43 protein-coding genes and 1 riboswitch are annotated in these 47,301 nt (G+C 67.3%); of the genes, 23 read left to right on the top strand and 20 right to left on the bottom strand.

The features are described 5' to 3' along the window. Positions 1 to 224: 224 nt before the first annotated feature. Positions 225 to 1,721, top strand: a complete 1,497-nt coding sequence (locus RMO95_RS17700; protein WP_310451979.1) for a methyl-accepting chemotaxis protein — start codon at positions 225 to 227, stop codon at positions 1,719 to 1,721. A gap of 57 nt (positions 1,722 to 1,778) precedes the next feature. Here RMO95_RS17700 and RMO95_RS17695 read toward each other — a convergent pair whose 3' ends face one another. The 5 genes from RMO95_RS17695 to RMO95_RS17675 all read right to left on the bottom strand — a co-directional run bounded on the left by RMO95_RS17695 (position 1,779) and on the right by RMO95_RS17675 (position 7,325). Then, positions 1,779 to 2,063: a polyhydroxyalkanoic acid system family protein gene (locus RMO95_RS17695; protein WP_310451978.1), complete on the bottom strand. Its 285-nt coding sequence runs from the start codon at positions 2,061 to 2,063 to the stop codon at positions 1,779 to 1,781. Between the two features lie 16 nt (positions 2,064 to 2,079). Further along, positions 2,080 to 3,744 (bottom strand): long-chain-fatty-acid--CoA ligase, encoded by a 1,665-nt coding sequence (locus RMO95_RS17690; RefSeq protein WP_310451977.1) that lies wholly within the window; start codon positions 3,742 to 3,744, stop codon positions 2,080 to 2,082. Positions 3,745 to 3,822: 78 nt separating this feature from the next. Continuing rightward, on the bottom strand, positions 3,823 to 5,064 hold the full coding sequence (locus RMO95_RS17685; protein WP_310451976.1) for a hypothetical protein: 1,242 nt from the start codon (positions 5,062 to 5,064) through the stop codon (positions 3,823 to 3,825). Between the two features lie 156 nt (positions 5,065 to 5,220). Then, a complete protein-coding gene (locus tag RMO95_RS17680) occupies positions 5,221 to 6,252 on the bottom strand; it encodes a phenylacetaldoxime dehydratase family protein (protein WP_310451975.1) in 1,032 nt (343 codons plus the stop codon). A gap of 11 nt (positions 6,253 to 6,263) precedes the next feature. Further along, complete coding sequence (locus RMO95_RS17675; RefSeq protein WP_310451974.1) at positions 6,264 to 7,325, bottom strand: carbon-nitrogen hydrolase family protein; 1,062 nt, start codon at positions 7,323 to 7,325, stop codon at positions 6,264 to 6,266. Between the two features lie 176 nt (positions 7,326 to 7,501). Here RMO95_RS17675 and RMO95_RS17670 point away from each other — a divergent pair, with 176 nt between their 5' ends. After that, the gene (locus RMO95_RS17670; RefSeq protein ID WP_310451973.1) at positions 7,502 to 8,470 is read left to right on the top strand and encodes a helix-turn-helix domain-containing protein; all 969 of its coding nucleotides are present in this window, start codon (positions 7,502 to 7,504) and stop codon (positions 8,468 to 8,470) included. A 19-nt stretch (positions 8,471 to 8,489) separates the two neighbouring features. On the opposite strand, the gene RMO95_RS17665 is transcribed toward RMO95_RS17670, so the two are convergent. Next, a complete protein-coding gene (locus RMO95_RS17665) occupies positions 8,490 to 9,992 on the bottom strand; it encodes a cobyric acid synthase (RefSeq protein ID WP_310451972.1) in 1,503 nt (500 codons plus the stop codon). Between the two features lie 37 nt (positions 9,993 to 10,029). On the opposite strand from RMO95_RS17665, the gene cbiB reads away from it, so the two are divergent. The 4 genes from cbiB to RMO95_RS17645 all read left to right on the top strand — a co-directional run bounded on the left by cbiB (position 10,030) and on the right by RMO95_RS17645 (position 13,346). Then, positions 10,030 to 10,965: an adenosylcobinamide-phosphate synthase CbiB gene (cbiB, locus tag RMO95_RS17660; RefSeq protein WP_310451971.1), complete on the top strand. Its 936-nt coding sequence runs from the start codon at positions 10,030 to 10,032 to the stop codon at positions 10,963 to 10,965. After that, positions 10,958 to 11,956 carry a threonine-phosphate decarboxylase CobD gene (gene cobD, locus RMO95_RS17655; protein ID WP_310451970.1) on the top strand — a complete coding sequence of 333 codons (999 nt, stop codon included), beginning with the start codon at positions 10,958 to 10,960 and terminating at the stop codon, positions 11,954 to 11,956. Before cbiB ends, cobD begins: the two co-directional genes overlap by 8 nt. After that, a complete protein-coding gene (locus tag RMO95_RS17650) occupies positions 11,953 to 12,843 on the top strand; it encodes a cobalamin-binding protein (RefSeq protein ID WP_310451969.1) in 891 nt (296 codons plus the stop codon). The genes cobD and RMO95_RS17650 overlap by 4 nt, the downstream gene beginning before the upstream one ends. Before the next feature lie 89 nt (positions 12,844 to 12,932). Further along, on the top strand, positions 12,933 to 13,346 hold the full coding sequence (locus RMO95_RS17645; protein ID WP_310451968.1) for a VOC family protein: 414 nt from the start codon (positions 12,933 to 12,935) through the stop codon (positions 13,344 to 13,346). Positions 13,347 to 13,385: 39 nt separating this feature from the next. On the opposite strand, the gene RMO95_RS17640 is transcribed toward RMO95_RS17645, so the two are convergent. Then, positions 13,386 to 14,822, bottom strand: a complete 1,437-nt coding sequence (locus RMO95_RS17640) for a hypothetical protein (RefSeq protein WP_310451967.1) — start codon at positions 14,820 to 14,822, stop codon at positions 13,386 to 13,388. Positions 14,823 to 14,824: 2 nt separating this feature from the next. Continuing rightward, positions 14,825 to 16,030 (bottom strand): SPFH domain-containing protein, encoded by a 1,206-nt coding sequence (locus tag RMO95_RS17635; protein WP_310451966.1) that lies wholly within the window; start codon positions 16,028 to 16,030, stop codon positions 14,825 to 14,827. A 241-nt stretch (positions 16,031 to 16,271) separates the two neighbouring features. Here RMO95_RS17635 and RMO95_RS17630 point away from each other — a divergent pair, with 241 nt between their 5' ends. Together RMO95_RS17630 and RMO95_RS17625 are read left to right on the top strand one after the other, a co-directional pair. Further along, the gene (locus tag RMO95_RS17630) at positions 16,272 to 16,994 is read left to right on the top strand and encodes a response regulator transcription factor (protein ID WP_310451965.1); all 723 of its coding nucleotides are present in this window, start codon (positions 16,272 to 16,274) and stop codon (positions 16,992 to 16,994) included. Further along, positions 16,991 to 19,057, top strand: coding sequence for a HAMP domain-containing sensor histidine kinase (locus tag RMO95_RS17625; RefSeq protein ID WP_310451964.1), 2,067 nt, complete (start codon positions 16,991 to 16,993; stop codon positions 19,055 to 19,057). The genes RMO95_RS17630 and RMO95_RS17625 overlap by 4 nt, the downstream gene beginning before the upstream one ends. A gap of 287 nt (positions 19,058 to 19,344) precedes the next feature. Here RMO95_RS17625 and RMO95_RS17620 read toward each other — a convergent pair whose 3' ends face one another. Both RMO95_RS17620 and dksA read right to left on the bottom strand, forming a co-directional pair. Then, positions 19,345 to 20,058, bottom strand: a complete 714-nt coding sequence (locus RMO95_RS17620) for a helix-turn-helix transcriptional regulator (protein ID WP_310451963.1) — start codon at positions 20,056 to 20,058, stop codon at positions 19,345 to 19,347. Positions 20,059 to 20,093: 35 nt separating this feature from the next. Next, positions 20,094 to 20,516, bottom strand: coding sequence for an RNA polymerase-binding protein DksA (gene dksA, locus RMO95_RS17615; protein WP_310451962.1), 423 nt, complete (start codon positions 20,514 to 20,516; stop codon positions 20,094 to 20,096). Positions 20,517 to 20,804: 288 nt separating this feature from the next. Here dksA and RMO95_RS17610 point away from each other — a divergent pair, with 288 nt between their 5' ends. The 4 genes from RMO95_RS17610 (at position 20,805) to RMO95_RS17595 (ending at position 26,647) form a co-directional block, all read left to right on the top strand. Then, on the top strand, positions 20,805 to 21,170 hold the full coding sequence (locus RMO95_RS17610) for a hypothetical protein (protein ID WP_310451961.1): 366 nt from the start codon (positions 20,805 to 20,807) through the stop codon (positions 21,168 to 21,170). A gap of 337 nt (positions 21,171 to 21,507) precedes the next feature. Next, positions 21,508 to 22,281 (top strand): sulfate reduction electron transfer complex DsrMKJOP subunit DsrO, encoded by a 774-nt coding sequence (dsrO, locus tag RMO95_RS17605; RefSeq protein ID WP_310451960.1) that lies wholly within the window; start codon positions 21,508 to 21,510, stop codon positions 22,279 to 22,281. Next, positions 22,278 to 23,393, top strand: a complete 1,116-nt coding sequence (gene nrfD, locus RMO95_RS17600; RefSeq protein ID WP_310451959.1) for an NrfD/PsrC family molybdoenzyme membrane anchor subunit — start codon at positions 22,278 to 22,280, stop codon at positions 23,391 to 23,393. Before dsrO ends, nrfD begins: the two co-directional genes overlap by 4 nt. Positions 23,394 to 23,560: 167 nt before the next feature. Next, positions 23,561 to 26,647: a molybdopterin dinucleotide binding domain-containing protein gene (locus RMO95_RS17595; RefSeq protein WP_310451958.1), complete on the top strand. Its 3,087-nt coding sequence runs from the start codon at positions 23,561 to 23,563 to the stop codon at positions 26,645 to 26,647. A gap of 356 nt (positions 26,648 to 27,003) precedes the next feature. Here the strand turns inward: RMO95_RS17595 and RMO95_RS17590 are convergent, their stop codons facing one another. The 8 genes from RMO95_RS17590 to RMO95_RS17555 form a co-directional block, all read right to left on the bottom strand. Continuing rightward, entirely contained in the window at positions 27,004 to 27,654 is a 651-nt protein-coding gene (locus RMO95_RS17590; protein WP_310451957.1) for a response regulator transcription factor, read from the bottom strand. Continuing rightward, entirely contained in the window at positions 27,644 to 29,422 is a 1,779-nt protein-coding gene (locus tag RMO95_RS17585; RefSeq protein WP_310451956.1) for a PhnD/SsuA/transferrin family substrate-binding protein, read from the bottom strand. The genes RMO95_RS17590 and RMO95_RS17585 overlap by 11 nt, the downstream gene beginning before the upstream one ends. A 183-nt stretch (positions 29,423 to 29,605) precedes the next feature. Beyond that, positions 29,606 to 30,889: a cobyrinate a,c-diamide synthase gene (locus RMO95_RS17580; protein ID WP_310451982.1), complete on the bottom strand. Its 1,284-nt coding sequence runs from the start codon at positions 30,887 to 30,889 to the stop codon at positions 29,606 to 29,608. 170 nt (positions 30,890 to 31,059) lie between these two features. After that, entirely contained in the window at positions 31,060 to 31,668 is a 609-nt protein-coding gene (gene cobO / locus RMO95_RS17575) for a cob(I)yrinic acid a,c-diamide adenosyltransferase (protein ID WP_310451955.1), read from the bottom strand. After that, positions 31,665 to 32,456, bottom strand: coding sequence for a hypothetical protein (locus RMO95_RS17570; RefSeq protein WP_310451954.1), 792 nt, complete (start codon positions 32,454 to 32,456; stop codon positions 31,665 to 31,667). Before RMO95_RS17570 ends, cobO begins: the two co-directional genes overlap by 4 nt. Positions 32,457 to 32,466: 10 nt before the next feature. Further along, on the bottom strand, positions 32,467 to 33,237 hold the full coding sequence (locus RMO95_RS17565; protein WP_310451953.1) for an ABC transporter ATP-binding protein: 771 nt from the start codon (positions 33,235 to 33,237) through the stop codon (positions 32,467 to 32,469). Continuing rightward, positions 33,234 to 34,226, bottom strand: a complete 993-nt coding sequence (locus RMO95_RS17560; protein WP_310451952.1) for an iron ABC transporter permease — start codon at positions 34,224 to 34,226, stop codon at positions 33,234 to 33,236. The genes RMO95_RS17565 and RMO95_RS17560 overlap by 4 nt, the downstream gene beginning before the upstream one ends. Next, a complete protein-coding gene (locus tag RMO95_RS17555) occupies positions 34,227 to 36,110 on the bottom strand; it encodes a TonB-dependent receptor domain-containing protein (protein ID WP_310451951.1) in 1,884 nt (627 codons plus the stop codon). A 121-nt stretch (positions 36,111 to 36,231) separates the two neighbouring features. After that, positions 36,232 to 36,442, bottom strand: a riboswitch (cobalamin riboswitch). Between the two features lie 169 nt (positions 36,443 to 36,611). On the opposite strand from RMO95_RS17555, the gene RMO95_RS17550 reads away from it, so the two are divergent. From RMO95_RS17550 to RMO95_RS17510, 9 genes are all read left to right on the top strand, one after another. Further along, entirely contained in the window at positions 36,612 to 38,288 is a 1,677-nt protein-coding gene (locus RMO95_RS17550) for a cytochrome D1 domain-containing protein (RefSeq protein WP_310451950.1), read from the top strand. 160 nt (positions 38,289 to 38,448) lie between these two features. After that, positions 38,449 to 39,039 carry a NapC/NirT family cytochrome c gene (locus tag RMO95_RS17545; protein WP_310451949.1) on the top strand — a complete coding sequence of 197 codons (591 nt, stop codon included), beginning with the start codon at positions 38,449 to 38,451 and terminating at the stop codon, positions 39,037 to 39,039. Between the two features lie 118 nt (positions 39,040 to 39,157). Beyond that, positions 39,158 to 39,982 carry an ethylbenzene dehydrogenase-related protein gene (locus RMO95_RS17540; RefSeq protein ID WP_310451948.1) on the top strand — a complete coding sequence of 275 codons (825 nt, stop codon included), beginning with the start codon at positions 39,158 to 39,160 and terminating at the stop codon, positions 39,980 to 39,982. Between the two features lie 52 nt (positions 39,983 to 40,034). Next, positions 40,035 to 40,325 carry a plastocyanin/azurin family copper-binding protein gene (locus tag RMO95_RS17535; protein WP_310451981.1) on the top strand — a complete coding sequence of 97 codons (291 nt, stop codon included), beginning with the start codon at positions 40,035 to 40,037 and terminating at the stop codon, positions 40,323 to 40,325. Continuing rightward, positions 40,315 to 40,644, top strand: a complete 330-nt coding sequence (locus RMO95_RS17530; RefSeq protein ID WP_310451947.1) for a cytochrome c — start codon at positions 40,315 to 40,317, stop codon at positions 40,642 to 40,644. The genes RMO95_RS17535 and RMO95_RS17530 overlap by 11 nt, the downstream gene beginning before the upstream one ends. A gap of 8 nt (positions 40,645 to 40,652) precedes the next feature. Then, complete coding sequence (locus RMO95_RS17525) at positions 40,653 to 41,816, top strand: cytochrome D1 domain-containing protein (RefSeq protein WP_310451946.1); 1,164 nt, start codon at positions 40,653 to 40,655, stop codon at positions 41,814 to 41,816. A 2-nt stretch (positions 41,817 to 41,818) separates the two neighbouring features. Continuing rightward, entirely contained in the window at positions 41,819 to 42,841 is a 1,023-nt protein-coding gene (locus RMO95_RS17520; protein WP_310451945.1) for an Lrp/AsnC family transcriptional regulator, read from the top strand. Next, a complete protein-coding gene (locus tag RMO95_RS17515) occupies positions 42,834 to 43,307 on the top strand; it encodes an Lrp/AsnC family transcriptional regulator (RefSeq protein WP_310451944.1) in 474 nt (157 codons plus the stop codon). Before RMO95_RS17520 ends, RMO95_RS17515 begins: the two co-directional genes overlap by 8 nt. Before the next feature lies 1 nt (position 43,308). Further along, complete coding sequence (locus tag RMO95_RS17510) at positions 43,309 to 43,800, top strand: AsnC family transcriptional regulator (protein ID WP_310451943.1); 492 nt, start codon at positions 43,309 to 43,311, stop codon at positions 43,798 to 43,800. A 116-nt stretch (positions 43,801 to 43,916) separates the two neighbouring features. Here RMO95_RS17510 and RMO95_RS17505 read toward each other — a convergent pair whose 3' ends face one another. Beyond that, positions 43,917 to 44,570 carry a c-type cytochrome gene (locus RMO95_RS17505; RefSeq protein WP_310451942.1) on the bottom strand — a complete coding sequence of 218 codons (654 nt, stop codon included), beginning with the start codon at positions 44,568 to 44,570 and terminating at the stop codon, positions 43,917 to 43,919. A gap of 100 nt (positions 44,571 to 44,670) precedes the next feature. On the opposite strand from RMO95_RS17505, the gene RMO95_RS17500 reads away from it, so the two are divergent. Both RMO95_RS17500 and RMO95_RS17495 read left to right on the top strand, forming a co-directional pair. Continuing rightward, on the top strand, positions 44,671 to 45,936 hold the full coding sequence (locus RMO95_RS17500; RefSeq protein ID WP_310451941.1) for an ATP-binding protein: 1,266 nt from the start codon (positions 44,671 to 44,673) through the stop codon (positions 45,934 to 45,936). Positions 45,937 to 45,953: 17 nt separating this feature from the next. Continuing rightward, on the top strand, positions 45,954 to 46,508 hold the full coding sequence (locus tag RMO95_RS17495; RefSeq protein ID WP_310451940.1) for a response regulator transcription factor: 555 nt from the start codon (positions 45,954 to 45,956) through the stop codon (positions 46,506 to 46,508). A 32-nt stretch (positions 46,509 to 46,540) separates the two neighbouring features. On the opposite strand, the gene RMO95_RS17490 is transcribed toward RMO95_RS17495, so the two are convergent. After that, positions 46,541 to 47,011: a hypothetical protein gene (locus tag RMO95_RS17490; protein ID WP_310451939.1), complete on the bottom strand. Its 471-nt coding sequence runs from the start codon at positions 47,009 to 47,011 to the stop codon at positions 46,541 to 46,543. Positions 47,012 to 47,301 lie beyond the last annotated feature (290 nt).

The raw sequence follows: 47,301 nt of genomic DNA, 5'->3' as shown, positions 1-47,301 counted from the left end.
TACAGGGAATGCGCCTTTTCCTTGCGCCTTTTCCTTGTTGACTGACTACTAGCCCCGTGCGTCGCCGCGCCGGCCGCTTGTGGCGCTACTGTGCAAGATCGCATCGCGCCGATGCCAAAGGGATTGTGCGATGCAGCAATGTGTGGGTAAAATCGCCGCTTGCCTCTTCGCCGTTCCACTTGTCGCGACGGCAGCGACGCCACCCATCCGGACTGTTCCCGCTCATGAAAAACTGGAAACTCAGATCGAAACTCGCCGCATTGGTCGCCTTGTCGGTTCTGGGTTTCATCATCAGCATCGCCTTCAGCCTGGCCGAGCAGCGCGCCACCATGATCGAAGACCGCAAGCTGAAGACCCGGCACGTGGTCGAGGTGGCGCGCGGTTTCGTCGCGCGCTTCCAGGCGCTGGAGGCGCAGGCCGTGATGCCGCGCGAGGAGGCGCAGAAGGCGGCGATCGAGGCGGTGCGTGCGCTGCGCTATGGCGGCGACGAGTATTTTTTCATCAGCGACATGAACAACCGGTCGCTGATGCACCCGATCAAGCCGGACCTCGAAGGCCGGGATCTGTCGGATCTCAAGGACCCGGACGGCACGCGCATCTTTGCCGAATTCACGGCGCTGGTCCGCGCCCGCGGCGAGGGCTATCTGGACTACCGGTGGCCCAAGCCGGGCAGCACCGAGGCGGTAAAGAAAGTCTCCTATGTCCAGGGTTTCGAGCCCTGGGGATGGATCATCGGTTCCGGCATCTACGTCGATGATGTCGACGCGGCCTTTCAGGCGATATTGCTGAAGCAGGGCCTCATCGCAATTTTCGGCACGCTGCTGCTGCTCGGCTTCGCCGCCTATGTCGGGCGCCAGGTCACCGTGCCGCTGCGCACCGCCATGGCGGCCGTGGAGGCGCTGGCCAGGGGCGACCTGACCATCGAGTTCAAGCGTGGCGCGAAAGACGAAATCGGCGTGCTGCTGAACGACGTGGCCGACATGACGGCGCAACTGGCGGCAACCGTCAGGCGCGTCCTGGTCGGCGCCGAGGGCGTCGTCAGCGCGTCGCGGCAGGTCTCGGCCACCGCCCAGTCCTTGTCGCAATCAACCAGCGAGCAGGCGGCGAGCGTCGAGCAGACCTCCGCGGCGGTCGGCGAGATGGAACTGTCCATCGCGCGCAACCAGGACAATGCCAAGCTCACCAAGGGCATCGCGATGCAGGTGGCGGCGCAGGCCGGCGAGGGCGGCCAGGCGGTAGCCGATACGGTCGCGGCGATGAAGCGGATTGCCGCGACCATCGGCATCGTGGACGAGATCGCCTATCAGACCAATCTGCTGGCGCTCAATGCCGCGATCGAGGCGGCGCGTGCCGGCGAACACGGGCGCGGCTTCGCCGTGGTGGCCGCGGAAGTCCGCAAACTGGCCGAGCGCAGCCAGGTCGCCGCAGGCGAAATCGGGACGCTGGCCGCGGGCAGCGTCGCTCTCGCCGAACGCGCCGGCAAGCTGCTGGACGAGATCGTGCCGAGCATCGAGAAGACCGCAAGGCTGGTGGTGGAGATTTCGGCGGCCTCCGAGCAGCAGTCCAGGGGTTCGCTGCAGATCGGCCAGGCGGTCGGCCAGGTCAGCCAGGCGGCGCAGCACAATGCGGGCGCCTCGGAGCAGCTTTCGGCGACCTCGGAAGAGATGCATGCGCAGGCGACCGACCTGCAGGCCGCCATCGCCTTCTTCAAGGTAGCCTGACACCGGCTGTCGCGCCGTAGCGCCAGCGCCAACTCTTGCCTGCCGCGGTCGCGGCGGCTATTCCGCGGGACCGAAGTTCTCGTCGCAGAAACGCTCGATTTCGCGTTCGATGCGCGGCCCCAGGGCCATCAGCAGGAAACCGAGCTTGACGTGGATCTCGACTTCCTTCTTGCCCACCTCGATGTGGCCGGTGACGCCCAAGCGCTGAAAGCGCAGGGTGTTGCCGTCCCACTCGTGATCGAGGCCGAATTCCTCGCCGAGTTCCTCGGCGATGTGCTCGGCGCCCTTGCGGGCTTTTTTCAGCGTGGTGCCGTGTGCGCGCGTAACCGTGATTTCGCTCATCGCCGCCGCTTCCCCGTCAGAGCTTTTCGTCGCGCAGTTCGCGCCGCAGGATCTTGCCGACGTTGGTCTTCGGCAGTTCGTTGCGGAAGGCGATCTGGCGCGGCACCTTGTAGGCGGTCAGGTTGGCGCGACAGTGTTCGAGCAGCGCGGCCTCGGTCAGTGCGGGGTCCTTCTTCACCACGTAGATCTTGACCGCTTCGCCGGTCTTCGGATCGGACACGCCGACCGCCGCCGACTCCAGCACGCCGGGATGCATGGCGAGCACGTCCTCGATCTCGTTGGGATAGACGTTGAAGCCGGAGACCAGGATCATGTCCTTCTTGCGGTCGACGATCTTGACGTAGCCGCTGCTGTCCATCACCGCGATGTCGCCGGTGCGCAGGAAGCCGTCGGCCATGATGACCTTGGCGGTTTCCTCGGGACGGTTCCAGTAGCCCGTCATCACCTGCGGGCCGCGCACGCAAAGTTCGCCGGATTCGCCCAGCGGCACGTCGTTGCCTGCGTCGTCGCGAATCGCGACTTCGGTCGAGGAGATCGGCAGGCCGATGGTGCCGTTGTATTCGATGATGTCGACCGGATTCATGGTCGCCGCCGGCGAAGTTTCGGTCAGGCCGTAGGCCTCGATCAGGGCCGTGCCGGTGATTTGTTTCCAGCGCTCGGCCACCGCGCGCTGCACCGCCATGCCGCCGCCCAGGGTCAGGTGCAGCCGGGAGAGGTCGATCTTGGCGAAGTCCGGGTTGTTGATCATGGCATTGAACAGCGTGTTCACCCCGGTGATGGTGGTGAACGGGTACTTGCCGATTTCCTTGATGAAGCCCGGAATGTCGCGCGGATTGGTGATCAGCACGTTGGTCGCGCCGACCTTGAAGAAGGTCAGGCAGTTCGCCGTCAGGGCGAAGATGTGGTACAGCGGCAGCGCGGTGATGATGATTTCTTCCGTGCGCAGGAAGGGCTTGATCCAGGCGTGGGCCTGCTGCAGGTTGGCGATGATGTTGCCGTGGGTCAGCATCGCGCCCTTCGACACGCCGGTGGTGCCGCCGGTGTATTGCAGGAAGGCGATGTCGTCGTGGCCGACCTCGACCGGCTGCAGCGGGAAGCGACCACCCCGGCTCAGCGCATTGCGCAGGTCGATCGCAGCGGCGATGTTCCAGGCCGGCACCATTTTCTTGACGTGCTTGACCACCAGGTTGACGATCAGGCGCTTGGGAAAGCCCAGCATGTCGCCCAGCTGCGTCACCAGCACATGCTTGACGGGGGTGCGGGCGACGATCTTCGCCAGCACGTGGGCGAAGTTCTCGACGATGACGATGGCCTCGGCGCCGGAATCCGTGAGCTGGTGTTCCAGCTCGCGCTCGGTGTACAGCGGGTTGCAGTTCACCACCGTGTAGCCGGCGCGCAGGGCGCCGTAGAGGCAGACCGGGTACTGCAGCAGGTTGGGCATCATCAGCGCGATGCGGGCGCCCCTGGGCAGCTTCAGGACAGACTGGCAATAGGCGCCGAAGGCGGCCGAGAGGCGATCGAGTTCGGCGTAGGTGATGGCCTTGTCCATGTTGATGTAGGCCTTGCGCGGACCGTATTGCTTGACGCTCCTGTCGAACAGGTCGCCGATGGAACGGAATTCATCGACGTCGATCTCGGCGGGTACGCCTGCCGGATAGTGCTTGAGCCAGATCTTTTCCATTTTTGGTTCCTCCCGAGTTTCGATCATTCTAATCACATTGGGATTCGATACTTGTGCCGCGCGGCAGCGGCCCGCGCTTCAGCCAAGCCAGCGCAGCAGTTGGGCGCAGACCGCGGGACTGTCGAGCAGGTCGAGATGATGCAGATCATGGACCACCATGCGCTGCGCCGCGGGAATGCCCAGGTCCTGGCCACGCTGTGCATGCTGGCCGAGCGCGCTCTGCAGCGGTACCAGCCCGTCGCCCGGCAGCGTCCTGCCGGCCTTCCCGCCCGATGCCGCCGTCGTCGCGGCGATGGCATAACACTGCACGGCCTCCGGCAGCGGCACGCAATGCCGCTGGCGCTTGCGCGCAAAACGGTCGCCGTGCTGCCAGTCATCGTCGACAATGCTGCCGTGGCCCAGGTCGGTGATGCCGGCGCTGCGCAGCTTGGCCAGGCGCGCCAGCGCGGCGGTGTAGGGACTGAGTTCGAGAACCACATTGACCCAGTTGCCGCCGCGTTCCAGCGGCGCACCGTGGTGCGGCGTGCCGATGAATACCATTTGCCGCAGATGGCGCAGCCACGTATGCCCGCCGCGTTGGCCACCGCGTTGGCCATAGTGGCAGGCGCTGCGCGCCACCAGCCCGCCCATGCTGTGGCCGACGATCACCAGGCTTTCGATGGGAACGGGCCAGGCCTGTACCAGGGTTTCCAGCAGCTCGGCCAGGGCATGGCCATTGGTCGAAACGTGTTCGCCGCTGTTGTAGTGCAGGTAGAGCGGCGTGTAGCCGGCTGCCGCGGCCAGCGCCGCGCCGTGGTCGTGGCCATGACGTCGCCATTGCAGGTCGTTCATGCACAGTCCATGCACCAGCAGCAGGATCTTGCCGCCGGCCTGCGGCATGCGCGCCGCCAGATCCTGCGCAGTGAGGACCAGCGGCTGCCCGCCGCAGCGCAACTGCATGGGAATCGCCAGGGGATTGGCGCTGGCGGCGAGATGGTCGCCGAGCACGCCATTGAGCGCGGCCAGCAGAGCTTCGCGCGTGGCCGAAGTGGCCAAAGTGGCCAAAGTGGCCGTCGGCTCCCGGTCGAGCAGCGCAGTCAGTTGTCCCAGCAGCGCGTCGATGCCGCCGCCGACCAGCCGTGTCGTGCCCTGGATCGTGCGATAGACCAGGCCGGTGATGCCGCGCGTCGGTTCCTGCGTGTATTGGCCCAGCAGTCCCGGCGTGCGCGCGATGTTGTGGTGCATGGTTTCGACCAGGCGCGTCAGGCCCAGCGTGGCGTCGACCGCGAGCCGGCTCAAGCCGCGGATGTCGGCGGGCCGGATGTGGGCTTTGCGGGTCATGACAGCTTTGCCGATCGATGTCTTTGGAGTTTATGGGGCCGCGCCGGGCAGGCGCCGCAGCCAGCCTGGGAACGCTCGCCGCAGCTACGGCCCCGCATTGTCGCTCAGAGCGACAATGCGGCCAAATCTCTATCTCCCCGCGTTGCAGGGAAATACTTACCCGGCGCTCAGCATGCCGGTACGGTCATGGCAGTCGAGGTATTCGAAGAACTGCTCGTCGGCGGCGGCTACCGTCACCTCGTGGTAGAGCTTGAGCCGGGCTGCCGGGCCGAGTTTCGACAAGTACTGCATTGCCGCGCCGAAAATGGCGACATGAGTCGGATGGGATTCGGCCCAGCGTTCCAGCGCGGCCAGGCTCTTCCACCAGCTCATGCCGAAACTCTTCTCGATCTGTTTTCCGTGGCGATCCAGCACGGTCATGTAGCGGTTGCTGTAGCAGCCGATGGCGAGCCCCTCGTCGCGCAGAAAATCCATGCCCCGGCACAGCACCGGCTCCACGTCTTCCAGGTACATGCGCCGCTCTTCGGCATCGGTGTCGCTCCAGTCCTGGCCCGATCGGATCAGGCACAGGTTGTGCTGCGGCTTGATCCGCAGGCGCGAGCCGACGCGCTCGATCGACGCCGCGCCCTGGGGGGCGAGATCGTCGGTCTGCGAGAGGGGAATCCTGTCGCGGGCGCCGCCCCAGTAGGCATGCTCCTGCACCACGTCGCTCATGCCTTCCGCCAGCACGGCGACGCCCTCGGCGCGATCCGGCGCCGAGAACAGCGTTTCGTAGCGTTCGACCGCGGGTCGCAGCACTTCGCTGAAACGTCCGACTCCGCTGCCGGCATGCAGGTCGGCCGTCCAGGCCGCGCCCGATGCCGCAAACCAGTTGTCGAACCGCTCCGCAGAGTCCCAGTATGCAATTGAAATCACATTGGCGAACCCGGCTTGGTCGATATAGCGTGCCCGGTCCCAATGGCCCGGCACGCTGCCTTGCTCGAACGCAGCGTCCAGCTGTGCCAGTGCCGACGCCACGGCGCCGGTCGGTTCGCCGCGGAACTGCAAGCCGAAATAGGCCATAACGGTACGTTTTGTCGATGGCTTGTGGCGTGCCACGAAGGAGGGATAGGGCGGCGCATAGTCGTCCGGCACGCGGCGGTGCCGAGTGCGCGCCGTGCGCAGGTGGGCAGGGATCGCGGATTCCATGGCGAATCCCCTCAGGCGGCGCGCGCCAGCGACGGCGCGGCGGGATCGCCCATCTCGGCGCGCGACAGCGACAGCGGTTCGTGCTCGCTCCTGCCGGCGATCTCCGCGCCGGGAAGACTGAAGGCGACGACGCGATCGCCGGGCGTCTTGTTCAGCATCAGCCGCGTGACATCGGGTCGCGAGTAGTGGCCGGCCGGATCGGCCGCCGCCTTGGCCAGCGAAATCATGCCCAGGTCGAGATCGGCGTAGACGAGTCCCTCTTCATTCTCGGCCAATGGCGCGTGCATGAGCTGGCCGTCCGGCGCGTAGATCCGCGCGAAGCCGCCGCCTTCCAGCAGCAGCTGTTTTTTCATGTCGTCGGTGCACAGCATTTGCACCATCTCCTTCGAGACCGTGGCGCAGGGCGCGATGACGAAGCACTGGCCCTCGACCGCATAGATCTGGCTGGCCGCGTTATTGACTTCGGCGCCGAGCGCGTAGGCGCCGCCGCGATAGAGCGAGAAGCTCGGCCAGCTGGCGACGTGGATCTGCTCGTTCTGCGCGTACATGGCGTACTTCGACAGCGGCTGCAGGTGTTCCCAGCAGCACAGCGCGCCGATGCGGCCGAGTTCGGTGGCGTAAACCGACAGATCGCAACCATCGCCTTCGCCGAACACCGTACGTTCGACATGGGTGGGCTTGAGCTTGCGGCGTTGCGCGACGGTGCGTCCCTCGGCATCGATGATCCACTGGCCCATGTACAGGCTGCCGCCCTGCTTCTCGCTGTGACCCATCACCACCATGATCGAGTGGTCCTTGGCTGCCTGCGCGATGCGTTCGGCCTGTGCCGAGCCATAGACCAGGGAATTGTCGTGGTAGCGCTGGATGAACTGCATGCCCCAGGCCGGCGAGTCGAGCCAGATGAACCACGGGTAGCCCGGCAGCCAGGTCTCGGGAAAGGCAATCAGCCCGGCGCCGTTCTGCGCGGCCTCGGCGATCAGGCGCAGGGACTTGTCGATCGACGCCTCCAGGTCGAGAAACGCCGGAGCCGCCTGAACTGCGGCGGCGCGGAACTTGGGGTGTTGGATGGTCATGGCATGGTGCTCCTCTGGGATTGGAAGCTGCATCCTAGGAGCCCGGCCGACCGGCCGCTTGTCTGTCCGTCGCAGCGGAATTGACTGCGCGTAGACAGCCTCGGTCGACGCGTCCCGCTTGCTTGACGGGTGCGGGGCGTACTCATAGTATTTGCGGGAGAAGGAGGCAGGCGACGATGGCTCGAGTCTTGAGCACCGAGGGTGTGGCACCCCAGGAAAGGCTGGCGCTGTGGGCCGACCTGATTTGCGATGCCTATGTGCAACTCGATTGCGAGACGCCGGACAGCGACGCGCCCTTCAACGGCAACATCCTCAGCGAAAGGCTGGCGACGCTGGATCTGTCCCAGGTCACCGCCAGCCCGCAGCGCGTGCTGCGTACCTCGCGGCAGATTTCCAAGGCGACCGAAGACTACTTTCTGGTCAGCATCCAGACCAAGGGTCTTGGCGTGATCCGGCAGGACGGCAGGCAGGCGCTGCTGCGCCCCGGCGACTTCGCGCTATACGACAGTACGCGGCCCTATGAACTGCTGTTCGAGAACGATTTCCAGCAGTTCGTGCTGATGCTGCCGGGCGAGATGCTGCGCTCGCAAGTCAAGGCCACCGAGGACCTCACCGCCATCCCCGTGTCCGGCCGGCGCGGCGCCGGGCATCTGATGATCGGCATGATCGAGGCGCTGTGGCGCGACATCGCGGCGCTGGAGCCGGCGTCGGCCGGCGCCGTATCGGACAGCGTGCTGAATATCCTGGTGGCCGGCCTGCGCACCCTGCCGGCCGCGACGCGGCTGCCGCCATCCAAGCTGAAGCGGCTCTACCTGGCCCAGGCGCGCGCCTTCGTCCGCGAACACCTGCGCGATCCGCAGCTGTCGGTGGAAATGATCGCCGCCGAACTGCGCCTGTCGGTCAGCACCTTGCATCGCGCCTTCCAGGGCGAGCCTTGTTCGCTGGTGCATTGGATCTGGACCGAAAGACTGGACGCGGTAAAGCGCGACCTGGCCGATCCGGCATTGCGCAACTTTGGCGTGAGTTCGCTGGCCTTCGCCTGGGGCTTCAACGACGCTGCGCATTTCAGCCGCGCCTTCAAGGAGCGCTTCGGCGTCACGGCAACGGAATTCCGCCACGGCTTGTTCGGCGAATCCGCGCGCTAGATCCGCTGCCACGCCATTCTCAGGAGAGCGCCGGGCCGGCAGGCTCATGCAGCAGCAGGGGCTCCAGTTTTTTCCAGTCCAGCGCCGCTTCCGTGGCGTCGGCCAGGCGCTCGATGTCGGCTTCGCGGCGCAGTGCGAAGTCCGCCGTCAGGGGCGCGCTCATGCCCGCCCAGGCCAGTACGCCGGAGAGCGCCTGCGGATGATCGAGGAGGCCGTGGCAATAGCTGGCGAGGATGCGCCCGTCGGCCGACTGCGCGCCGTCCGTGCGGCCGTCGGCGAAGGTAAGCGCGGCGCGTTGCAGGGATTCGCCGCGCGTCGTGCCCATGTGGATTTCATATCCGGCGAAGGCCGGCGTGCCGGGCAGCCGCAGATTGCCGCTGACATTGCGCAACTGTTTTTCCGGCTCCAGCGAGGTTTCGCAATCGAGCAGGCCGAGCCCGGCCTGGCTGCCCGGCGCACCTTCGAGCCCGAGCGGGTCGTGCAGCTGGCGGCCCAGCATCTGGAAGCCGCCGCAGATGCCGAGCAGCTTGCCGCCGTAGCGCAGGTGGCGCTGGATTGCCGCCTCATGGCCCTGCTCGCGCAGCCAGTGCAGATCGGCCTGCACCGCCTTGGAACCGGGCAGCACGATCAGGTCGCAGGGCGGAATCGCCTGCCCCGGCCCGACCCAGTCGAAATCGACTTCGGGATGCAGGCGCAGCGGATCGAGATCGTTGTGGTTGGAGCAGCGCGGATAGACCACGGCGACGACCTTGAGCCGGGTCGCGGTCTTGGCGATGACTTCGGTGGCGACGGCGTCCTCGGCGTCGAGCATCAGGCCGTGCAAATAGGGCAGCACGCCGAGCACCGGTTTGCCGGTGCGGCTCTCCAGCCAGTCGAGGCCGGATTCGAGCAGGCCGATGTCGCCGCGAAAACGGTTGATGACGAAGCCCTTGATGCGCGCCTGTTCGCTTTCCGAGAGCAGGTCGAGGGTGCCCACCAGATGGGCGAAGACGCCTCCGCGGTCGATGTCGGCGACCAGGATCACGGGGATGTCGGCGGCCTCGGCGAAACCCATGTTGGCGATGTCGCGGTCGCGCAGATTGATTTCGGCCGGGCTGCCGGCGCCTTCCACCAGCACGCAGTCGAACTCCGCGCGCAGGCGTTGCCAGCTTTGCATCACCGCGCCCATCGCGACGCGCTTGTAGTCGTGATAGTCGCGCGCATTCAGGGTGTCCACCGCCTTGCCGTGGATGATCACCTGGGCGCGCTGGTCGGTGCTGGGCTTCAGCAGCACGGGATTGAAGTCGATGCGCGGCGCCAGGCCCGCCGCCAGCGCCTGCAGCGCCTGGGCGCGACCGATCTCGCCGCCGTCAAGGGTGACGGCCGAATTCAGCGCCATGTTCTGCGGCTTGAAGGGCGCGACGTTGACGCCGCGGCGTTTGAGGATGCGGCACAAGGCGGCGACCAGGGTGGTCTTGCCGGCGTCGGAGGTGCAGCCCTGCACCATGAGGGCGCACGCCGGTCGGGATTTGGCTTCGCTCATCGCTAAAATGCAGGGTCTGTCATCGGCCGATTATCCCATGCCCTCGTTGTTGTCCCTGGTTGCTGCCGCGCTGGCGGGCAGCATTCTCGATCGCCTGCTGGGCGAGCCGCGGCGCTGGCATCCGCTGGTCGGCTTCGGCCGCTGCGCCGATGGCGTCGAGGCTGCATTGCGCAAGGGAGCGCCGGGGCATCCCGTATGGAATCGCCTGCGCGGGCTGCTCGGCTGGCTGCTGCTGGTGGTTCCGGCCGTGCTGGCGGCGGCCTGGCTGGGGCGCCAGGCCTGGGGCTGGTTCGCCGACGTCGCGCTGCTTTACCTGGCGCTCGGCGCGCGCAGCCTGGGCCAGCATGGCGAACAGGTGGCGCAGGATCTGGCGGCCGGCGATCTCGCGGCCGCGCGCAGCCATGTCGGCTGGCTGGTGTCGCGCGACACTTCGGCGCTGGACGAGGAGGGCGTTGCGCGCGCCGCCGTCGAATCGATACTCGAAAACGGCAATGACGCCGTGTTCGGCACCCTGTTCTGGTTCCTGCTGGCCGGCGGCGCCGGCGCGGTGCTGTATCGGCTGGCCAATACGCTCGATGCGATGTGGGGCTACCGCGACGAGCGGCGCCTGTATTTCGGCTGGGCCGCGGCGCGCAGCGACGACCTGCTGAACCTGATTCCGGCGCGCCTGACCGCGCTGACCTACGCCCTGCTCGGCAACACGCGAAATGCATGGTCCTGCTGGCGCCGGCAGGCGGCAAGCTGGAGCAGCCCGAACGCCGGCCCGGTGCTTGCGGCCGGCGCCGGCGCGCTGGCGGTGCGCCTGGGCGGCGCGGCGATTTATCACGGCAAGCTGGAACAGCGGCCGGGAGTTGGCGCTGGCGACCCGGCGACGATCGGCCATATCCGCGCCGCGCTGGCGCTGGTGCAGCGCGGCCTGTGGTTCTGGCTTGCCTGCGCCGGCCTGCTGGCGGCGGCGGTGTCCCATGCTTGAACACGGCGGCCGCCTGCTCGCCGCCGCGGCGCGTTATGGCATCGCGGCCGAGGACTGGCTCGACCTGTCGACCGGCATCGCGCCCTATGCGTATCCGGTGCCGCCGATTCCGTCTGCGGTGTGGCAACGCCTGCCCGAGGACGAAGACGGCCTGGCGGCGGTCGCCTGCCGCTATTACGGCGTGCGGCGCGTGCTGCCGCTACCCGGTTCGCAGGCGGCGATACAGGCGCTGCCCCGCTTGCGCGCGCCCGGCGTCGCGCTGGTGCCGGAGCCGAGCTATGCGGAATACGCGGCGGCCTGGTCTGCCGCCGGGCATCGCGTGCGCCGCTGCGCCGCCGATGATCTGCTGCAAGTGTCGACGACCGCCGATGCGGTGGTGATCGGCAACCCGAACAACCCCACCGGGCGGCGTTTTTCGCGCAGCACTTTGCTCGACCTGGCGCGGCAACTCGACGCGCGCGGCGGCTGGCTGATCGTCGATGAAGCCTTCGCCGATGCCGAGGAAGAATCCGAGTCGCTGGCCGATTTGGCGGGCAGCGAGGCGGCGGGCAATCTGGTGGTGCTGCGCTCCCTGGGCAAGTTCTTCGGCCTGGCCGGCGCCCGCGTCGGCTTTGCCATCGCCGCCGATTCCATACTGGATCAACTCGCGGAGGCGATCGGTCCCTGGGCGCTCGCGCATCCCTCGCGCCATGCGGCGCGTGCGGCGCTGGCCGACGGCGCATGGCAGGCTGCGCAGCGCGCCCGCCTGCAGCGCGACAGTGCGCGCCTGCAAGGGCTGCTCGCCGCCGCGGATCTGGGCGACGCCGGCGGCACCGCGCTGTTCCGCTACCTGCCGCGCGGCGACGCGCGGGAACTGCATGAATTCTTCGCGCGGCAGGGCATCCTGCTGCGCCATTTCGCCCAACCCGCGGCCGTGCGCGTCGGCCTGCCGGCCACCGAGGCCGACTGGCAGCGGCTGGCGGCCACCCTTGAACTTTGGAAGAGACGATGAAGCGATTCAAACTGCGCTGCCTGTCCCTGCTCTGCGCGCTGGCTGTCCTGCCGGCGCGCGCCGAGATCGTCGTCACCGATGTCGGCGGCACCCGCGTCAGGCTCGCCGCGCCGGCGCGGCGCATCGTCAGCCTGGCGCCGCACATCACCGAGCTGGTCTATGCCGCCGGCGCCGGCGAGCGCATGGTGGGCAATGTCGAGTACGGCGACTTTCCGCCGGCCGCCGCAAAGCTGGCCAAGGTCGGCGGCTATTCCCGGCTCGATCTCGAAGCCATCGTCGCGCTCAAGCCCGATCTGGTGCTGGGCTGGGAAAGCGGCAACCTGCCGGCGGCGGTCGCGCGCCTGCGGGCGCTGGGCTTCACGGTACATCTGTCGCAGTCGAACCGCATCGAGGACATCGCCGGCGAACTGGAGCAGATCGGCAAGCTGGCCGGCACCGAGGCGGTGGCCGGCGCGGCGGCCACCGCGTTCCGCCAGCGCTACGCCGGACTGGCCACGCGCTACAGCCAGCGGCCGCCGGTCGACGTCTTCTACCAGATCTGGAAACAGCCGCTGATGACGGTCAATGGCCAGCAGATCATCAGCGATGCGATACGCCTCTGCGGCGGGCGCAACGTCTTCGCCGCGCTGCCCATCCTGGCGCCGACCGTGACCGTCGAAGCCGTGATCGCCGCCAACCCGGAAGTCATCGTCGCCAGCGGCATGGGCGATTCACGCCCCGAGTGGCTGGACGACTGGCGGCGCTGGACCACCATGGCGGCGGTCACCCGCGACAACCTGTATTTCGTGCCGCCGGAATTGATCCAGCGCCACACGCCGCGCATCCTCGACGGCGCCGAAAAGCTCTGCGCGCATCTCGAAACCGCGCGCGGCAAGCGTCGCAAATAGTCTGGAACATAGTTTGGAAAATAGTCTGGAAAGCCCGGCCGGCGGATAATGCCGCCTGATCGAGCACGCAGTAATCACCGGAGCCTGCCATGTCGAGTTTTCATTATGCCTTTGCAATAGCCGAGATTTCGCGCACGCGGGATTTCTATGTCGGGCAGCTCGGCTGCAGCGAGGGGCGCAGCACCGAGCACTGGATCGATTTCGAGCTGTTCGGCCACCAGCTCTCGGCCCACCTGGGCCGGCCCGGCGGCGCCTCCTGCGAGGGCCTGGTCGATGGCCATGCGGTGCCGATTCCGCACTTCGGCGTGATCCTCGACCTCGAGGAGTTCTGGACCTTCGCCGCACGCCTGCGCGCGGCCGGCATCCGCTTTCTGATGGAACCGGGATTGCGCTTCGTCGGCAAGCCCGGCGAACAGGCGACGATGTTCTTCCTCGATCCCGACGGCAACGCGCTGGAGTTCAAGGCCTTCGTGCGCGAGGGCGAAGTGTTCGCGCGGCAGTGAAGAGTTGGCGCTGATGACACGGCGCGATTTTGCCACCGCTCAGCGGATGCTGACGGTGATCGCTTTCCATGCCGGGCTCTGCCAGCGATAGAAGCTGCTCAGGTTGTTCGGCTTGTCGGCCTGCTTTTCCACTTCCAGCGTCGACATGCGGCGCACCTCGAAGCTCCGTTTGTGGCGGCCTTCCGTGCGGGCTTCGCGCGCGGCGAGCAACTGTTTGCCGCCCGGCACCCAGCCGGCGAATTCGACGTAGCCGAGGCCGGGATGGTCCGCCGCCGGCGGCAGGACGTCCACGCTCCAGCCCTGCGGTCCACGGCGGAACACCCACAGCTCGCGCCAGGTATCCAGCGGCTGCACCGCCAGTGCGAGCGCCGTGCCCTGGGGATTGAGCGCGGCCGAGGCGGTCCACACGATGCCGTAAGTGCAGCGCGTCAGCAGCGGGTTCTGCGCGTCATGCTTGGCGTCGACCAGATGCACGCAGGTTTCGCCAGGCTGGCCGGGGCTGAGCACCACCGAAACTTTTTGCAGCTTCGCTGCCGGCGCGCCGGCTTCGGTCGCCCAGCGCGAGGCGCCGACGCGCATTGCGGCATCAGAGTAGGCGTAGGCGTCGGCTTCCATGAGTTCGCTCTGGTCGATGCCGGCGAGCTCGTCCAGCGCACGCTGCCCGGCCTGCTGCACGGCGGGCGCGCCGAGTTCCGGGCGCCGCGCACGCTGGTAGGCGAGGCTGGCCCAGACGCCGGCCTTGCGCAGGCGCAGTCGGTTCTTCAGCACCCCGGGCAGCTTGTCCGTTTCGACGCGGTCGAGTATTTCGGCGCGCCAGTTGTTGCGCTCGAAGCGCGCAGCCGGCGTGAGGTCCGGCGCCACGCAATCGTGGCGGGTCAGCGCCAATGCGGCGGCGGCCTTTTGCGCCGCGGTGGCCGGCAGCGCCAGCACGCGCCGATATGCGTCGCCGTCATAGCACAGGCGTATCTGGCCGTCGCGCTCGAAGCTCAGCATGTTCACGCCGTAGGCGGCGGCGACTTCGAGCTGGGCCGCGACGCTGGCTCCAGCTTTGCCCTGCTGGGCGCCGGAAGCGCGCCGGGCCAGGCGCTCGGCCAAGGCGCCCAGTGCATCGAAGGCCTCGCCGTCGATGGCCGCGGCCGGCGCGGCCTTCAGGTAGGCCGCGGCGTAGGCGATGCCCAGCGCCTCCGAGCCCGGCGTGTCGCGCAGGAAGCGCAGCACCGCGAGCAGTTCCGGCGCGGCGGCGGCTTTGAGCGACTGGATGCGCACGCTGGGCGCCCTGATGTAGCCGGCGCGTTCGCGGCGATGGTCATAGACCTGCAGGTAGTCGCCTTTCTCGCCGCGGATTTCGAGGCTGTCGCCGGCCCACAGCACGGCCTGCTGGGGCGCCGAATCGCGCGGTGCGGCGCGCAGCGCCGTTTGGTCCTGGGTGACGATGGCCAGCGCGGACAGCGCGGCAATTGCGGTCGCGGTCAGCATGATCACTCTCCCCCTTGCGCCTGCTTGCCGGCGCCGAGCAGGTTGGCGCCGATGAAGCCGCCGCTGGTCGAGGGCGGGGCGATGATCACCGAGATCTTGTCGGAAAGCTTGTCGGCCATGGTCTTCTGGATCAGCAGCGGATGCTTGGTGATCAGCTCTCCGTCGCGCGCCAGTTGCTCGCTGGCGACCTTGCCCAGCCGCTCCTGGCGATAGCCCTCGGCGTCGGCCAGCTTGCGCCGCGACTCGGCCTCGCCGGTGGCCTCGATCAGGCGCGATTGCGAGCTGGCTTCGGCGGCCTTGACACGGGTGATCTTGGCCGCTTCGGCTTCCAGTTCGCGCTGTTCGATCTGCTTCTGCTTGAAGGGCAGCACATGCTTCATGGCTTCGGCCTGCGCCTTGGCGGCGATGATCTGCTCCTGGCCGGCGGCTTCGGCGGCCTTCTCGCGGCGCACCTTGTCGGCCTGGCCTTCGAGCTCGGTCTGTTTGACCTGCTTGTCCTTGAGCTCCAGCGTGTAGCGCATTTTCTCCGAGGCCAGCTCCTCGGCCAGCAGCCTTTCCATGCCGGCCTTGTAGTCGGCGGGCAGGTCGATCTTGCCGATCATCACGCCCTGCAGCTTGATGCCGTCCCTGGCCAGCAGCGGCTTGAGTTCGCCTTCGATGGCCTGCTGGATCGCCACGCGCTTGGTCGAGAAAATCTCGCGCACCGTGTAGCCGGCCAGGGTCTTGTAGAGCACGCTCTGCGCCGCCGGCTCGACCACTTCGCGGCCGATGTCGGCGGGCAGCGCGCGGGCCATGGCGGCGATGCGGCTGCGGTCGAGCACGTAGCGCACCGAGACGTCCACCCCGATCGAGAGGCCCTCGATGGTCTGGAAGGGCGCCGCGCCGCTGGCGCTCTGGCCGTCGGCCGGGCGGTAGATCTGGTCGCGCAGGGAAATGCGGCGCAGCTCGTGCAGGCCGGGGATGATCAGCACGGCGCCGTCCTCCACTTCGTCGACTACGCCGCTGAAGCGGTTGACGCGCAGGCCGAGTTCGCCGCGTCCGACGCTCTGCAGCGGCGGGTTGCTGACGATGGCATAGGTGCCGATGCCGGCGATGGCCAGCGCGATGATGCCGCGGTGCGAGTCGCGCAGGCCGCGGCCGAGGCGATGCGCGATGGTTTCGACCGAGTCGCGCAGGGTGTTGGCGATGTTGCGGATTTGTTCCGACATGATGGCTTTCTCCAGGTCTTGATCTTCCGGGGATGGCGGCGGAGGCGGGAAGATCGATCGCCTTCCGTCATGGTTGCCATCGTCGCGGGAAGGCCGTGGAGCGATCCATGCCGTTGCGGGGCGACTTCGGTAAGCCGCCGCCCGCAGCCGTTCCGCGGCGTGAACAAACACTCACGCGCGGGCGCTGCCAAGGTCGCCAAAAACGGCGATACTTGGCGCAGACAATCGCGCGGAGCATGAAATGAGCATCAAGGTCGCCGTCATCGAGGACGACATCCCCACCAGCAAGCAGCTTCGGGCCTGGATACTTTCCGCGCGGCCGGGCATCACGGTGGACGCCTGGTTCAACCGCGACGACGCCGAGGCGGCGATCGCCCGCGAGAACTACGACGTGGTGGTGCTCGACATCGAGCTGGGGCGCGAACGCCATGCCGGCGTCGCCATCATCAATGCCATCAACAAGGCCGCGCGCGGTACGCCGGTGCTGGTGGTGTCGGCCATGCCGGCCGCCATCTACCGCAGCATCATGAAGGCGCTCGACGCCTGGGACTATTTGCAGAAGACCACTTTCGAGGAGTCCGATTTCATCGACACCTTCCTCGAAATCCTGCGCGCCTCGCGCGATCGCGAGGACGCCAAGCCCGCCCAGCCGGCCGGCGACGAACTTTCGCTCGATCCGCTGCGGCAGAACACGCCGCTATGGCGCGGCAAGCGCGTGAACCTGCCGCTGACCGCGCAGCGCATCCTAGCCGCGCTCTACCAGCGGCGCGGCCAGGTGGTGTCCTACGACGAGCTGTTCCAGGTGGTGAAGAGCGGGCGCAACCGCGACAACATCCGCAAGCACATCAGCACCATCCGCGAAGCCTTCCGCGAACTCGACGAGGACTTCGACCGCATCGAGAACGTGCCGATGCGCGGCTTCCGCTGGTCCGACCCGGCGTCCGACCCGGCGGCCGTCAAATGACGAAGGCGGCGCTGGCCTGGTTGGCCTCGTTCCGCCTGCGCATCCTGTTCCGCACCTCCTTCCTGCTGCTGGCGCTGGCCGTGCTGGCGATGGCGGTGGCCGTGCTGCAGGAGGAAAAGCAGCGCAGCTACGACAACTACCAGACCAATGTGGCGAAGACCAAGGAACAGATCGTCGCCCGCCTGCGCCATCCGGCCGGGCAGCTGGCCCTGCTCAATCCGCCGCGCGGCAATGGCGCTGCGGTTGCGGGTCGTCCCGTGGTGCTGCCGTATTCGGCGATCGATTTCGACGACCAGAGCAAGGTCAGGAATGCCGTCGAAATGGCCGGTTGCCTGGTGCAGTACAAGCGCCATGGCAGCCTCTGCGTCGCCATCGGCAACAACCCCTGGGCCGGCGGCTACATCTACGCCGCCGGCACTTTCGCCAGCGGCGCCCTGGTGCCGCACGTCATCGGCGACGAGCAACTCGACGGTGCCCATCGCCTGCGCGTCACGGTGAGTCTGCGCGGCGAGACCTACCGCTGGCTGGCGCCCTTCGAGCCGCTGCCCGGCAAGGTCTTGCGCGCCGAGGGCGTGCGCGGCCGCTTCACCGGCTACGTCGAGCGCGAGGGCTCCAACTACAAGGGCGCGCGGCCGGTCAGGGAATTCCGCGGCTGGGTCTGGCAGGGCGGTCGGTGCCTCGATGCCGCGAAGGATGATGACATCGGCGACTGCGCGCGCAAGTCCTTCTTCTCGCTGCGCCTGCCGGTCGATGCGCTGCGCGAGGCGCTGTTCCGCGAGCGCAAGCCGCAATGGCCGCCGCCGGACCTCGACCAGTTTCGCGTGCGCATCGAGGTGCTGGCGCCGGGTGACGGCGCGGTCATTTTCGACAGCGACGAGCCGGGCGCCGTGCCGCCGTTCTCGCTCAATGATCTCACCGGCCTGCTGCTGCCCGGCGAGACGCTGGCGATCCACAAGGCCGGCGCCACGCACGACATCGTCCAGTTGAGCGGCAAGGAGGACGGCGCCGAGCCATCCTCGCCGCTGATCACGCGGCTGATCAGTCGGCTGCCGGTGGCCAGCTACGATGCGCCGGTCGAGTTCGCCGACGAGATCGCGACGCCGCTGGGCAGCTACCGGTTGCTGCTGAAGGGCGACGCGCGCAGCGTGAACAAGACCCTGGCGGCGGTCGCCACCCGCGTTTCGTGGTTCGTCGGCGCCATGCTGCTGGCCATCGCGCTGGCCTGGCTGGTGATGGAAATCGGCATCGTGCGCCGCATCGCGCTGCTCACCCGGCGCACCCGCGGGCTGTCGCAGACCGTGCACACCGACGGCGGGCTGGAGCGCTTCGATCTGGCCGACCTGCGCGGTGGCGATGAGCTGGGCATCCTCGCCACCGGCCTCGACGACCTGCTGCGGCGCGTGAAGGAAGACGCCGAACGCGAGCGCATCCGCGCCGGCCAGGAAAAGGACATGTGGCACGCCGTCGGCCACGAGATCATGTCGCCGCTGCAATCGCTGCTGGCCCTGCACGGCGCCAGCGACGACCCCAGCCACCGCTACATCCAGCGCATGCAGCAGGCGGTGCGCATCCTCTACGGCAGCGCCAGCCCGAGCGAGGCCTTCGCGTCGTCGAGCATCAGCGTGCAGGCGCTCGACCTCGCGCGCTTCCTGCAGAACGTGGCCGACAACGCCGGCATTGCCGACATCGTCTGCACCGGCGTCGCAGCGCCGCTGCCGGTGCGCGCCGACGAATATCCGCTGGAAGACGTGTTCGCCCACATCCTGAAGAACGCCGACCGCTACCGCCGGCCTGGCACGCCGATCACCCTGCGCCTGGACAGCTCGGAGAGCACCGCCACGGTGAGCATCCACAATGTCGGCCCACAGATTGCCGAAGACTTCATCGAACGCATCTTCGAATACGGCGTGTCGGACCAGGCCGAGGCCGGCGCCCACGGCAACCGCGGCCAGGGCCTGTTCGTGGCGCGCACCTACATGGCCAAGATGGGCGGCACGGTCACCGCACGCAACGAGGGCGACGGTGTGAGTTTCGTCCTGACGCTGCAGCGGGCTCGCGGCTGAAGCGGACAGTGAAGAGTTGGCGCTGATGAAGCCCCTGCGCAGCAAGGCGGTCGAGCAAAATACGCTCTCCTCGCCGCTGCGGATGGCGATACGGCGCGTCGAGCGGCCATGCGCTGTGGGTGGGCCGTGGGGCGGACCGTCGGGCGGGCTTGTAGGGCGGGCTTGTAGGGCGGGCTTCAGCCCGCCAACCATTCCTGGCCGACTGAAGTCGGCCCTACAGCGCCATCCGCCGCTGGCCGGCTGAAGCCGGCCCTACAGGGGGCTATCTTGCGAAGCGGAGCGCCAGCTTATGCGTCGCGCTTGCCGCTGCGTCCATGAAATGCCATGGCCATTTCGAAGGCGGCGCGGGTGAAGGCCAGCACCGCGGCGAATTCCTGGTCGCTCAACTTGCGCGCCTCGTCGTCGGCGCGGTAGATGTTGGCGAACTCGCGTTCGCGCGCCGACTGGATCAGCAGTTTGCCGACGCCGAGGTTTTCCAGGCTGCGCCACAGGTCGGGATTGGAACTGCGGGTGAACTTCATGACGAAGCCGACCGGGTCGTTGCGGCCGAGCACCGCCGCCAGGCGCAGCACGATTTCGAAGGGCACGGCGATGCGGCCGTTTTCCCAGGCTTCGATCAGCGAGGGGTCCTTGAGGTTGATCGCCGCGCCGACTTCGGCAACGGTCAGGCCGGTGGCCTTGCGCAGGCGGCGCAGGGTCGCTCCGGTCCGCGTCCATACACCGGGTTCGGACAAGCCCGGCAACAAGGCCTTGAGCAGGTCGCCGGCGGCTTCCAGGGTCTTGCCCTTGGCCAGCGCCCTGGCCACTTCGCTCGCCGTGTGCAGGCTGGCCGCGGCGCCCACCGTGGCGGCGCCGATGTCGAGCACGCGGCCGGCCATCGCGCGCATCTGCTCCACCAGGCCGGATTCCGTTTCTGTGGCCGCCGGCGGTTTCGCCGCACGGCTGGCCGGCGCTCGTTTCCTGGCCGGGGTCTTGCGCTGGGGAGTGGCGGCGCCGGTCATCGCATCTGCCTTGCCGGGGCCCGCGCCGCGCCGGATTACTTGCCCTGGATACGCTGGCGCGACTCGTGCCGCTCCTGCGCCTCGATCGAATACACGGTGGTCGGGCGCGCCAGCAGGCGGCGCAAGCCGATCGGGTCTCCGGTCTCCTCGCAGAATCCGTAGGAGCCGTTTTCGATGCGCTTCAGCGCCGCGTCCACCCGCGGCAGCATCTTGCGTTCGCGATCGCGAATGCGCAGTTCGATGGCGTTTTCCTCTTCGATGGTGGCGCGGTCGTTGGGGTCCGCCTCGGCCTCGCCATCGCGCAGGTGATCGATGGTCATCGAGGCGTTGTCGATCAGGTCCTGGCGCTGCCTGCGCAACAGGTCGCGAAAGAAGGCCAGCTGCTCGGCGTTCATGTAGGAGCTGCTGGGCATCGCCAGCAGGGCTTTTTCGCTGAGAGATTTGGTCATGGTAGCCATGGCTTGTGGTCCTGGGTTTCTGTTCGGAGGGCGGCGGCAAGCTGAGGATGCCGCCCGCCAATATACCGCTGGTGATCAGGCCGGGGGCAATTCATTTTCCCCTTCGGCAAGTCGATACTAACCACTTTATCGAAAGACCGGGCGCTCGTCAGGGGAATCTCGCCCGGCAGCCGCCCGAGGCCGGATTCTGCGCTTGTTGCGGGCGCGGTGGAAGCGAACAATCAGGATTGTGCAAGTTGCCGAATGATCTATGCTTTGGTTAAAAGCAGTCGGCACAGGGAGGTCGACATGACATATCAAATCACATGGGAAGAGCGGGGCGTCTACAAGCGGTTCCGGGGCTTCGTTTCATTCCGGGAATACTCGAGAACCCAGGAGTTGGTGCTGGGCGATGCCCGCGCCGACGATATCCGCTACGTCATCAACGATCTTCTTGACGTGGAAGGCTATGCCGTCACGACGGACCAGGCGGAATACCTTGCCGCTTTCAACCGCGCCTCCAGCTTCTCCAATCCGCGAATTCGTATCGCATACGTCACCCGCGACCCGAAGCTCATATGGCTGATGAGGGCCGCCGCGGTTTTTTCATCCTACGGCGTGAAGGACTTCCCGACGCTCGAAGCGGCGCGGGAGTGGGTGGCGAAGGAACCGTGATAGCCGGCAGCAAATCGCCGCTTCCCGTCGGCCGAACCGGGCACCGGTAGTCGGTTCGCCGTCTCGCCAGCGCCAACTTTGCTGCGCTCCGCAGCGAGAGCCGGCCGTGTTCGCCATCCCGTCCGCCGTTCCGTCCGCCGTTCCATCCGGGTTCCTGCGCGATAGGGAAAACCATCTAGTCGCCTGCCTTATCTCCCCAATTACCTCAGGGGCATTGGCTGCCTAAGCTGTGATTGTTCCATCTCGGCAGGGCCGCGCGCAGAACGCCGTTGGCAAAACGGCGCCAGTTGAGCGGACAACCTGGTCTGACAACAAGCCTCGAATCACGGAGATTGCCATGAAACAAACGCAAATCTGCCCGCAGGAAGCAGCGCAGGAAAGCCCGGCCTCGGCCTCGCGCCGCAACTTCCTGCGCGGCCTTCCGGTCATCACTGTGGGCGCCGTCGGCGCCCCGCTGCCGGCGCTGGCCGGCCAGTCGGGCGCGCGCTGGGGAATGCTGGTCGATGTGCGCAAGTGCATCGGCTGCCAGGCCTGCACCATCGCCTGCATCAATGAAAACGAGGTGCCGGAAGGCAGCTTCCGCACCATCGTGTCCACCTACAGCGTCAAGCAGCCCGCAGCCGCGGGACAGCCGGCCGGCACCTACGTCCTGCCGCGCCTGTGCAACCACTGCGACAACCCGCCGTGCATACCGGTGTGCCCGGTCGGCGCCACCTTCAAGCGCGAGGACGGCCTGGTGCTGGTCGACGGCGACCGCTGCGTCGGCTGCGCCTATTGCGTCCAGGCCTGCCCCTACGACGCGCGCTACATCAACCACCAGACCGGCAAGGCCGACAAATGCACGTTCTGCGGCCATCGACTGGAAGCCGGCCTGCTGCCGGCCTGCGTCGAAACCTGTGTCGGCGGCGCGCGCATTTTCGGCGACCTGAACGATCCGAAAAGCGAACTCAGCCGGCGCATCGGCGCGGCCGGCGACTCGCTGAAAGTACTCAAGCCCGAACAGGGCACCAAGCCCCGCGTCTTCTACATCGGCCTCGACCAACGCTTCCAGGGCAAGGTCGAAGGCCAGGGCGCCTTATGGAAACCGGAACTGCACGGAGGCAAATCATGAACCCGACCATCGTCGAAACCGTCAATGTCGCGCGCGAAGTCGCCTGGCTGCCCTGGGCGGTACAGTATTTCTTCCTCATCGGCCTGTCCTACGGCGCCTTCCTGCTCTCGCTGCCCGGCATCGTCGGCCGCCGCCGCGGCTGGCTCGGCATTTCGCGCCTGGCCCTGCTGGGCGCCCTCGTCTGCGGCCTCAGCGCGCCTGTGGCGCTGCTGGCCGACCTGCACCAGCCGGGCCGTTTCTACCATTTCTACCAGTTCTTCACCCCTTCCTCGTGGATGTCCTGGGGTTCCTTCTTCATCCCGGTCTATCTCGGCGGCCTGGTGCTCTACGCCTGGCTCGCCTTGCGCCCGCTGCTGGCGCAACAGGCTGCGGACGGCGGACTGTCGCCGCGCCTCGCCGCGCTCAGCCGGACGCTGGCCTACGGCGGACTGGAAAGCCGCGGCGCGCTGCTCGCCGCGGCGGCGGTGGCCTGCGTCGGCGCCGCGCTGATCGCGCTCTATACCGGCATGGAAGTCATGGTGGTACGGGCGCGTCCGCTGTGGGACACGCCGCTGCTGCCGGTGCAGTTCGTACTCACCGCGCTGGCCGGCGGCATCGGCCTGACGCTGCTGCTCAAGCGCTTTTCCGGCCTGCCGGACGCGGCGCAGGGCAGCATCCCGCTGTTCCGCGCGCTGGCCGCGACCCAGGCGCTGGCCTTGCTCGTCGGCGCCGTCTGGCTGCTGCTCGGGCTCACGGGAATGTCGCCGCGCCACGCCGAGGCGCTGGCCCAGGTGGCGCCGTCGGCCGCTTGGCAACTGACGGCGATATGGGCCGCCGGCAGCACCGTGCTGACGCTGTGGCTGGCGTTGCGCCGGCCCGGCAGCGGCTTGCTGATCGGCCTGCTGGCGCTGCACAGCGCATGGATGATGCGCTGGACCATATTCATCGGCGGCCAGGAAATACCCAAGACCGGCGCCGGCTTCTACCAGTACCAGTTGCCGCTCGGCTACGACGGCCTGCTCGGCATGGTCGGCACCTTCGGCCTCTGGGTCGCCCTGTTCATCGCACTGACCACCCTGCTGCCGGTTGCCCGCCTGACGCTCATGGCTTCGATCGACCACCCCACATCATGAAATACCGTGACGTCGTCGGGCCTCAAGCTGGCAAATGGGCCCGCCCCTCCCATCCTCCCCTCGCGGGGAGGCTACTGATTGGCTCGCTACGCTCGAACCTGACAAGTCGCGCTTGGCGATGTATTTCACGTTAAACCGCGAAGCCGCGTAAGCGCAAGGAGAACATCATGAAAATCGCACGTCGCCAACTCATCGCCGCCGGCGGGCTCGCCGCCTTCGCCGCCGGCTTCTCGCAAACCCTGGGCCGCATCGCCGACAAGCTGATGGGCAAGGATGCGCCAAGGCACAATGTCTGGGGCAATGCCGCCGCGCCCGAATTCACCGTCGATCCGGCCAGCGGCAAGCTGCAGCCGAACCCGGCGCAGCAGGTCAGCTACACCGCCTGCCTCGGCTGCACCACCCAGTGCGGCGTCCGCGTGCGCGTCGACAAGGCCAGCGGCCGCGTCATCCGCGTCGCCGGCAATCCCTACAGCCCCTTATCCACCGAGCCGCACCTGCCGATGAAGGCCTCGGTGCGGGAAAGCCTGATCGCTTTTTCGCGCTTCCAGGACAAGGGCCTCGGCGGCCGCTCGACCGCCTGCGGGCGCGGCAACGCCGTGCTGGCGCAGATGAACTCGCCGTTTCGCGTGCTGGCGCCGATGAAGCGCGTCGGCCCGCGCAACGGCGGCCAGTGGGAAACCATCTCCTTCGAGCAACTGGTCAGGGAAGTGACCGAAGGCGGCAACCTCTTCGGCGAAGGCGAGGTGGCCGGCCTGCGGGTCCTGCGCGATCTCGCCGCGCCGATCGACCCGGCACAGCCCGAACTCGGCGCCCGGGTCAATCAGGTGGCGCTGCTCTCCAGCGTCAATGACGGCCGCCTCGCCTTCGCCCGGCGCTTCTGGAACAAGTCCTACGGCACGCTCAACTTCGTCGGCCACGGCTCCTACTGCGGTGGCTCCTACCGCTCCGGCACCGGCGCCCTGTTCGGCGACATGAAGAAAATGCCGCATGCCAAGCCCGATCTGGCCAACGCCGAATTCGTCATTTTCATCGGCACGGCGCCGGGCAACGCCGGCAACCCCTTCAAGCGCACCGGCGCCATGCTCGCCAAGGGGCGCAGCGACGGCAGGCTCAACTATGTGGTGGTCGACCCGGTGCTGACCAATGCCGACAACCGCGCCGCCGCCGACCGCGGGCGCTGGATTCCGATCCGTCCCGGCAGCGACAGCGCGCTGGCGCTGGGCATGATGCGCTGGATGCTCGACAACGAGCGCATCAACACCGCCTACCTCGCCAACCCGAATCTTGCCGTCGCCGAACAGCAGGGCGAACCGTCCTTCAGCAGCGCCACCTGGCTGGTCGTCACCGAAGCCGGCCATCCGCGCCAGGGGCGCTTCCTGCGCGGCTCCGACATCGGCCTGAAGATCGCCGAGGACGAGCGCTACAAGGAGAACGACCCCTACCTGATCCTCGACGCCAAGGGCAAGCCGGTCCCGGCCGACAAGGCCACCGCGCCGGCCGCGCTCGATGCGGAAGCCGTGCTCACGCTGGACGCCAAGCCGCTGGCGGTGAAGACCGCCTGGCTGCTGCTCAAGGCCTCGATCCTGCAGCAGACCATCGCCCAGTGCAGCGATGCCTGCGGCATCCCGGCCGCCACCATCGGCGCGCTGGCCGACGAATTCACGCGCCACGGCCGCAAGGCATCCGTCATCGCCCACGGCGGCATGATGTCGGGCGCCGGCTTCTACAACGCGTTTTCGGTGATGACGCTGAACCTGCTGATCGGCAACCTCAACTGGAAGGGCGGCCTGGTCATGAACGGCGGCGGCTTCAAGGACGACGGCGAGGGGCCGCGCTACAACCTCGACAGCTTCGCCGGCGCGGTCAAGCCCAAGGGCACGCCGCTGGGGCGCAACGTGCCCTACGAGAAGAGCAGCGAATTTGCGCGCAAGAAGGCCGCAGGCAAGCCCTACCCGGCGCAGTCGCCGTGGTTCCCCAATGCCCCGGGCCTGGCCACCGAGTGGTTCACCGGCGCCCTGAGCGGCTATCCGTATAGCATCAAGGCGCTGATCCTGTGGAGCGCCAATCCGCTCTACGGCATCGCCGGCCTGCGCGCCCAGATCGAAAAGGATCTCGCCGACCCGCAGAAGATTCCGCTGATCATCTCGGTCGATCCGCTGATCAACGAAAGCAACGCCTATGCCGATTACATCGTGCCGGATTCGCTGATGTACGAAAGCTGGGGTTGGGCATCGGCGTGGAACGGCGTGCCGACCAAGGCCAGCACCGCGCGCTGGCCGGTGGTCGAGCCGATCGCGGCGAAAACGCCGGACGGCCAGGCGATCGGCATGGAAACCTTCTTCATCGCGCTGGCCAAGGCGATGGCGCTGCCCGGCTTCGGTGCGGCGGCGATGAGCGACGCGGCCGGCCAGCCGCTGCCGCTGGAGCGCCCCGAGCACTGGTATCTGCGCGGCGGCGCCAACATCGCCTGGCTCGGCAAGGAGCCGGTGCCCGACGCCAGCGACGAGGATCTCGCGCTGTCCGGCGTCGACCGCCTGCGCCCGCTGCTCGAAGCGACTCTGACGGCCGAGGAGTGGCGCAAGGTCGCCTTTCTCTACACCCGCGGCGGCCGCTACCAGCCGGCCAAGGACGCGCAGGACGAAGCCCATCCCGAATGGCAGACCAACCGCTTCAAGAATCCGCTCTGGGCCTGGAGCGACATGGTCGGCGGCAGCAAGAACAGCATCACCGGCAAGCGCTTCGCCGGCTGCGCCAGCCTGCAGCCGCCGGCCTTCATCGACGGCACGCCGATGCGCAAGATCTACAGCGAGGCGGAATGGCCGCTGCAGGTGGTCAGCTTCAAGTCGGCGCTGCAGAATTCCTACAGCATCGCCGCGACCCGGTTGACCGGCATCCATGCCGAAAATCCGCTGCTGGTGCATCCGGCCGATGCCGCCCGCGCCGGCCTCAAGAGCGGCGACACGGCACTGCTGAGCACGCCGGGCGGCGCCGTCAGCAGCACGGTGATCGTGCATGAGGGCGTGATGCAGGGCGTGGTCGCGATCGAGCACGGCTTCGGCCACCGCGAGCTGGGCGCCCGAGCCCACCGCATCGGCAAACAGCAGCAGCCCGATAAACCCGCGCTGCGCGCCGGCGTCAACCTCAATGACCTCGGCCTCGCCGATCCCACGCGGCCGGGCAAATCGGTCTGGGTGGATGCCGTCTCCGGCGCCTCGGTGCGCAACGGTTTGCCGGCAAAGCTGGTCCGCGCCTGAGAGCTTGTGAAGAAATCGCCCCTCAAGGGGACTTCCTTCGGGGCGTAGCTGCGGGCCGAAGCGGGGTGCGGCTGGAGTGCGGCTACCGAAGTGTATGTGGCTATACGCGAGGATAGCGAGCAGGATAATCGCATGAACGCTGGAAACAACATCTCCTCCCCCTTCAAGGGGGAGGCCGGGAGGGGGATGGGAGTGAACACGAGCGTTCCATAGGCGCGTCTCCGCTAGTTTGCCCCATCCCCTCCCCAACCCTCCCCTTGAAGGGGAGGGAGTCGGCGCCTCATGCTATTGCCCTGGGATAGCTAGCACCGCCCAAGCCCCGATCTGGCCCACTCAGTAGATTTATTCACAAGCTCTCAGTCGAGCGCCCGTGGATCGATACGCAACATCAGCCGCGCCAGCTCGGCGGCGCTGCCGACTTCGGTTTTTTCCATCACGTGCTGGCGATGCACATGCACGGTTTTTTCGCTGATCTCCAGCTTGCGCGCCACCAGCTTGTTGGGCAGCCCGAGCGCTACCAGGCGCGCCACTTCACGTTCGCGCGGCGACAGGCGATCGAGCAGCGCTTGCGCCTGTTCGCGTCTTTGTTCGGTGGCCCGCTGTTCGCCGCCATGGCGCACGGCGGCGGCGACCGTGTCGAGCAGGGCCTGGTCGCGGAAGGGCTTTTCGAGGAAATCGAAGGCGCCCTGCTTCATCGCCTGCACCGCGAGTTCGACGTCGCCATGTCCGGTCATGAACACCACGGCCGGCGTCCAGCCCCTTGCGCGCAAGGCCTGCTGCAGTTCCAGCCCGTTCATGCCGGGCATGCGGATGTCCAGCACCAGACAGCCGAAGTCGTCCGGCGGCGCCGGGCAGGCGGCGAGGAAATCCGCCGCCGAGGCATGGGCCTGCACCGGCCAGCCGAGCGATTCGAGCAGGAAGACCAGGGAACGGCGGAAGGACGCGTCGTCGTCCACCACATGGATTACGGAGTTTTCGGTGATCTGGACCATGAAGTCATTCGTCATGCATCGGTAATGCGAACGTGAATACCAGCCCGGGCCCCTCGGCCGGCGCCTGCGCCGAGAGCCGCCCGCCGTGCGCCTCGATGATGGTCGCGCAGATCGACAGGCCGAGCCCGAGGCCGTCGGGCTTGGTGGTGAAGAAAGGCTCGAACAGCCGTTGCTGCGCCTCGGGCGTCAGGCCGCGACCGAAATCGCGAATGCCGACTCTGAGCGCCGCGCCCTCCGCCTCGCGTTCGAGGGTGATCAGAAGGCGGCGCTCGGCGGCCGGCAGATCCTGCATCGCGTCGAGCCCGTTCTTCAGCAGGTTGAGCACCACTTGCTGGATCTGCAGGGGATCGACCTCGACTGTGCAATTCGCCGCCGTGCCTTCGTCGATGCGGATTTCGGGGCGGTTGGAAATCATGCCGGCAAACAGCGCCACGGCTTCGCCCACCAGTTGGGCGAGGACGCGGCGTTCGCGCACGGCGGCACGCTTGCGGGCAAAGCCGCGGATGCGGCCGAGAATGCCGGCCGCCCGCTCGGCCTGGCCGGCGATCTCGCTGCCCGCCTCGCGCACGGCGGCATCGGTGAGGCGGCCGCTGTCGACGCGCCGCACCAGGCTTTGCGCATAGTTGCTGATGCTGGCCAGCGGCTGGTTGATTTCGTGCGCCAGGGTGCCGGACAGTTCGCCGAGTATCGACAGGCGCGACAGGTGCTCGACCTGCTCCTGATGCACGCGCATCCGCGCCTCGATCGCCTTGCGTTCGTCGAGCGCCTGGCGCAGCGCGGCGGTGCGGGCGTGCACCAGATGCTCGACGCGTACCGTGTAGATGATCCAGCCCAGCAGCAGCGTGACCAGCACCAGCACCACCGGCCAGTAGCGCACCGCCGCGGCGCGCAGCGTGCTTTCCTTCAGGTAACTGTAGGGTCCGGTCTGCAGTTCGCGGAACAGTTCATGCACGGCCTGATAATCGGCCGGCACCGTCCACGACATGCCTTCCGCCGTCGCCGGCATGGCCAACAGCGCCCTCGCCACCGCCTTGGCCAGTACCGGGGGCGTGCTGCGCAGCGTCGCGATGGGCCAGTCCGGATAGAGCCGGGTCGAGGTCTGGCACGGGAAATCCGCTTCCGCGCGCGGAGACAGCACGCGAAAGCCGGCGCGGGCGGACGCCGGCAGGTTCTCGATGGTGCAGGCGCGGACGATGCCCGCGTCGGCCCGCCCGCTGGTCACGGCGTCGGTCACCGCGCGCATCGGCAGGCCGACGAAGCTGAGTTCGGCGAAGTCGGCGTAAGGGTCGAGGCCAAGCTGGGCAAACTCGCGCCATGCCACCTGAAAACCGCCGAAGGCATCCTCGCCCACGGCAGCCACGCGCCGGCCGGCGAGATCGGCCAGTTTCGTCAGATCAAGCCGGTCGGCGCGCACGATCACCGCCGAACCGACCGCGCGCATCGGCGACGGCGCTTGCGTGGTGTCGAGCGTGGCAATCCGGCTGATGCCGAATTCCATTTCGAGCGCGACGTAGTTGCCGGGATTGGTGATCACGAAATCCACGGACTGGCTGGCGACCGCGTCGCGCAGCCCCTTGTGGTCGAACTGCAGGAGGACAGGCCGTTGGCCGGGCAGCGCGGCGCCAAGATGCGCGAGCAAGGGCGCCCACTGGCGGCTCATCGCCTCGGCATCGAGAAAGGCCAGCAGGCCGATGCGCACCGGGCGCTGCTCGGCCGGCGCCGCCAGCAAAGGTCCGGCAAAAACCATCAGCGCGAGAAAAATGCAGCGGCGAAGAAATGACATGGCGGCAAGACTCGTCGGTTCCAATCTTCATGTCAAGTCCGTAGCGCGCCGCAAGCGCGGCGAAGACACTGGAGCGATGAACACGTAGCCGGGCAGCCGTCTCCGCGCTAGCGCTCGCCGTGTCGCCAGCGCCAACTCTTGGGCGCGCGTCGAGTGTCTTGTCTCTGGCAGCAGCGAATCAGCTCAGGGCAGGAACAGCCGTGCCGTCGCTTCAGGGTTGGACGGGAAATACAAATGCATGTAGGAGGCGGTGAGGCGGCCGCTGCGGTAGATCGCCTCGCCTTCGCCGCCGTCGGGCGTGCGCGCGCACAGCAGCGGGGCGAGGGTGGTTTCGCTGCGCGAGTGGTGGAAAGTATGGCCGCGCAGGATGCCTTCCGGCAGGCTCGCTTGCTGCAGGCCGAGGGCGGCGAGGCGGGCCTGCATGCGCGTGGCGCCGGGCAGCAGGCCCGCCATGGCGTGGCGGGTGCCGTGCTGGTCGATGAGTTGTTCGAACAGGCACATCATGCCGCCGCATTCGGCGAGCAGCGGCTTGCCGGCTGCGGCGTGGGCGCGCAGTTGCCGCGACAGCCCGCTTGCGCCGAGGCGCGCGGCGTGCAGTTCGGGATAGCCGCCCGGCAGCCAGACGGCATCGCAGGCGGGCAGCGCGTCGCCGGCCAGCGGCGAGAAGAAGGCGAGCGCCGCGCCGAGTTCGGCCAGGGTGTCGAGATTAGCCGGGTAGATGAAGCCGAAGGCGGCGTCGCGCGCGATGGCGATGGTCTTGCCGGCGAGCAGGGGTTCGAGAGTCGGCGCTGCGGGTTTGCCAAATTCGACGGCAAATTCGACGGCGAAGTCGACCGCGGGCGGCAGGTCGGCCATCGCGCTGGCGGCGATGTGGCCGGCGAGCAGGTCGAGGCGCTGTTCCAGGTCGGCGATCTCGGCGGCCTGCAGCAGGCCGAGGTGGCGCTCGGGCAGCGCCGCGCCGGCGTCGCCCGGCAGGGCGCCGAACCAGCCCATGCCGGGCGGCAGGCTGGCCTTGAGCAGGGCCGCGTGATGCGCGCTGCCGACCCGGTTGGCGAGCACGCCGGCGAAAGGCAGGCCGGCGCGGTAAGTGGCGAGGCCGTGGGCCACGGCGCCGAAGGTCTGGGCCATGGCTGATGCGTCGATCAGGCCCAGCACCGGGATGCCGAAACGGCAGGCGATGTCGGCCGCCGAGGGGCTGCCGTCGTAGAGGCCCATGACGCCTTCGACCAGGATCAGGTCGGCCGTCGCCGCGGCCGCGGCGAGACGCCGCGCCGCATCCTGTTCGCCGCACATGCCGAGGTCGAGGTTGTACACCGGGGCGCCGCTGGCGACGGCGAGTATTTGCGGATCGAGAAAATCGGGGCCGCACTTGAAGACGCGCACGCGGCGCCCCTGCCTGACGTGGTGCCGCGCCAGCGCCGCGGTCACCGTGGTCTTGCCCTGGCCGGAGGCGGGCGCGGCGATCAGCAGGGCTGGACAGGAAACGCGCCCACCCCCCGGCCCCCGCCCCGAGGGCGGGGGTGACGGGTGTTCGCCGCTGCGCGGCTCCGGGTTGGTGACGGCGGCGGGCGGGCATGTCATCCTCAGCGGCGAGGAGAGCGTACTTTGCTCGACCGCCCTGCTGTGCAGGGGCTTCATCAGAACTCCATGCCCGGCATGGCCTTCACGCCGGCCTTGAAGGCGTGCTTGACCATGGCCATTTCGGTCACGGTGTCGGCGGCGGCGATCAGGGCCTCGGGCGCGCCGCGGCCGGTGACGATTACGTGCTGCCGCGGCGGGCGCACGGCGAAGACCGCCAGCGCTTCGTCCACGGTCAGCCACTGGTACTTGAAGGCATAGGTCATTTCGTCGAGCACGACGAGGCCGATGGCCGGGTCCGTCAGGTAGCCGGCGGCGAGTTCCCAGGCCGCGCGCGCGGCGGCGGCATCGCGGCCGGGGTCCTGGGTTTCCCAGGTGAAGCCTTCGCCCATGACGTGCCAGCGCATGCCCGGCAGCGTGCCGAGCACGGCTTCCTCGCCGGTGTCGCTGCGGCTCTTGACGAACTGCACCACCGCCACTTGCTGGCCATGGCCCAGCGCGCGCGCGGCGACGCCGAAGGCGGCGGAGGACTTGCCCTTGCCGTTGCCGGTGTTGACCAGCAGCACGCCGCGCTCGGTGTCGGCGGCGGCGACCTGCTGGTCGATGACCTGCTTCTTGCGCTGCATGCGTGCGACATGGCGCGCTTCGCGTTCGTTTTCGATGCTCATGATTTCAGGCTCGCGGCAAGTTCCCGGTAGCCCTGCAGCAGCGGCGGGCCGGGGTGGAAGAAGTTTTCGCCCCTGAGGCTGACGATGCGCGCCTTGACCGTGCCCAGCGCGGCGTTGCAGGCGACGCTGGACTCGTGGCTGAGCGAAAACACGATGTCGGGCTTGAAGCGCGCCACCAGGGCGGGGATGTCGGCGAGCTCCTCGCCTGCGCGCAGGCGGCGCACGCCGGCGCTGCGATCCACCACCTCGAAGCCGGCGCGCGCGAAGGCGTCGCCGATGTAATGCCGGCGGCCGAAGGCATAGGGTTCGCCGGAGCAGGCGGAGAGCACCAGCACGCGCTCGCCCTTGCCGCCGACGCGGTGCGCCGCGGCCTGCCATGCGCGGCGGAAGCGCCGCACCTGGGCATCGGCGTCGTCCATCCGGCTGGCCACGGCCAGCGTGCGCAGCACCCGTTCGCTCTCGGCGATGGAACCGAAGCCGCCCAGGCGCAGGCTGCGCGTGCCTTGCGGCACGGCCTGCGCCAGCGCTTCCGGCGTGACCCAGTCGACCGTCACCAGCAGCTCGGGCCGCAGGATCGCCAGCACGTCGGCATCGGGGTCCATGACGCCGCCGGTCTTCGGCAGATCGTGCTTGTCGTAGCGCGAGACGCCGACGATGCACTGGCCCTGGCCGAGCCATTCCAGCGCGGCGGTCAGGTAGGGCGACTGGCTGACGATGCGCGGGCAGGCGGCCAGCGCCGGTCCGGCGGCGAGCCAGACGAGGAGCGGAAACAGCAAACGCAGTTTCATGGGCGGGTTCTCAAAGAGGCAGGAAGCAGCGCTGGCCGTCGGCTTCGACCATGCGCAGGGGATGCTGGTAGAGGGCCGAAAGGCGCTCGGCGGTGAGCATCGCGGCGGCGCTGCCGGATTCGACGCGGCCGTCGCCATGCACCAGCAGGGCGCGATCGCAATAGCGCGCGGCCAGCCCCGGATCGTGCATGACCATCACCAACGCGGTGCCGGTTTCCTGCGCGGTGCGCGAGAGCAGTTGCAGCGCGGCGATCTGGTGGTTGAGGTCGAGGTGCGACAGCGGCTCGTCGAGCAGTGCCAGGCGCGGCTGCTGGGTCAGCAGGGTGGCGATCGCCAGGCGCTGCCGCTCGCCGCCGGACAGGGTCTGCACGTCGCGCGCGGCGAAGCCGGCGAGGTCGACCGCGGCCAGTGCGGCGCGGGCGATGCGGGCATCGGCGGCGCTTTCCCAGGCCCAGCGTTTGAGCCAGGGATGGCGGCCGATCAGCGCGGTTTCCAGCACGCTGGCGGGGAAGGCGTCGACCTGCTGCTGCAGCAGCACGCCGCGCAACTGCGCGACGCGGCGCGGCGGCGTCTGCGCCAGCTCGGCGCCGCACAGTTCGATGCGGCCGGCCGCGGGCTCGCGCAGGCCGGCCAGGGTGTGCAGCAGCGTGGTCTTGCCGGCGCCGTTGCGGCCGAGTATGGCCAGGCGCTCGCCGGCGGCGAGTTCCAGGTCGAGCCCGCGCACCACGGTGCGGCCGCCGACGGCGACCGCGAGCCCGCGCACCGTGAGGAGGCTGCTCATGGCGCGCTGCCCTTGGCCTGGCGCGACAGCAGATACAGGAACACCGGCACGCCGAGCAGGGCGGTGAGCACGCCGACCGGCAGTTGCTGCGGCGCGACCAGGGTGCGCGCCAGGGTGTCGGCGATCACCAGCAGCGAACCCCCGGCCAGCGCGGCGGCCGGCAGCAGCACGCGCTGGTCGTTGCCGACCGCCAGGCGCACCAGGTGGGGCACCACCAGGCCGACGAAGCCGACGCTGCCGGCGGTGGTCACGGCGACCGCGGTCAAGAGCGAGGCCAGCACATACACGGCGCCGCGCAGGCCGCGCACCCGAACGCCGAGGGTGCGCGCGATCAGGTCGCCGCGCGCCAGCAGGTTGAGGTCGCGCGACAGCGGCAGGGCCGCCGCCAGGCCCAGCGCCAGCACCAGCAGCGCCGGCCACGGCGTGCCAGCATGCGACAGGTCGCCCATCAGCCAGAACAGCATGCTGCGCAACTGGTGCTCCGGCGCCACCGAGAGGATCAGCGCCACCACCGCGCTGCAGCCGGCGGCGACGATGACGCCGGTCAGCAGCAGGCGGGTCTGGGTCCAGCTGCCGTCACCGCGTGCCAGGCCGAATACCAGCAGCATCGCGGCGAAGGCGCCGGCGAAGGCGAACAGATTGATCAAGGCCAGCGCCAGGCCGGCCAGCATCGCCAGCAACGCGCCGACCGCGGCGCCGCCCGAGATGCCAAGAACATAGGGATCGGCCAGGGGATTCCTCAGCAGCACCTGCATCAGCGCACCGGCCAGCGCCAGCAGGCCGCCGCAGGCGAAAGCCGCCAGCGCACGCGGCAGGCGCAGGCCGCTGACCACCGCGCCGGCGGTGTCCTGCCCGGTCCCCGTCAGGGCGGCCCAGACCTCGCCCGGCGCCACCGCGTAGGATCCCGCCAGCAGCGCCGCGACCAGGCTGGCGAGCGCCAGCGCCGTGAGTGCGGCAAGCAGCAGCAGGGCGCGGCGGCGGCTAGGCATTTACTTCATCGCGAAGCGCGCGCCGACGAACAGCGTCGTGCCCAGCGCGGCGAACTCCGAGGTGGCGGCGCGCACCACGTCGTAGCGCTTGTCGAACAGGTTGTCGACGCGGGCGAACAGCGACCAGCCGTGATCGAGGCGCAACTCGCCGCGCAGATTCACCAGGCCGTAGCCGCCCATTTTCTTGGTGTTGAGTCCCGTTGTGAAGTCCGGCGCATCGTAGCGCGGACCGCTGGCCTGGAGTTCGGCGCCGAGCGACCAGTCGCCGAAATCGCGGCTCGCGGCGAGGCTGCCGAATTGCCGCGCACGCCGCACCAGCGCTTCGCCGTTGGCCAGGTTCTTCGGGTCCTGGACGGTGAGGCCGGCGTCCAAGGACCAGGCGCCGAGCCGGGTGCGGGCGGCCGCGGTCCAGCCGCTGATGCGCGCCGTCGCGACGTTGCGCGGCGTGTAGAAGAACGAGCCCGGTGCGGTTTCCTGCCACTGGATCAGGTTCTCGATCTCGTTGCGGAACCCCGTCAGCGAAGCCTCGGTGCCGCCCATTTCATAATGCAGGGCAAGCTCGCGGCTGCGTCCGGACTCGGGCAGCAGCAGCGGGTTGCCGGCGCCGACGAAAGGCGTGTTGGGGAAATACAGGTCGTTGAAGGTCGGCGCCTTGAACGAGGTGCCGGCACTGGCCGAAATTCGCCAGGCATCGGTCAGGCGGTAGCCGTAGCCGAGGGTTTGCGTGGTCCGCGCGCCGAACTGGGAATTGTCGTCGCGGCGCGCCCCGACCTGCCAGAAATGCGCACCCGTCGAGCCGTTCCAGCCCAGCACCAGGGAATCGGTGCGGCGCTGCAGACTGGTATAGACACTGGTCGAGTCTATGGATTCGCGCAGGCTCTCGACGGCGACCAGGCCGCGCCCGAGCGGCAGGGTCAGGTCGTTTTGCCAGACCACCTGGTCCTGGCGCGTGCGAAACGCATCGCGGTCCTGGCCCGCGGTGGCCGAAGGCGTGGTGATCGAGTGGTCCTCGCCGCGGCCGAGGCGCAGTTCGCTATGCCATGCTTCGGCCAGACGCGCGCGGGCGAACACGCCGTGGGCGACGACCCGGGTCCGCGTCTGCCAATCCAGGTTGGCAGAAGGCCAACTGCTGTCGAAGTGGTTGACGCCGTCGCTTTCGATGCCGTGGGCGCCGATCTCGATGCCCTCCTGCGGGCGCCAGGTGGCGGCCAGCGACAGGCTGCGGCGCGCAAAACCGTCGCGGTCCGGGTTGTAGGCCGGGCTGCTCGGATTGGTGATGGCGTTGACCCCCTCGGCGCGCGAGTCGGCCACGCGCACGGCATAGTCGAACTTTCCGACGCGGTTGGCGTGGGCCAGCGTCAGTTCCCGGCCGCCGCGGCTGCCGACCCCGGCGCTGGCTTCCAGGCGCGGGGCATCCGCCGCGCGCCGGGTGGTGATGCGGATCACGCCGCCGATGGCGTCGGAACCATACAGCGCCGACGCCGGTCCGCGCAGGATTTCGATGCGTTCCACCTGGGCCAGGGGAATCGCTTCCAGCGAGCTCTGTCCCAGCGTGGCCGAGTTGATGCGCAGACCGTCGAGCAGGATCAGGGTATGGCCGGCGTTGGCGCCGCGGATGAATACGCTTTCCGTGGCGCCGCGGCTGCCGGCGCGCGACAGTTCGATCCCCGGCGTGCGCGCCAGCAGGTCGCCGAGGGTGGTCGACGGGCCTGCCTGCTCGATGGCCTCGCGGTCGATCACGGAGACGTCGGCGATGACCTCGTTGATTCGCGTCGCCTGGCGCGTCGCGGTGACCACGACGGCCGCGAGTTGATCGGCGGCGAAGGAAAAACCGGAGAAAAGACAACTGGCCGCGCAGGCGGCGATGGTGAAATGCTTATGCATGGAAAAACTCCCGAATCCCGGCGAGCGTCCCCGCAGCCGGTAGGTGGCAAATGCATGCGCGGGAGGGGAGGGCAATGAACGGGGTCGGCACAAACCCCGGCACGCCGCAACCCCGCAACGCATACGCTGGTTTGTCCCTGGCCGGTCTCCGGGCTTGGAAGTCTTGGTTCATCGCCTTCCCGGGCTTGCGACCCAGTGGCGTCTTGATGAACCCGCACTTCCTTACCGTTGCGGGGGCAGCGCCGGAATCGAACCCTTTGGAGGTACTCACCGGCTTCCCGTTTCACCCGGCACGGAATCCATGCGCGGGCACCACGAACAGCGCGCAGTATATCAAAGCATCGGCGGCTGGCTGCGAATACCCTTAATCCAATTAGTCTTGATCCGAGTCAAGGATTACGCCTTGGTGCCGGCGCACGCTTGCGACCATTGGATTGGTAGGGTTTTCAGTGCGGGCGCACTACGCTTTGACTCAGATGAATCATTCAAAAGGAGAGAAGTATGAAAAGGAAGGTACTTGGACTATTTGCCGTTTCCGCCATTGCCGGTGCCATGGGCAGTGTCTTCGCGCAGGATGCTGCGCCCACCTTGACCGCCGCCGAAAAGGAAACCGCCAAGAAGATCTACTTTGAACGCTGCGCGGGTTGCCATGGCGTGCTGCGCAAGGGCGCCACCGGCAAGAACCTGGAGCCGCACTGGACCAAGACCGCCAAGGACGGCGCCAAGACGGAAGGCGGCACGCTCAAGCTGGGCCAGAATCGCCTGGAAAAGATCATCGGTTACGGCACCGATGGCGGCATGGTGAACTTCGACGACATCCTGACCAAGGACGAGATCGCCCTGATGGCCAAGTACATCCAGAACACCCCGGATGTGCCGCCCGAGTACAGCTTCAAGGAAATGTCGGAATCCTGGAAGGTCATCGTGCCGGTCAAGGACAGGCCGACCAAGCAGATGAACAAGTTCAACCTGAAGAACTTCTTCTCCGTCACCCTGCGCGACACCGGCGAAGTGGCGCTGATCGACGGCGACACCAAGGAAATCCGCAGCATCGTCAAGACCGGCTACGCGGTGCACATCTCGCGCCTGTCGAAGTCGGGCCGCTACGTGTATGTCATCGGCCGCGACGGCCGCCTGTCGCTGATCGACCTCTGGATGGAGAAGCCTGCCGTGGTGGCCGAACTCAAGATCGGCTTCGACGCGCGCTCGGTCGATACCTCGAAGTTCAAGGGCTTTGAAGACAAGTACGCGATTGCCGGTTCCTACTGGCCGCCCCAGTACGTGATCATGGACGGCGACACGCTGAAGCCGCTCAAGGTCGTCAGCACCCGCGGCATGACGGTGGACGGCGAGTATCACCCCGAGCCGCGCGTGGCTTCGATCGTCTCTTCCGAGATCAAGCCCGAGTGGGTGGTCAACGTCAAGGAAACCGGCCAGATCCTGCTGGTGGACTATTCCGACATCAAGAACCTGAAGACCACCACCATCGCTTCCGCCAAGTTCCTCCATGACGGCGGCTGGGATGCCTCCAAGCGCTACTTCCTGGTCGCGGCCAATGCCTCGAACAAGATCGCCGCGGTGGATACCAAGCTCGGCAAGCTGGCTGCCCTGATCGACGTCGCCAAGCTTCCGCATCCGGGTCGTGGCGCCAACTTCTCGCATCCGAAGTTCGGTCCGGTGTGGGCCACGGGCCACCTTGGCGCCGATGTGGTGACGCTGATCAGCACGCCGTCGGACAACAAGAAGAACGCCAAGTTCAAGGAGTTCAACTGGAAGGTCGTTCAGGAAGTCAAGCACGTGCCGGGCAACCTGTTCGTCAAGACCCATCCGAAATCGAAGAACCTGTGGGCCGACTCGCCGCAGAATCCCGACAAGGAACTCGCCGAGTCAGTTGCGGTGTGGGACATGGCCGACCTGTCGAAGCCGAAGAAGATCATCAACGTGGCCAAGGACTCGGGCCTGCCGGTGACCAAGGCAACCCGTCGTGCCGTGCATCCCGAGTACAGCGCCGACGGTTCCGAAGTGTGGATCTCCCTGTGGGGCGGCAAGACCGACCAGTCCGCCATCGTGGTCTATGACGACAAGACTCTGGCAATGAAGAAGGTGATCACCGATCCGAAGATGATCACGCCGACCGGCAAGTTCAATGTCTACAACACGCAGCATGACATTTACTGATCGGAAACTGATCGAAACTTGATCAGCAGCAAGGATAAAGGGGCATATGCCCCTTTATCCTATAGGTGTTTAAAAACGATCCGCTTGAAGCGAGCGCAGACCCTGTTGGCAACAGGCGCGGCAGCCGGATCCAACGACCGATGAACTAGGAAAAAGGTATATGGCAGACAATCAAAAATCAGGGTTTCTGGCGATGATGAAGCGGCCCAGTGCAAAGTATTCGCTGCTCAGTCTGCTGGTGGTCGGCTTCTTCTCCGGAATATTCTTCTGGGGCGGCTTCAACACCGGCATGGAAGCCACCAATACCCTGGAGTTCTGCATCGGCTGTCATGAGATGCGCGACAACGTTTACGTGGAATACAAGAAGACCATCCACTATTCCAACCGCACCGGCGTGCGGGCGGTATGCTCCGACTGTCATGTGCCGAAGGACTGGACGCACAAGATGATTCGCAAGATCCAGGCGAGCAAGGAAGTCTGGGGCAAGATCACCGGCGTCATCAACACGCCGGAGAAGTTCGCCGAACACCGGCTTAAGATGGCCGAGAGCGAATGGGCAAGGATGAAGGCCAGCGATTCGCGCGAATGCCGCAACTGCCACAGCTTCGACGCCATGGATGTCGAAAAGCAGAAGCTGCGCGGCGCCAAGATGCACAAGATCGGCATCGAAGAGAAGAAGACCTGCATCGACTGCCACAAGGGCATCGCCCACACCAAACCCAAGGGCATGAAGGAAGACGAGGATGAGTGAGCATCGTGCATGCCAGAGCGGCGTCCATCCCGCCTGCATGAGTCGCGACTGACATGCTTGACACCGATCAAATCCGCCAGCTTTCAATGAAAATCGTTTTGTTCGAAAGGAGCATCAAATGAGCAAGTCCATCGTTTCCACCGCCGTTGCCGGCGCACTGCTGGTTCTCGCTTCCCAGGCTGCCGTCGCGGCGCCGGACTGGGGCAAGGTCGCGAAACGCGACATCAACGTCTTCCATGCCGGCGTCGCGCCGATCGAATGGATGACCAAGAAGTCGGACCACAGCGGCTCGGCCGGCATGCGCAAGGGTGAAAGCTGTGCCGGATGCCATGAGGAAAAGGGCACGCTGAATTTCAACTTCAAGCGTCTGGCCGACAAGGAAATGGAGCCCAAGGGCGCGCCCAAGACCATGATCTTTCCGGTCAGCGTGCAGGCGGCCTACGATGCGGCCAACCTCTACATTCGCCTGACGTTCAAGGCACCCTCCGGCGGCGCCGACAAGGGCGACAAGGACAACGAGGTCAAGGCCACGCTGCTGTTCGCCGATGCCAAGGTGCCCCAGGCCGACCAGTACGGCTGCTGGCAGACCTGCCACACCGACGCGCGCACCATGCCCGGCGCCGACGACAAGAAGACCAAGTACATCGCGGCCGGCGCCTACGAACTGATTCAGTGGGCGAGCAAGGGCAACAAGGTTTCCGACGGCAGCGTCACCACGGAACGCAAGATGAGCGGCGGCGGCACCGGCGCCAAGGCCGAAGCCAGCAAGAGCGGCGACACCTACACGGTAACCTTCACGCGCAAGAATCCGGGCGAAGGCAAGGCGATACCGTTTGGTGTGGCCATCCATGCCGATCATGCACAGGGCCGCTTCCATCACGTATCGCTGGGCTACAAGCTGGGCATCGGTGCCGATGGCGACGTGAAGGCGACCAAGCAGTAGGCCGGGCCTGCAGATGTCTGTTGGCGGCTACCTGTTGCGGCGAGTGCCGGCCATGCTGGCACTCGTTTCGCTCGCTGCAGCGGCCCAGCAGACGGTCGAAGTCTCGATTCAGGAATACCGCTTTTCGCCGGCCGAAGTTCGCATCAAGGCCGGCGACACGGTAAAGTGGACCAACCGCGAAAAGCGCACCAGCCATTCGGTGCTCTTCCCCGCCGAAAACGGGCTCGAATCGGAGCGGATGTTTCCGCAGGAGCATTGGCAGCGGACCTTCACTCAGCCTGGAAGCTACAGCTATCGCTGTGGTCCCCACGAAGAAATGAAGGGGCTGGTCCTTGTCGAATAGTTGCATTCCTTCCGCGCTGACGTCGCTGCTGCTGGGCTGTTTCGCGCTGCCCGCGGCGGCGGAGCCCTCGGCGGCGCGGCAGCAGGAATTGATCCACCTGGTGCGCCAGGATTGCGGCTCCTGCCACGGCATGACGCTGCAGGGCGGGCTGGGTCCGGCACTGCTGCCGGCGACGCTGGCCGACAAGCCGGCCGAAGGACTGGTGGCCACCATCATCGGCGGCCGTCCGGGTACGCCGATGCCGCCCTGGCACCGCTTTCTCGCGGAAGACGAGGCGCAGTGGATCGTGGCCAAGCTGATGGCAGGCTTCCCGCAATGAGGCGCGCCGTGCAAACCCTGTTGCTCGGTTTGCTGGCGCTGCTGCTCGCCGCCTGTGCCGGCACGCCCTTGCGCGGCACCGGCGATCTCGGCCTGGTCATCGAACGCGCCAGCGGTCACGTCACATTGGTGAATACCAGCAGCCGGGAGGCCTATGCGCGCATAGGCGGGCTGGGCGATCTCTCGCATGCCTCGGTGGTGTATTCCCGCGATGCGCGCTATGCGTTCATCTTCGGCCGCGACGGCGGCCTCTCCAAGGTCGACCTGCTCGAAGCCCGCATCGTCAAGCGCATCATGCAGTCGGGCAATGCGATCGGCGGTTCGATATCGCAGGACGGCCGCATCGTCGTGGCGCAGAATTACACGCCGGGCGGGATCAAGGCCTTCGACGCGGAAACCCTGGAACTGCTGTCCGAAGTTCCGGCCGAATATGCGCCGGGACGCTTCTCCAAGGTGGTGGGCCTGGCCGACGTGCCGGGCAATAAGTTCGCCTATGCGCTGTTCGACGGCGGCGAAATCTGGGTCAGCGATTTCACCGATCCGAGGCGGCCGGTGACGCAGCGCTATCCGGCCGGCCAACAGCCTTACGACGGCCTGGTCACACCCGATGGCAGGCACTACCTGGCCGGCCTCTTCGGTGAGGACGGCATCGCCTTGCTCGACCTCTGGCAGCCGGAACGGGGCTCGCGCAAGATCCTTGAAAAATACGGCCGCGGCGAGGAAAAGCTGCCGGTGTACAAGATGCCGCATCTGCGTGGCTGGTCGGTCGCGGCGGGCCGCGCCTGGCTGCCGGCGATCGGCCGCCACGAGGTGCTGGTGGCCGATGCCGCGACCTGGCGGGAAACCGGCCGCGTCGCAGTCAAGGGCCAGCCGGTGTTCGTCATGGCCAGTCCCGACGGGCGCCAGATCTGGGTCAATTTCGCCTTCCCCGACAACGGCTGGGTGCAGGTGATCGACACCCTGAGTGGCAAGGTGGTGCAGACCCTGCAGCCGGGCAAGGCGGTGCTGCACATGGAATTCACCCCGCGCGGCGAGGCCGTCTGGCTCTCGGCGCGCGATGACAACCGCGTCGTCATCTACGACACGAAGACCTTCCGCAATCTGGGCGCTCTCGCCGCCGAGGCGCCGTCCGGCATCTTCTTCAGCAGTCGCGCCGCACGCATCGGTTTCTGACCATGGACTCGCCCTACAGCCCGCTCGAATACGCGCTGCTCAACGACTGGCAGCGCGAATTCCCGATCACCGCGCTGCCCTTCGGCGAACTCGGTGCAGGAGTTGGCGCTGGCGAGACGGCGGTTCTGGCCACGCTGCGGCGCTTGCAGGCGCGTGGCGCCATCGGCCGCGTCGGCGCGGTGTTCGCGCCGCGCCGCGTGGGCGCATCGACGCTCGCCGCGCTGGCGGCGCCGGTCGAACGGCTGGAACAGATCGCGGCGCAGGTCAGCGCGCGGCCCGAAGTCAATCACAACTACCAGCGCGAGCACCGCTACAACCTCTGGTTCGTCGCCACGGCGGCCGACCAGGCCTCGCTCGCCGCGGCGCTGGGCGAGATCGAGGGCGAGACCGGCTGCGCCGTGATCGCATTGCCGCTGGAGAACGAATATCACATCGATCTCGGCTTCGATCTCGACCTCAACCTCAATTCAGCGCACAAGCACCATGCCGAGCTGCCGAGCACGCCGGCGCGCGTGCCGGATGCGGCCGAGAAGGCTTTGATCGCGGCCCTGCAGCCCGGCCTGGAACTGGTGCCGCGCCCCTTCGCGCGCCTGGGCGAGCGTGTCGGCATGGGCGAGGACGAAGTGCTGGCACGCCTCGCCGGCTGGCTGGACGAAGGGCTGATCAAGCGTTTCGGCGTGGTGGTGCGTCATCACGAGCTGGGCTACCGGGCCAATGCCATGGTGGTGTTCGATGCGCCCGACGACCAGGTCGACCGCATCGGTCGCCAGCTCGCGGGCGAACCCGGCGTGACGCTCTGCTATCGCCGCCGGCGCAGCCTGCCGGACTGGCCGTTCAACCTGTATTGCATGGTCCATGGCCGTTCGCGCGACGAAGTCCAGCCGGTGATCGACCGCCTGAGCCGGTTGGCCGGTCTGCCGGCCCAGGCACTGTTTTCGACGCGCAGGTTCAAGCAGTGCGGCGCACGCTATTTTGCCGAGGCGCCGCATGGCACCGTGCCCGCGGACGGGCTGGTCAATGCCTGAAGCCGTGGCGTCCGGCGCGGCGCTGGATGAAATCGACAAGCGGCTGATCAACGCCCTGCAGGGTGATTTCCCGCTGGTGGCGGAACCCTACCGCGAGGTCGCCGAAACCCTGGGCCTCTCCGAGGCGGAATTGCTGCAACGACTTGAGTCGTTGCTCCAGCGCCGCGTGCTGACGCGTTTCGGCCCGATGTTCCAGATCGAACGCGCCGGCGGCGCTTTCGTGCTGGCGGCGATGAAGGTGCCGGAGCAGGAGTTCGAGCGCGTCGCGGCGCAGGTCAATGCCTTCCCCGAGGTGGCGCACAACTACCGCCGCGAACATGCGCTCAACATGTGGTTCGTGCTGGCCACGGCAACGCCGCAGGGGATTGCCGAAACCATCGTGGCGATCGAGGCGGCGACCGGCCTGCCGGTGTTCCCCTTCCCCAAGGAACGCGAATACTTCGTCGAGATGAAGTTACGCGCCTGAGATGAAAGCTGAAGCCGATCTCGATGCAACCGATCGTCGCCTGATCGTCGCCACCCAGGGTGGCCTGCCGCGCGTGCCGCGGCCCTACGACGCGATCGCCGGCGAACTCGGCATCGGCGGCGACGAGGTGATCGCCCGCCTGCGGCGCATGCTCGATAGCGGCGTGATCCGCCGCATCGGCGCGGTGCCCAACCACTATGCGATCGGCTACACGGCCAACGGCATGTCGGTGTGGGACGTCGATGACGCCCGCATCGACGAGCTGGGTGCCCGGATCGGCGCCCTCGAATTCGTCACCCATTGCTACCGGCGCCCGCGCCGCCTGCCGGACTGGCCCTACAACCTGTTCGCCATGGTGCATAGCCGGGATCGCGAGGAAGTGGCGGCCCGCGTGGCCGAGATCGCGGCCCTGCTGGGCGACGCCTGCCGGGCGCACGACATCCTCTACAGCACGGCGATTCTGAAAAAGACAGGAATTCGGATTGCCGGCTGAGGTTAACGTGGAACGATAGGACGGGTCGCTGGTGATATCGAGCGTAGCGAGCCAGATGGTAGCCTCCCCGCGAGGGGAGGATGGGAGGGGCGGACCTTTATGCCGCTTTTCGATTCTTACTGCTGTTCCTGCAGGCTGGTGATGTAGGCCAGGATGTCCTGCATGTCCTCTTCTCTGAGCTTGTTGAGCAGGCCGCCGATCGCCTCTTCGTCGTGCGGACGATCGCCTTTCACGTATTTGTCCATCTGCCGCTTCAGGTAGCTGGTGTATTGCCCGACCAGCATCGGGAACATGCCGCGGCCCATGCCGGTCTTGCCGTGGCAGGTATGGCACTGCTTCTGGTAGATCGCTTCGCCATTGGCCAGGTTGCCCGTCACGCGCGGAATGATCATGACGCGCTCGGTCATCGTCAGGCGCGTCAGCGCGTCGTCGCTGTCCTTGAACACCGGCCACTTGGTCGGCAACTCGATCGATGCCAGGTAGGCGGCGACATCCTTGATGTCCTCGTCCGGCAGCTCGCGTTCCTGGGTGTAGGGGTACATCGGAATGTTGATGCGGGTACGGGCGCGGAAGGCCTTTAGTTGCGATTCGAGATACTTGGCGCCCTGGCCTGCAAGGCGCGGGTACTCGCCGCGCGAGCCGCCCTGGCCGAATTCGCCATGGCAACCGGCGCAGGTGCTGTTGATTTCCTTGCCCTTGTCGAGGTTCTGGGCCTGGCTGGCGACGCTGAAGAGCGCCGTCAGCCAGAGCAGTGCGAGTCGCAAGCTCATATTGGTCGATCCGCGCGGTCGATCCGCGAAAGTGGTGATGCGGCACATTGTCGCAGGCCTCGGGTGAAATTTTCCTTGATCTATATCGGATAATCGCCGAATGACCCATTCCAGTCCCGTCGAAGACGCGCGCAACCTGCGGCTCAACCAGCGTCGTGCGGTGATCCTGCGCTGGTGGTTGCTGGCGGCCGTGGCGATCGCCGTGTCGTCAGCGCCAACTTTGCTCGACATCGCCTTGCCGCAACTGCCGATGTTCGCCGTGATCGTGCTGATGGCGGGCTTCAACGCCCTGCTCGAATGGCGCGCGCGAACGGATCAAGCGGTGGGCGCCGGCGAGCTGTTCAGCCAACTGTGCGTCGACCTGGTGGCGCTGGCGATCCTGCTGTATCTGTCGGGCGGGGCGGTGAATCCGCTGATCTCTTTCCTGCTGGTGCCGGTCGCCGTCGCCGCGCTGTCCTTGCCCGGCATCCTCACCGCCGCCATCGCCGTGCTGGCGGTGGCGCTGTATACGCTGCTGATGCGACACTTCCTGCCGCTCGCCGTGGCCGACGTCGAGCGCGCCGCGCGCCTGCATCTGGCCGGCATGTGGCTGACCTTCGTGGTGTCCACGGCGATGATCGCGTGGTTCGTGGCGCGCATGACGGCGTCGATCCGCGAACGCGACAGCCGCCTGGCGGCCGCACGCGAGCAAGCGCTGCGCGACGAGCGCGTGGTGGCGCTGGGCGCACTGGCCGCCGGCGCCGCGCATGAACTGGGCACGCCGCTGGCGACGATCGCCGTGCTGGTCGGCGAACTTGAGCGGGAGGCCGGGCTCGATGCCGGGACGCGCGAAGACCTGGCGCTGGTGCGCGAGCAGCTTGCGCAGTGCAAGGGCATCATCGGCGGCATGGCGGCGCGCGCCGGCGCGCTGCGGCCGGATCAGATCCAGGCGCAGGAGGCGGGCGTCTGGCTGGAAGGCGTGCGCGCGCGCTGGCATGCGATGCGGCCGCGCGCCTCCAGTCGCCTGAGCCTGGAGGGCACGGCAACGTCCCCGATCGCGACCGAAGCCACGCTGGAGCAGGCCGTGGTCAACCTGCTCAACAATGCAGCGGACGCGAGTGCCGCGGAAATCGACATCAGGCTGATCCGCGAGCCGGCGAAACTGACGATAGTGATCAGGGACGGCGGCCCCGGATTTCCCGCCGAGGTGCTGCGCCACGCCGGTCGCGCACCGATGCCGGCACGCAGCGGTGGCGCCGGCATCGGCCTGCTGCTGGCGTTCTCCGCCGTCGAGCGGCTGGGCGGACGCATCGTGCTGGACAATCCGGCGCAAGGCGGCGGCCGGGCCACCATCGAACTGCCTATCGCGCGCAGCGCCGAACCATGACACAGTCGGGAACCGCCATGAATGAAACCATGCTGATCATCGAAGACGACGACACCTTCAGCGCAACCCTGCTGCGCGCGCTGAAACGGCGCGGCCATGCGGTCGAGGCGGCGCAGACGGCGGCCGCGGCAGTCGAACTGGCGCGCGTCCTCCTGCCGGCACGGGTGGTGCTGGACCTGAATCTCGGCGGCGAATCCGGCCTCGGCCTGATACCGCGCCTGTTGGAAATCAATCCCGGCTGCCGCATCGTGGTCCTCACCGGCTATGCCAGCATCAGCACGGCGGTCGACGCGATCAAGCTGGGCGCCGTGCAGTACCTGGCCAAACCGGTGGACGTGGACAGCCTGCTGCGGGCTTTCGGCCACACGCTGGAGGGCGATGCGGCCACCCCCGTGGCCAACGCACCGGCCGCCATTTCGTCGCTGCCGATGTCGGTCGAGCGCATGGAGTGGGAACACATCCAGCGCGTGCTGCGCGAACACAAGGGCAACATCTCGGCCACGGCGCGGGCGCTCAACATGCATCGGCGCACCTTGCAGCGCAAGCTCCTGAAACGTCCGGCGAAGAAATAGCGGGCAAGAAGCAGCGGGCAAGAAGCAGCGAGTCAGCGCCCGACCACGAAGCGGTAGGGCACGGCAATGCGCTGGCGGTCGGTCTCGATCACCACCGTGGCGACCCAGGTCATGCCGCCGGAAACGCAGACCGGCAGCGAGGCTTCGCCGGCATAGATGCCGCTGCCGGCAGCGGTGAGTTGGCCGCGGTTGTAGCCCATGTTCATGCTCTCGCCGGCGAAGTCCACCTCGACCTTGCGCGCCTCGATGCCGCCGAGCGCGACTTCGACGCGCAAGGGCTGCAGAAATGCGATCGGTCGCGGCGTGATGGAAAGTTGCAGCCGCGATCCGTCCGGCAAGGTGGCCGGGCATGCCTGGCGCTGCAGGTCGCAGCCGGCTTCCGCCACGCCGCTGGCATCGGTCTTGGGTAGCAGCAGGGGCGAATAGCGCTGACCGAGTACGGCGATCGCGACCAGGGTGGCGATCATGGCCAGGCTGAGCCAGTTGGACTTATTGAGTTTCAAGAGGGGTGTTTGCAGTGATATTTATGTAGCCATACGGCAAATTGATCCATGCAGCCGGAATGAGTTGATCCATGTCAAGGTCAGGGCCATTCCTTCAGGCGTTAAATGTGCGGCATATTGCCGCAGCGGCTGGATGTCGCATTCGCTGTCCGGGAAAAAGGAAATATTTGCAGCATTTGAGAAGTATCAACCGGAATGGGAGCGAAATAATGAAAAAGTTTAACAAGCAAGCCGGCTCGTGGCTAATAGCGGCGGGGTTGGGGCTGGCGGCGGGCGCGGCGTGGTCGGCG

It is taken from the genome of Sulfuritalea sp. (assembly GCF_031426875.1).
Classification (GTDB): Bacteria; Pseudomonadota; Gammaproteobacteria; order Burkholderiales; family Rhodocyclaceae; genus Sulfuritalea.
The sequence above is the reverse complement of the archived record's forward strand: the minus strand, read 5'-3'. Positions and strand labels throughout refer to the sequence as shown.

Coding starts and splice junctions, on each gene's coding strand:
- RMO95_RS17700 (WP_310451979.1), top strand. CDS start 225: ATGAAAAACTGGAAACTCAGATCGAAACTCGCCGCATTGGTCGCCTTG.
- RMO95_RS17695 (WP_310451978.1), bottom strand. CDS start 2,063: ATGAGCGAAATCACGGTTACGCGCGCACACGGCACCACGCTGAAAAAA.
- RMO95_RS17690 (WP_310451977.1), bottom strand. CDS start 3,744: ATGGAAAAGATCTGGCTCAAGCACTATCCGGCAGGCGTACCCGCCGAG.
- RMO95_RS17685 (WP_310451976.1), bottom strand. CDS start 5,064: ATGACCCGCAAAGCCCACATCCGGCCCGCCGACATCCGCGGCTTGAGC.
- RMO95_RS17680 (WP_310451975.1), bottom strand. CDS start 6,252: ATGGAATCCGCGATCCCTGCCCACCTGCGCACGGCGCGCACTCGGCAC.
- RMO95_RS17675 (WP_310451974.1), bottom strand. CDS start 7,325: ATGACCATCCAACACCCCAAGTTCCGCGCCGCCGCAGTTCAGGCGGCT.
- RMO95_RS17670 (WP_310451973.1), top strand. CDS start 7,502: ATGGCTCGAGTCTTGAGCACCGAGGGTGTGGCACCCCAGGAAAGGCTG.
- RMO95_RS17665 (WP_310451972.1), bottom strand. CDS start 9,992: ATGAGCGAAGCCAAATCCCGACCGGCGTGCGCCCTCATGGTGCAGGGC.
- cbiB (WP_310451971.1), top strand. CDS start 10,030: ATGCCCTCGTTGTTGTCCCTGGTTGCTGCCGCGCTGGCGGGCAGCATT.
- cobD (WP_310451970.1), top strand. CDS start 10,958: ATGCTTGAACACGGCGGCCGCCTGCTCGCCGCCGCGGCGCGTTATGGC.
- RMO95_RS17650 (WP_310451969.1), top strand. CDS start 11,953: ATGAAGCGATTCAAACTGCGCTGCCTGTCCCTGCTCTGCGCGCTGGCT.
- RMO95_RS17645 (WP_310451968.1), top strand. CDS start 12,933: ATGTCGAGTTTTCATTATGCCTTTGCAATAGCCGAGATTTCGCGCACG.
- RMO95_RS17640 (WP_310451967.1), bottom strand. CDS start 14,822: ATGCTGACCGCGACCGCAATTGCCGCGCTGTCCGCGCTGGCCATCGTC.
- RMO95_RS17635 (WP_310451966.1), bottom strand. CDS start 16,030: ATGTCGGAACAAATCCGCAACATCGCCAACACCCTGCGCGACTCGGTC.
- RMO95_RS17630 (WP_310451965.1), top strand. CDS start 16,272: ATGAGCATCAAGGTCGCCGTCATCGAGGACGACATCCCCACCAGCAAG.
- RMO95_RS17625 (WP_310451964.1), top strand. CDS start 16,991: ATGACGAAGGCGGCGCTGGCCTGGTTGGCCTCGTTCCGCCTGCGCATC.
- RMO95_RS17620 (WP_310451963.1), bottom strand. CDS start 20,058: ATGACCGGCGCCGCCACTCCCCAGCGCAAGACCCCGGCCAGGAAACGA.
- dksA (WP_310451962.1), bottom strand. CDS start 20,516: ATGGCTACCATGACCAAATCTCTCAGCGAAAAAGCCCTGCTGGCGATG.
- RMO95_RS17610 (WP_310451961.1), top strand. CDS start 20,805: ATGACATATCAAATCACATGGGAAGAGCGGGGCGTCTACAAGCGGTTC.
- dsrO (WP_310451960.1), top strand. CDS start 21,508: ATGAAACAAACGCAAATCTGCCCGCAGGAAGCAGCGCAGGAAAGCCCG.
- nrfD (WP_310451959.1), top strand. CDS start 22,278: ATGAACCCGACCATCGTCGAAACCGTCAATGTCGCGCGCGAAGTCGCC.
- RMO95_RS17595 (WP_310451958.1), top strand. CDS start 23,561: ATGAAAATCGCACGTCGCCAACTCATCGCCGCCGGCGGGCTCGCCGCC.
- RMO95_RS17590 (WP_310451957.1), bottom strand. CDS start 27,654: ATGACGAATGACTTCATGGTCCAGATCACCGAAAACTCCGTAATCCAT.
- RMO95_RS17585 (WP_310451956.1), bottom strand. CDS start 29,422: ATGTCATTTCTTCGCCGCTGCATTTTTCTCGCGCTGATGGTTTTTGCC.
- cobO (WP_310451955.1), bottom strand. CDS start 31,668: ATGAGCATCGAAAACGAACGCGAAGCGCGCCATGTCGCACGCATGCAG.
- RMO95_RS17570 (WP_310451954.1), bottom strand. CDS start 32,456: ATGAAACTGCGTTTGCTGTTTCCGCTCCTCGTCTGGCTCGCCGCCGGA.
- RMO95_RS17565 (WP_310451953.1), bottom strand. CDS start 33,237: ATGAGCAGCCTCCTCACGGTGCGCGGGCTCGCGGTCGCCGTCGGCGGC.
- RMO95_RS17560 (WP_310451952.1), bottom strand. CDS start 34,226: ATGCCTAGCCGCCGCCGCGCCCTGCTGCTGCTTGCCGCACTCACGGCG.
- RMO95_RS17555 (WP_310451951.1), bottom strand. CDS start 36,110: ATGCATAAGCATTTCACCATCGCCGCCTGCGCGGCCAGTTGTCTTTTC.
- RMO95_RS17550 (WP_310451950.1), top strand. CDS start 36,612: ATGAAAAGGAAGGTACTTGGACTATTTGCCGTTTCCGCCATTGCCGGT.
- RMO95_RS17545 (WP_310451949.1), top strand. CDS start 38,449: ATGGCAGACAATCAAAAATCAGGGTTTCTGGCGATGATGAAGCGGCCC.
- RMO95_RS17540 (WP_310451948.1), top strand. CDS start 39,158: ATGAGCAAGTCCATCGTTTCCACCGCCGTTGCCGGCGCACTGCTGGTT.
- RMO95_RS17535 (WP_310451981.1), top strand. CDS start 40,035: ATGCTGGCACTCGTTTCGCTCGCTGCAGCGGCCCAGCAGACGGTCGAA.
- RMO95_RS17520 (WP_310451945.1), top strand. CDS start 41,819: ATGGACTCGCCCTACAGCCCGCTCGAATACGCGCTGCTCAACGACTGG.
- RMO95_RS17515 (WP_310451944.1), top strand. CDS start 42,834: ATGCCTGAAGCCGTGGCGTCCGGCGCGGCGCTGGATGAAATCGACAAG.
- RMO95_RS17510 (WP_310451943.1), top strand. CDS start 43,309: ATGAAAGCTGAAGCCGATCTCGATGCAACCGATCGTCGCCTGATCGTC.
- RMO95_RS17505 (WP_310451942.1), bottom strand. CDS start 44,570: ATGAGCTTGCGACTCGCACTGCTCTGGCTGACGGCGCTCTTCAGCGTC.
- RMO95_RS17500 (WP_310451941.1), top strand. CDS start 44,671: ATGACCCATTCCAGTCCCGTCGAAGACGCGCGCAACCTGCGGCTCAAC.
- RMO95_RS17495 (WP_310451940.1), top strand. CDS start 45,954: ATGAATGAAACCATGCTGATCATCGAAGACGACGACACCTTCAGCGCA.